Here is a 57,671-nt window from a genome sequence, read left to right on the forward strand (position 1 = left end):
CATACGGGCTGCGGTTTCAATTCTTTCAATCGTCATTGTTAACTCTGTTACTCAATTAATTGGGTTATTAGCGTAATTCTAAATAATATCTCATTGATTAGCATCTGATTTATCTATGAAAAATTGTCAATACATCAGCGGGTATTTTGTTAGCATTGAGCTAATCTACCATTTATTGATTTAAGTCCTATACTTAGTTCAAAAAAGTAATCAACGGATTTGATTGCTGATTGTTTAAAGGACTAAATATGGTTTATCCAAAAACCCAGTTTTTCTTACTCTACCAAGACCATTGTGTCTTTTACTCTACTTTTTTAGAGCATCTTCGCTATACGACAGCCTTGTTAACTCATTTTCAATTGCAATTAAATCCTCAAAGCTGCGTGAGGATCTGAGGTATGCAACCAAATACTAAGCGCTCAATCATCTCTAAGAACCTATGCCTAGTCATGGTTATTTTCAACGCCAGCATAGGGTTATTTTGGTTATTAGATCTCTCTAGCCAACACTCAACATTATCAATGATGCTGCCGCTATTTTTACTGGCTAATATTATCGTTCTGAGCCTGCTGAGCTGGCAGTTACATCACCACTCGACTCGCCTCAATCAACGAGTAAAAGCCAGAGAAAACAACCATGTGCAAAGACACAAAACATCGCAGCCCACTCGCACTCACAATGTGCCACTGGGTAACATAGAAGACAGCCTTAAACACGCCAATGAAAGCTTAACTGCGGCAGTGATTCAAACTCAAGCGATTGAGTCACGCCAAGCAGAGACTCAACTCTTCTCAACGATTTTAGATGCTATAGATGTTGCGATTTATGCCGTTGACAGCAAAGGGCAATGCATTTTTGCCAACCCACAATGTGCACGACTATTAGGCTATAACCACCCTGACCTCCTATTCAATTCAAATATCCAACAACTACTTTATCAACAAGATAACGCACAGGATTTTGAACTATCAATACAAGATCTTGAAGCTATCAAAAAAGATATTTTTTGGAAGGCTGATGGTACTCACTTCCCCGTCGAGTACAACTTACAACCACTGACGCTACATAATCAAAGCAATGGTGCCATCATCTCTTTTTATGACAATAGTGAACGCAAGAAAGCGGAAGAACTGATCCGTCGCCAGGCCCATTATGATGCCTTAACCGATCTGCCTAACCGCTTCTTGGCGTTAAAACGTCTTGAACAGTTAGTGAATGCCAGTGAAAGAAGCGGCAAAATGCTCGCTGTCATCTTCCTTGATTTGGATGATTTCAAAAAAATTAACGATTCACTGGGTCATGAAGCAGGAGATCAATTACTCATCACAGCCTCTAAGCGTCTATTAAAAACCACCAGAGCCGAAGATACTGTAGGCCGCTTAGGTGGCGATGAGTTTATTATTTTACTCGACGGCCTTTCGAGCGCTAACGATGCCCAACCTCTGGCGGAAAACCTCATCAGTGGTTTTAGAAAGCCATTTTATATCGACAATCGTCAACTCATTCTCACCGCGAGTATCGGTATCGCCATCTACCCTAACGATGGTGAAACCCCTTCTGAACTATTACGAAATGCCGATTCAGCCATGTACCATACTAAGAGTATTGGCCGTAACACATACTCTTACTTCACCCATGCAATGAACAAGGAGGTCTCTCGCCGTCTGGCTATCGAAGAACAGATCCACGGTGCCTTAGAGCGTGGTGAGCTTAGAGTTCATTATCAGATCCAACTCGACATTAGAGATGGCAGCATTATGGGGGCTGAGGCACTGTTACGTTGGAGCAATCCGGCGTTGGGTAACGTATCTCCTGCGGAGTTTATTCCGATTGCCGAGCAAACCGGCATGATTGAGCCTATGGGGGAGTTTGCTCTACAGCAAGCATTAGAGACTGCACAAATTTGGCAGAAAAAATTTAATGACAAGTTTAGGGTCGCAATAAACCTTTCGCCTCGTCAATTTAGGAATCCAAAGCTGGTACAAACCATTATTGATAACGTTAATCAGTTCGGCATGAAACCTGAGGATCTTGAGTTGGAGATCACTGAGGGCGTACTACTCAGCGGTCATGCTTATACGCTAGGTGCATTAATGGAGTTAAGCCAAGCCGGTTTTTGTATCTCAATGGATGATTTTGGTACCGGCTACTCTTCTCTTAGTTATTTAAAAACTTACCCATTTACCATACTGAAAATCGATCGTAGCTTTATTAATGATATGAATAAAGACGATAAGAGTAATGACCTTATTATCGCCACGATTGAAATGGCTCACGCTTTAGGCATTAGAGTGATTGCTGAGGGAGTAGAGACTCAGGAGCAACTCGACGAGTTAAGCTTTATGATGTGCGATTACGCTCAAGGCTTCTTGATCAGTAAGCCTGTACCGCTAAAAGAGCTATTAAAAATTGGCTTTCGCTACAAAAAAGTACATCAAAAAAACGCATTAAAAAATGAATCTGAAACCTTAAAAGTTATTTAACTGAACCGAAAAAATGACTAATCTTTACACCTAGAATTTGCAGCTGTTTACCGCTAATCACAATAGCTTTATAGACAAAAAAGCATAAAAAAATACTAGACCCATTTCTGAATCTAGTATTTTTATTAAGTATCAATATGTTACTTTTTGCTTTCTTCTAAACCAATACTATTCATCCAGTGATCAAAGTCCATCATATTACCCGGTAAAATGACCTTACTCTGACCAGTACTGACTCCATCAAGCTGCTTTAAGTATTGCGCACCTAACTGCATACGCACCACATTCTTACCACCAGGCGCTGCAATTACCATTGCCATACGCTCAATCGACTCCGCTGTTGCACGTGCAATGGTTAAGATCTCTTCGCCCTTACCTTCAGCCTCGTTAATACGGCGCTGCATCTCACCTTCTGAGTGATTAATGGTTTCCGTTTTAATACCTTCAGAGCGGTTGATCTTACTCTGCTTATCACCTTCACTCTTGGCCAATAATGCACGACGCTCACGCTCAGCATTTACCTGCATCTCCATCGCATTTTTAACCGTTTCTGGTGGCGTGATATTTTTAATTTCATAACGATGCACTCGTATGCCCCACATGGCACCAGCTTGATCTAGCACTTCAACCACTTTTGCACTAATCACGTCACGCTCTTCAAAAGTGCGGTCTAAATCTAGGGTTCCAATCACGCTGCGCGTCGTCGTTTGCGCCAATTGAATCGCCGCATATCGGTAATCTGTCACACCATAACTGGCTTTAACGGGATCAACGACCGAGATATAGATAACACCATCGACTTCCACATTCACTTCATCACAAGAAAAGCACTCTTGCGGTGGTACATCAATCGTCTCTTCTTTTAGATCGTGTATGTAAGATACTTTGTCGACAAAGGGGATTAAGGCGTGAAAGCCCGCATCTAAGGTGGAATGATATTTACCTAAACGCTCAACAATATAAGCTGATTTTGTTGGTACTAAACGGATCGATTGAAATAACTTAATCACAAAAATAGCAAAGATTAAGCCCCAAATAGCCATAACAATTAAATCGGTATCAATTCCTGCAATCATTAGCGTGCTCCTTTTACTGAATTGGCAGCCACGGCACTAGTGACCTGTTCCATGCCTTCGAAAAAACCTTCAATCTTAGCCAGCTCTGCCGGGACCACCGACACATCAGCTTCAGCTAAAATCTTACCGACTTGGGCAATAAACTGCTCTTTTAGCTGCATGTTCATCGCTTCATTACCGCCATCTTTAGCAAGAGCCGCAGACACAAGCTCCATACCTTCCGCTTTTGCTCTGGCAACAATCGCGATCTCTTGTGCGGTACCTTTTGCTTCATTAATCCGGCGCTGTTTTTCCCCCTCAGACAAGTTAATCGCCTGTTGGCGCTCACCTTCAGATAAATTAATCATCGCTGCCTTTTCGGCATTTGCTAAGGTGATTTCAGCGCGCTTACTGCGCTCTGCTTCCATCTGTTTTTCTAAAGTATGAATAACTTTACGAGATGGAGTGATATTCTTAATTTCATAACGCAGCACCTTGATCCCCCAAGGATCAGAGGCTTTATCGATCTCACGTACAATCGATTCATTAAGGCTATCTCTCTCCGAGAATGTCTGACTAAGGCTCAACTTACCTATCTCTGAGCGCATGGTCGTTTGGGCAAGGTTCACCGCAGCGCGGCGATAATCTTCAATACCGTAGCTGGCAAGCTTACCGTCCATCACTTTGAGGTAGACTAAGCCATCGACTTCTAACTGAGTATTATCTTTTGAAATACAACTTTGTGGTGGCACATCAAGTACTTGCTCACGGATTTCATGTTTATAAGCCACCCGGTCAAAAAACGGGATCAAGAAATGAAATCCTGGCTGCAGCACTGTACGAAACTTTCCTAAACGTTCGATCACATTGACCTCACGCATAGGCACAATTAACAGCAACTTATAGAGGATAAAAAAAACAAATAGAACAAAGAGTGTAAATGCAAACATAAATAGATTCCTTCCTTAAAGCGATTACTTTTCTTTTACGAAGTGCTCATTGTCAGCCTCTATAGGCTCAACCACTAACGCAATATTATCTCGACAGATAATCCTAACCTGTGAGCCGGCGGCAATCTCGCTACCATCTCCCAAAGCTGACCATTCGCTGCCCTGAAATTCAATCCGCCCCATTTGTTGAGCCGGACCAATTGTTTGTTTGACGATAGCGAGCTGATTATAAATTTCCAACTCTTCGTCTGTGTTGTCAATGTGAGCGTCTCCGCCAACCAACTTCTGTGTGATCTGGCGAAATGCCAGTAAGAGAACCATAGATGCGATAAACCAAAGCGTTAAACTTTGTACTATGCCTTCGACTAAACCTATAGCCAAAGCACTTGCTACAACCAAACAAGCCGCGCCTAAAAGAATCACAATACCACCTGGTAAAATGATCTCTGCCAGCATAAGAATAATGCCGATACATGCCCAGATAAAGATGGGATTTGAAAACTCCATATTTCCCCCTGAAATGAAAGAGTCAAGCAATGACTATATCAGTTGCGCATCATTTGTGCGACATAATATGTCAGTATTCAGTATTCCATAAATGTAACTAAAGCTGTCAGCCCTCAGCTATCGCAACCCTATCACGGCCTTTATCAAGAGTAAAAAGTTGTCCGGCAGTTATAGCGCGTTTGTTTTAATACACAATAATGACACGATTTAAAAACTACTAATTAGCATTTATTCAAGGCATTACCGTGAGACGATGACCATAAGCTCGAAAAATAATGACAAACCATTTGAACATTGTTCGCACAACCCCTATATTCCCCGCCAATGAAACACATGTTTAGTTTATTTCAAATTAGCTGCACCCTAGATCTCATAAAAATAAGAAGGTTTTACGATGAACAACAAACTACTTTGTTTAGCTTTATTGGTTAGCCCTACGGCGATGGCTGATAATATGGTTAACTGGTGGGACGCCAGCGTCACTGCGCTTTATGGCGAAAATTATGATTTAGCGCCATCTGAGAAGCAAACGACCCTCACATTTGAAACCGCTGGTGATTGGAAATACGGTGACTGGTTTGCCTTCCAAGATGTGACTTACTTTAATGGCTCTAATGCCAATAAAGACAACACCACCTATGGTGAGATCTCGACTCGTTTTAGTGCCGGCAAGATATTAGGCAAAACAGTTGGTTTCGGTCCAGTTACCGATCTATCACTGGCGCTAACGCTTGAAGAAGGCGAAGGCCCAGTTAAGAGCTTCTTATACGGTGTGGGTATGGATATCAAGATCCCTTACTTCAGCTACTTTCAACTTAACACCTACCGTCGACACGCTATGAGTAGTGACAACATCAGTGACGGTTGGCAGTTATCACCCGCTTTTAGAATGGACTTCCCTGTTGGTAACTCCAACATCGTATTTGACGGTTTCTTTGACTGGGTATTTGCTGCTGACGAAGGTGCTTACGAGACAAACTTTCACTTCAATCCGCAACTAAAATATGACTTAGGCGCTGTTGTATTAGGCGAGCATAAGCAGAACAAGCTATTTGTGGGTATCGAATACGATTACTGGAAAAACAAGTACGGTGTCGATGGTATCGTTCAAAATACATTTTCAGTGATTGCTAAGTATCACTTCTAATCTTTGCTATTAATGCGACGGTTTAGAACACAAAAAAAGGCGCATATAGCGCCTTTTTTATTGCATGAGTGTCAACTTATGCAAGCAACTTCTTCGCTGCTGCAACCACGATTGATACCGCGCTTACTTCGGTTTTCTTCATTGTCGCTTCATCAGGGATCTCTTGCTGAGTACGGTTAACAATCACCCCAGCAACACATGCCGCACGCCAACCTTGTGATGCACACATGGTAAATAGCGTTGAAGACTCCATTTCATAGTTTAATACACCCAAGTCTTGCCACTCTTGCATAGAGCCCTTGAACTGGCGAGTGACGCGACCCGAAACAGTGTCGTAACGTTCTTGACCTGGATAGAAGGTATCTGACGATGCAGTAATACCAATATGAGGCTCAAGACCCGCTTCACGACTCGCTGCAACCATAGCGGTTGTACATTCGAAGTTTGCTACCGCAGGGTATTCCATTGGCGCAAAATGTAAGCTTGCACCATCTAAACGTACTGATGCTTGAGTCACAATCACATCACCCACATTTACATGCGGCTGAATTGCACCTGTGGTACCCACACGTAGGAAAGTACGCACACCAAGTTGAGCCAATTCTTCTACTGCAATAGAAGTTGATGGACCACCAATACCAGTAGAACACACCACTACTGCCTTACCATCGATATATGCCAGGTAGCTGGTATATTCACGGTGGCTCGCTAAAAATGTCGCATTCTCCATCAACTCTGCAATACGCTTAACACGCTCTGGATCGCCTGGCACGATCGCTAAACTAGCACCATCTAACATCTCTTTAGTCAGGCCTAAATGAAATACATCAGACATCGTGAAAACCCCTTTCATTTTTGAATTTATAAATCTTATTAATTCGACTTTAACCTAGTCTTGACGCCAAAAAGGTTAAATAGATCACACTTTACCCGCCAAGAGTAAATGATATGTCGTAATCTAGTTACTAAATCAATCAAAGAATAGAGCTAGAATATAGCAGCTCTCACCTATTCTGCCAGTGATAGGACAGCGCAAATGACGTGCGAATAATGCAGGCATATCAAGTGGATGTTATATAAAATAAAGCAATATTAGCAACAACTTAGATAGTTAGCACCGTCTCAACATTACTGATTAAACGACCGTTTTTTTCACTATAACTATCTTGTATTACAGTGGGATTATCGACTAAAAACAGTTGTAGATTTAGATAAACAAATCAATCGTTCATTACTTGATCAATGTCACATTTAACGACTAAAAATCGCGCTAGTTTAAAGTTGAACCAAACGAAAAATCGTCATAAAACCAGCAAGAAGGACGCCTGCATGTTTCCAGAATACAGAGAACTTATCAGTCAGTTAAAGACATCTGACGCGCATTTTCAGAAGAAGTTTAACAAGCACAACCAGCTCGATGAGGAAATAAAGAACCTGGAGCAGCACAGTGCAAGCGACTACACCCCTGAAGTGCATGAGCTCAAACTACAGAAGTTACATTTAAAAGAAGAGATCTACGATATCTTGAAGGAACGTTCGGCTTAACCGAAATACAAACATTAAAAAGGGCGCTTAGCGCCCTTTTTTACATCAAATGCGTAGGCGACTACTTCAACCCAGCCTGCAGTGCTTCAGTTGTCTCATAAAATGTAATATTAGTGATCTGATTATTAGTCAACTCTATCAGGGTCGCTTGGTCTTTTATCGCTGGCAATGGCTTGGTTTGCTCACCTTCATTGTCTAGCGCCACTCTATAAGGAAATTTCTTAAACTGAGGTAGAGCAACAAAACGAGCGATCAGTGACGGCATGCCACTAATATCTGCCACATAAACTAATGCAGTATCTTTGACTAGCTCAGGTTCAGCTTCCAATGCTTCTTGAATTAAGGTGCCGCCATCCATACTACGACTGAACAATACACGCGTTGTTGTGCTATCAACTTGATATTGAGCCTCGTGTTGATCTTGTAACTTGATGTCTGTGATTTGATCACCAACTTTATACTCATTGGCCCAAACTGACGTGGCTAACATGCTACATAAAACGAAAATAACAGCTCTCATAATTGAACTCGGCAAATTAGAATTAGCAGAAAGAGTAACCTATTCTATACAGAGCAACAGTAAACTTAACAGCAAAGCATGATCCTCTTCACGCAAAGCCTACTGACATTCAAAACCAAATGTTTCTCTGGCTATACATGTATAAATTATAAGTTACAAAACAGTTTTATTTCAGTGAGTTAATTATTTCGCAAAATTGGTATAAGCTAATCAAAAAATAAGTTGTCATAAAGGATAGTTAACATGAATGAGCAAGGCCTAGATCAAGAGATCGCGCAGTTGCAAAATGCTTACTCTGCAATTACTGAATTTCTGGTGCAATATAGCTTCAGTATTCTTGGTGCCATCATTATCTTTTTAATCGGGATCTGGATCGCTGCTAAAACAGCTAACCTTGTTACGCGCATTTTTGAAAAGCACGATATTGATATCACTCTCAGCAATTTTGCCAGTAACTTTGTCCGCATCTTAGTCATCGCCATGGTCGGTATTATTGCCTTAGGCAAACTAGGGATCAGCGTAACCCCTATGGTCGCCGCAATAGGCGCCGCATCTCTTGGTGCAGGTCTTGCGCTACAGGGCATGCTTTCAAATTATGCAGCTGGTATCACCATTATTGTCACCCGGCCTTTTATTGTCGGTAACACCATCGAAATTAAAGGGGTCGGTGGACTTGTTAAAGATATCCATTTAGGCATGACAGTGCTAACCAATGAAGAAGGTGAAGAGATTAATATCCCCAATAAACATATTGTCGGTGAGATCTTACATAACTCTTTTGCAAATAAGCTGGTCGAAACAAAGTTCAATATCAGTTATCAATCTGATCCTGAGCAGGTCATTGCTCTGCTTGCTAAAGTATTAAGCGACAGCTCCAAGGTCTATCAGGGTGATAAGGCGCAAATCGGCGTTAATGACTTTAATAGTATTGGTATCGAGATAGGCATTCGCTATTGGGTACCAACCCAAAGCTATTACCAGGACAAATACCAAACCAATGCCGCTCTCTTTAAAGCCCTCAAGCAAGCCAATATAGAGATCCCCTGCCCAGTTAGACAAATTCATATTCAAGAACCCTAAGCTAAACTTCAGCATAGCGGCTCCCCCTGAGCCGCTATGTATTGGTATTTTTCATCATCTAATCTACTTATAACAAAAGCCAGCCACAAACCATTTTTAGGCTATTAAGAGTCATATCAGCCACAAGTCATAAGTAAAACAAATAATCGTTATTCGTTTTGCTGTATCGCTCTGATTTAACGAATACTGCAGAATGCCGCCATTGAAAGATGCACAGATAAAGTATATTAAAATTCAATGGAGACAATATGATGAACAAAACAGTGCTCGCATTAGCATTATTAAGTACATGCGGATATGCCAACGCGGCAGACGTGGATAATACTTGGTACATTGGCGCAGGCGCAGGCCAAAGCAACTATGAGTCAGTAGACGCGATAAGCCATCTAGGCGACGACAGCGACTTAGCCTGGAATGCCCTAGTCGGTTATCAACTAAACAAATACCTGGCCTTTGAAGCTGGCTGGCAAGATCTGGGGACTGATGATGACACTCACCAATGGGGTGGTTTAGACGGTAGCCAATCGATAGATGTTGATGGCTTTACTTTAGGCCTTGTTGGTACATTGCCACTGTCTGAAAAATGGTTCTTAACCGGTGAAGCGGGTGCTTTCCAGTATCATTTATCTCACCAAATAAACGCTAACCAATACGTTAGCGCAACCGATACGGCTCCTTACTTTGGCGCTGGCGTGGGCTATAACATCACAGACTCATTGGCGATTTCAGCTAAATACCGTCGTTTCGCTAACATTGATGAAACGGCATGGAACACGGCAAACATGGATGCGCAAACTGTTGGCCTACAGTTAACTTACCGCTTTGGTGTTAAGCCTGCTGCAACAACCGCAGCGATCTTACCCGCTGTTATCGAAAAGCAAACTAAGCCAATGCCTAGACCTGAGCCAGTACCAGCACCTGAATATGAAGTCGTCACAGAACAAAGCAGTGTCGCGGTGCTATTTGGTTTCGACTCAGCAGAACTCAATAGCGAAGCGAAGGCAAAATTGGATGACGTGATCCAGCTTTCTAAGCAAACCGTTCAAGATGTTATTTTACTCAATGGCCAATCTGATAACCAAGGTAATAGCCAATACAATCTTAAGCTGTCAGAAAAGCGTGTACAGCAGGTAGAAGCATACTTAACTTCTCACGGTGTTGATGTAGAGCGTATTGATACTGATGCCATCGGTGATCAAGATGCCCATGCTGATTCACGTAAAGGTCGTGCATTAGAGCGCCGCGTTATTGTAACGTTAACCAGCCAAGAAACCGTTATTGTCTCTTAAGTCATCCGTTAGAAATCGTATCATTAATATGGACCCGACTGAGCAAGGACTGCGACATGGTACTCAAGGATCCCTTTAGGCTGATAAGGCGAAGGGGCGTAAGGCTCACGTTAACCAAGGCGGTTAACGTGCATGCTTACCAAGGACACTACTGGACAAATTACGCTTATTTAAGGGTAAACATGGACAGACATGAGCCAAGGATGGCTTTGATGGTCTCCAAATTGATTCATGTCATCATCGCCTATTCAAGCTGAGATTTATCATTTATAGTCAGATTGTTAATAGGGACTAGGTAACATAATGCTTACTCAGCTTAATCTTGAACGTCTTAAAAATTGCGACCTCAATTTATTACTTGCCCTTGCTGTCTTGCTAAAAGAGGCTCATGTTTCTAATGCCGCTAAACATCTAGGCCTTTCCCAGTCAGCGATGAGTCAAATACTCAAACGCTTACGATTAATGTTTGCCGACCCATTACTGCTAAAGAGCAACAATGGCATGACACTAACCAACAAAGCGCAAGCCATTGCTTTGGAGTTAACCCCCTTACTAGACAAAACAGCTCGATTATTAGAAGCCGAACATTTCAACCCCAAAACGGCTCAAGGGCGCATCCGATTCATTATGAACGATATTACCGCCCAGCTGATTATTGCGCCATTAATTGAGCTCATGAGTGAACAGGCTCCCGGTATTGAACTAGAATATATTTCTCAAAATGCCAACGGATTTCAACTACTCAGACGTGGGCAAGCTGATGTCGTTATTGGCTTTTACGATAATGTCTCCACTCCAATTGTTAGCACTGCAATAGGTCGAGCACCTTGGCAAATGGTCACCCACAAAACGACCAATCAGAAAAACCTTCACTCAGACAAAGATGCAATTAAGCTATTACGCTATCAATTTCAAGAGCATAACCAATTACACTCAATTGAAGCGCTAGAGGACCTAAATGCACTCGATGCCGCTTATACCTTAACGACAAATTCATTAAGTGCCCTGCTTTATGCCCTACAAACAAATAATACCGTCACCTTACTGCCGCATTTTGCTATGAGAATTTTGCCTGAAGATGAGACTCAAAATTTCGACTGGTTAGGTTCACCGATTAATCTTGAGCTAAAAGTCTGCTGGGATCGCCATCAAAGAGCCCCTGAATTACAACAATGGTTTAGACGTCAGATCATCGCACTATGCCATAAACATCTACTTGTAGAAAAAGCCTTATGAACCCAACAGATTTAAAAATTATTCAGCAATGCGACTTAAACTTATTACTCAGTTTAGCCATTTTGATTGAAGAGCAAAGCGTCTCTAAAAGTGCTGAAAGGCTAGATATATCTCAGCCAGCGATGAGTCAAAATTTAAAAAAACTTCGCGCCGTTTTTGATGACCCACTATTTGTAAAACAGGGACAAGGCATTAAGGCTACCAGTAAAGCATTACGCCTCTATAGTTCACTCACAGAATGGCTGCAACTGAGTGAGCGGCTCATCTCTCAGAGCGCGTTCGATCCAATGAAAAGTCATGGGGTGATCCGTATTGCGTTTATGGACGACCTCACCCAGACAATGATCCCGATGCTGCTAGATAAAATACTCATGTCAGCGCCTAATGTAGAGCTCGAATTTGTCCATAAACCCAAGGATGTTTTTTCCTTGCTAGAGTCCGGTGAGATTGATATCGCAGCAGCGGGCACAGATACGCCTCCAGCCAATATCCATGGGCGCCATATCAGTAGTGATAATTACTGTGCCGCCTATAGTCGACATCATCCTTTAGCTAAAATTAAGCAACCGACATTAGCGCAAATTTTTGCATATGATACCGCCGAGTATTCAGCTTCAAACTCAGTTGAAGCTGAGATAACTCAACTGGCATTACATAACCAGTTGCAGCGTAAAATCACCCTTATTAGTGGCTCGTTTCAAGTATTGTTACAAGGCTTGCTAGCAGGAAAACATGTCGGTTTTGTATCGCAGCGAACGCTGGCATCAAAAAAGTGGCAATCGAGATTAGAAGCGGTAGTGCTTAAAGAGCTGCCTCAACTAGACAGCACCCTTTACTGGCATGCCAGAGTTCACAAAGACCCGTTAATCCAGTGGTTTAAAGACCAGTGCTTAGATGTCGCGAACACATTAAAACAGCAAAGCAACATAAACTAGGTTGGCAATACCAAGAGTATTAAATCCTTACAGCCCTCTTTGCCACTCTTGCCGTAACTGAATTCGCTCAGGAGTATTCATTGCGGCCGCAACTTGCTCCACCAATGCCTGTTTATCTTTGCCCAGCACACCTTTTAACACCAGGTAATTAGAAGCATGGTCTGACCGAAATACGGTCTTCTCTAGCTCAAGATGGCTCAATAGCGTATGCATCTCCTCAAACAATTGAGACTGGTTGGGTAACCGAAACTCACCATCAAAAGCCGCGTCCATCCTCTGTGTGCCTAAAGGCAATGTCACCACTAAGGTCGACAGATATTCTGGTTGTGCTGCGTTCATCAACTTAGCCGAATTCTCGGCGTGCTGCCTTGATAATTCAACACCACCTAAGCCATTTAAAATCATCACTGACGCTTTGATCCCCGCGGCTTTAATTTTCTGTAATGCCGCTAAGGAAGATGCAAAGGTTTCACCTTTATTGATCCTAGCCAGCACTTCATCATCACCACTCTCGCAGCCAATATAAAGCAAACTTAACCCAAGCTCTCTTAACCGTTGCAACTGTTCAGGGCTCTTATTATTGATATTACGAGGCAAACAGTAACTGCTTATTCGAGTCACATTCGGGAGATATTGTTTTATCAACAAACAGATGCTTTCGAGGCGTGCGAAGGGCAGTGTCATCGCATCACCATCGGCTAAGAAAACCCGAGAGATATGTGCTGATGAGTTAGCTACGGCAATAAGATCTTGCTCTATCTTGTCAGCCTTTTGCGCCCTAAAACGCTTCTGCGGCTCAGTGTACATATCGCAAAAACTACATTGATTCCAACTACAGCCATTGGTCACCTGTAAGATCAGCGACTTCCATTCTGATGGTGGACGAAATACAGGTTCAATATAGCTAAGCACTGCTAACTCCTTAATACGTTTGTTGTATAGATTTAAAAAGTTGACCAATTTTCACTAAAAAAAACAACTATTTTCTGAATAACCCCATGCCTAACTGCTTAAAAAACGGTTATATTAGACAGCCGTTGTATAATTAATATCTAGTGATATAAACACGCTAACTTATAGAGAGATATTATGCTAATTGCATTACATTCTAAAGAAAAGCGAGGGACTGCACTTGCTCATGATACTCATTGGGATACCATGAGCGCAGAGCAAAAGATTGCTCTGTATGATCTACATAAATTTGGCTTCAGGTTACTTTTTGTCCGTCATCTGTCTGCTGGGCCACTCGCGTTTATTATGCAAAACAAAACGCTTGCAGTGATCAGTAAAAATGGTGATGTCGACTACAAGCCAGAAGTAACGCTAAGAGCTTAAACCTGCTGCTCAATGATCAATAAAAAAGCGCACCTATGTGCGCTTTTCTGCATTTGAAATTAGTGTTTAAGCGTTAACAACATATCCAAATGTGGGATCCCATCTTCTAAATACATCTCAGAGACCGGCTCAAAACCTAAGTGTTGGTAAAAGCCTTTTAAGTGCTCTTGGCCGCCAAGCTGAATATTATGCTCAGGCCACTTCTTGCTCGAAATCGCAATCGCTTTTTGCATCAATGTATGCGCAATACCACCACCACGAGCAGCCTCAGCCACAATCACTCGACCAATACTCGCATCTGGATAACTCACGCCAGGCGCGAGCACTCGAGCATAGGCTTGAATAATGCCTTGCTCATTAACTCCTAAAAGATGCTGAGTCTGACTCAGGCGATCTTTATTATCGAGTTCAGGATAAGGGCAGTTTTGCTCTACCACAAATACGTCAACTCTGAGTTTTAACAAATCATACAATTCATTCAATGAAAGCTCAGAAAAAGATAAAGATTTCCAAAGCATAGGAAGCACTCCTAAACAACGCAATAGAGCAGCAGTCTAGCACTTCATCAGGATAAAAACAGAAATTAAAAAGGGCTCTGTATAAGAGCCCAAAAAAGATATGGGTTAGCTAATTGCAGGGAGCGCTAACCCTTACTTTTTATTCTTTGCGGTCAAATACGTGGTATTTTTCAATACCGTATGAACGACCTTCAGCATGGCAAGTTGCACAAGACTCTGACGTACCTTGGCTGTACCAGTCACCCTTAGTATCTACCGGAATATTGATTTCACCACCATTTGCCTTCATATGGTTCAGCGCCTGATCACTATCATGACAAGCATAGCAATTTGCCGTTACTGGACTTGATGCGACACCGGAAGTACCGCCGTTGAACGCTTTAGACAACATGTACTGGTTTGGCACCGCGTTAAGATCAATCCCCTCGGCATGACACGCCACACAGTTTTCAGCATTGAGCTTAGTGGCTGAGTTTGGCTCACCCGTTATCGCAGAGCTACCTTCGCCCCAATGCATACTGTGGACCATAGGACCAAAGCCTGGTGCTGAATTCTTAGAGCTACGGTCTTGACCATTGTTATGACACGCCACACAACCTAAGCCACCGTCGGCATAGCTGCCGTTTTTATGGTAGTTAGTTTCGTTGTTATGACAAGTGCTACAGCTTTCAACAGTAACGCTATGGCGACGCTCATATAACGTACCCGACATCATGTCAGAATAACCATGAAGTGTGACGCCATCATAACTAGCATCTGAGCCAAAGTTAAAGGTGATACGTGAGCTGGCCATTAATTCAGGGAATGTTGCATCCAAGCTAGCAAAACAGATCGACGCAGTCCCGTTAGCATCGTACGTTGTAGTGCTCGTTCTCGCTGCGCGGCCAACAATTGATGCATTATCATAGCCGTGTAAATAAGCCCCTAAATAAGAGACAGTGCCATCAGCCTGCAACGTTTCTAGATTTAGCTGTTCTTCACCTTTAAATAAAGCGATATCAGTACAATAGCCACCATCAGCAGCCATATAAGGCGCTGAAACTGTTGCAGCATGCTCATCACGTACCAGAGCTTTTTCCGCAACTTTCTTATGGAATAAACGCACATCATCAGACTCACTAAAGCCACTATACGTCATCGCAACGGCCGCCGTGCCGACACCAGCAGCATCGTGACAGTCGGTACAAGTACTCATGCTATTAACCTTAGTTATAGGCTCAGCATGACAGGTATAGCAATTGGCTGGTTCGAAATCTTTTTCAAATTTCTGGTGATTGATATGACCAATCTTTTGCATTGAGTTACGCGCATAACCACCGTCATCACGCACCACATTGCCGTGGCACACCATACAACCCGCGACTAAGTCAGTTTCACCGTCAGTGTTAATTGCGGTGTAGCTTGGATGCTTTAAGTTAGATGCGGCGTAATCGACGTGACAACCATGACAGGTTGCCGTTGATGTGGTGTGTAGGCCTTCTGACTTATCAACCACGATATAATTTGACTTAGCAATATTCTCACCGCCACCAACAGCGATACGAATGATGCCTTCTGTACCAGCGTTGACTGCTGGCATAGGCGCTAAAAACTCATAACGGCCATCTTCAGTCATGGTCAAGCTCGCACCTTCGGTAGCCTCATTAGCGCTGCCACCTACGATTGTCCCCTCAAAATCGGGGCGACTCCGTGCGATGCCTTTATCGGTCAAAGCCGCCACTTCAGCGCTCACTTTTTCAAGCCCACTTACCAGTAAGCCTTCTTCGTTGGTCACTTCAAACTCAAAGCGTACTGCGCCCTCTTCAAGCGTATAGCCAAGCATTGCAACATTAGTGGCTTCAGTAACCTCGACAACCGGTGGTAGAGGACTGGTGCCATCTTCACCATCATTACCGTCTTTACCATCGCTACAGGCAGCTAGACCGAAAGCGGTGGCAACGATTAACGCCACACTGCATTTATTAAATTTTTTCATCATCACTCCATAATTTTTATTAAGTCGTGATCTTTTACTCCCCCGCAAATACCTTATTAGTAGTAACAGCTTATTTTTGTGACTAATTTCTCAACAACCTATTTATTACGAGGTAGAGTTCACATAAATAAACACACATAAATAATACGCTAATTATTTAATGTTCAATTAATTACACCACAACAAGCACTTAAAAATAAAATACAGTTAAAACAATAACTAACAAATCAAAATCGGTATAAAACTTGATGAAAAAATAACAGACAGAAGTAATGAATTTAATAATTAATTAATCGAGTGGCATACTGTAAAGCAATGTTCAAAATAATAATGATAAACATTTAAAATAATAGATTGTCAGTTTAAGTTAAATAACCGATTAACATCGCGCAATACAAACGCAATTAAAATAAAAATACAATGCAAGCACAATACAAAAACTTAAACACAACCCTGACAACAGCTGTAATCGAAGCCTCATATTAACTGGGCATATTTACCGGCATCAATAACACTCAAAAGGGAGAGGGACAGTGAGAAAAAAATGAACAGACTGCATACTAGCCATGTTCATAAAGTAACGTATAAACGCACTTCCCCCCCCCACGAATGAGTGCCCGAAAGAACAAAGCAAACAACAGGAAACACTAGGCCGGTGGTCTTTAGTACTCTTAGTTACTGCTATTAAACAAAATTAATCGCTGCGTTTAGCATTTTTAAAGGCCTGCGGCTGATTTATTTCGATAAAGCTGCTAACATTGCTGGCAATTTTTTAAGCTTAGTGAGAAAGATCAAGATGGGCAGAGCATACCAAAACAAGAAAGAATCCATGGCGAAAACCGCTGGGCAAAAAACCAGAATCTATTCTCGATACGGGAAAGAGCTGTACGTTTGCGCCAAGAATGGTGGTTTCGATCCTGACGGCAACCTTGCGCTTCGCACCATGATTGCCAAAGCAAAGAAAGACCAAGTACCTGCACACGTTATTGAGCGTGCTATTGAAAAAGCCCGTGGCGGCGGTGGTGAAGATTATGAAACTGCACGCTATGAAGGTTTTGGTCCTGGCGGTTGCATGGTTATTGCCGACTGCTTAACTGATAACGTTAAGCGTACTTTCACTGAAGTTCGCCAAGCATTCGTTAAAAATGATGCTAAGCTCGGCGGCCCTGGTACTGTTGGTCATATGTTCGATCATCAAGCGGTATTCGTATTCGCCGGTGATGACGAAGATGCCATCCTTGAAATGCTAATGATGGCTGACGTTGATGTATCTGACGTAGAGTTAGAAGATGGCATGATCAGCGTATACGCGCCGCATACAGAATTCTTCAAAGTGAAAACAGCATTAGCTGCTGAGCTACCAGAAGACACTGACTATGTTATGGAAGAAATTACTTTCTTACCACAGACAATGACTGCTATTACTGATGCAGAAGAGATTGAGCAGTTCGAAAAGTTCCTTGCTGCCCTTGAAGATTGTGATGACGTACAGAACGTCTACCACAATGCAGAATTACCGAACTAGTTCAGGTTAGCTAAATACGCTTCAATGCTCACTCGCTAATGATGATTGACATAAAATAAGCAAAAGAAAAGGCACTCTATGAGTGCCTTTTTTATTGCCAGAATCAACGCTGACTGCTTACTTCTTAAGCAAAAAGCGTAACATCACGCCTTGCTGGCTGATATCTAACACTTCATAGCCGTGGTTCTTGGCGTCGTTAGGAATATTGTTGATTGACTGCGAGCAGTCGGTAATCACTTCTAACACTTCACCCGACTTGAGTGACGCCATAGCTTCAAGAGTAGCAACGGCTGGGTAAGGACAAGGCTCACCATAAATTTCTAAATTGTAATCAGGTACGATAGATGCTGGCATAATATGCTCCTCAGCAAAGGGGCGGCTCAAGTCAGCTTGCGCCGCATATAAAGTAAATCAATTCATTCCTTGAGAGTTGATAGCTAATAGTTACTCGCTCTCAATAACGACAGGTAACTGCTGCCCTACCAACTCCTATCAAGGCTTGTTAGCTTTGAATCGTTGGTGCTACTGGCACTGCTGCTACTGGCGCAGAGGCTAGCTCTGCAAGCTTTGCTGCAACGGCTTGTTGCTGACGCTTTTGCTTTTTAAAGAAGTGTTGTTCCCACATTAAAATCAGCACAAACGACAAGCCCAAAAGCAAGTAAGTCACACCTAAGCCACCTAATGGACCAAATACATCGAGCAGGTTCACTTTATCCCAACTCGTTGCTAACGGAGCCGCTAAGCTATCCCAGTAATAAGCCAGAATCGTTGCGCCAATAATATTACCAATACCGACCCACCAAAAGTGCACTTGGCCTTCAAGTGCTCGGTACATCCAACCGGTTTCACAACCGCCCGCGATCACAATACCAATACCAAACAGCAAGCCACCAATGACCGCATTCGGGCCGGCCCATAATGTTTTAGGTGTCATGCCTAGCTGCACATAGCTATAAATGCCGATAACGCTGACTGCCATACCTAAAATAATCGCCTTAGCCATATGAGTACGACCGGTGATCCACATGTCTCTAAATGCTGAGGTAAAGCAGATCTGCGCACGCTCAATCAATAGACCAAACATCATGCCCATAAACATGGCAATACCAAGCTTAGTCGAGCTTTGCATCACATAAAGCGACAAGCCAATCATAGCCGCAAATACCAGCCAACCTAGGCGAAAACGGTTTTGTACTTGATTCGGATTTGGCTTAGCAATTTTCTTCAAACTGCCCGACTTTAGCCTGGCAGTTGATCGGAAAAACGGTAGCAAAGTGATCTTAGCGCCGATATAAGTACCTGCAGCGGCAGCAAAAGCAAAGATCCAGGCATGCAAAGTAAACTGCGGAATCCCCGTAAAGAAGGCCGCCAAATTACAGCCCATCGCCAAACGCGCACCAAAGCCTGCGATCATACCGCCCACTAATGCCTGCGCAATACGCTTTTTAGAGCTAGGCATACGCAACTTTAGGTTATTTGCCCACAGCACCGCAGCCATACAACCGCCAAACATACCAATAATCATCACACCGCCAACGCGATCAAGTGGTGTGCCTTGTAAGCCGATGATTTGAAAGTATTGCCATGACTCTGGCTCAGCACCAAACCACTGCAATATATGCCCACCCCAGCGAGTAAACTCACCGGTAACCGCCCAAAGTGAGCCTGTTAGGCCAAAAAAGTAAGTCGACAATATACCCGCTGCAATAACGGCGGCAAAAGGCGACCAGAATTTAATAAAAAACTGATTTTTAAACGTTAACCACATATTTAAAATTTACCAACTAACATGAAGATGAAATAAAACACTTAATTTAAGCACTTGATCCAAAAGCTTAAATTAAGCACTTAAAATCAGCCTTAAATCCTTTGTATAACTAATAAAACCAAGTTATTAATTAAGCAACTAAAATTAAGGCTAAAATTTGAAACACGCACTGAACACTGAACACTAAACGCTGAGTAAAAAGCTTAACTAGATCACAGCTAAGTTATTATTTTCAACATTACTTAGTGTTTTATCACATAAATACAACCTTTCAGGATGGGTATATATTGTCACTCTATTTTCACGGCAAAACCCAACCAAAGTAATATTCGATCTGTTTGCGATATCAATCGCTAACGAAGTTGCTGAAGAAATTGCAAATATAATACTAATATTTGCAATAGCTGCTTTTTGCACCATTTCAAAACTGGCTCGACTGGTTAATAACAACGCCGAATGACGAGTCAGAGGATCACAGCTGATATGACCGATTAATTTATCTAGCGCGACATGACGCCCCACATCTTCGAAGCAGCACATAATATCACCTTCTGCCGACAAGGTGGCAGCAGCATGTGTGGCACCGGTCAAATTAAATGCTTTTTGATGCTTATGCAGATTAGATAATGCCAATTTTAAGCTGTTTAGGTTGAATTTTTCAGTGCCTGTGACTTTTACGGTCGGTTTCACCGTTTGTTCTATCTGCTCGACACCGCAAAGGCCGCACCCTGTGCGGCCGGCAAGACTGCGGCGATGCTGTTTTAACTGCATAAAGCAGCGCTGAGAAACCTCAATATGCACCAACACCCCAGTGGCAATGGCTTCAATCTCAATCGAACGGATATCACGTACGCTTTCAATAATTGATTCTGACAAGCTAAAGCCAATGGCGAACTCTTTTAATGCCGTTGGACAGGCCATCATTACGACATGAGAAATACCATTATAAATCAGCGCGACTCTGACCTCTTTCGCTACCGTTTCGATTAATGACTGCTCTCTATCATTACGAAAACATGTTACTGCTGTCTGCTCGGTAATATTATTTAAGCCACACACAAGTTCCGTCATATATCTGTTCCATTTCTTCTGCTAAATAATGTCCCATCTAGCGATCTGAATATCGATAAATGGATAGAGGTAAATAGGACTCACACTTAGTCAATATATAAGTCGATTAATATCGTTTAAAATTTAAAGCCCACCGTCACAGCACTCTATGTGCCTGGTAAATAATGTCCCACTCATCATGATTAATATCGATAAATGCAATGTAGACTCACAATTAATAAAGTTAGCCTGCCACTGATATTGTCTAGCTAAAAACAATTACTTATTATTCGCCGCAAGTGATACGGAAGAACGTCGTTTCCGGTGAAACGTCTGGATTTCAAATCCAGGTGGGGCTGCCAGCAGTCCCGGGTAGGTTCAACTCCTATGTTCTTCCGCCAAATCACTTGCGATAAAAATACTGCTATCGCGTATCACTCTCGAATTATCTTTCTTCTTGCGCCACGTTAATCCACTACGGTCATAAAACTCTAAAAGCTGAATACTGGCTTTGCGGCCTAATTTGATAATCGAATTGAAATCGGCAGTCTTTAGCTCACCAGCCATATCGATCTGTTTGCGGATCACATCGGCATAGAAATACAGACTTTCGGTGAGCATAAAGCGGTCTTTAATAATCGCCGACAGATACCCTAACTGGATGAGCTTACGGCACAGCGTGCGAACGACAGTCAGCTCAAGATTTAACGCTTGAGCTAAGTCTGATGACCATAACGGGCTGTTGGCACTAAGCAGTTGCTGCTTTATCTGCGACCACAGCTGCTGATCAGCATCCGACAGTGCTAGGTTATGCCGTGGCAGATGCAATAAGCCGCGCGTGCTTTGCAGCTGCTTTTGCTCTCTGAGCCCATCGGTTAGTTTCAACAATACAGGCAGTGGATATTGGTTATGAGTCATGCGCTGTAGGCGATTAATACTCAAACCTAATAGCTCAGGCGATTGCTGATGATAATTAGCGATAAGTGCCAGTAGTTGCGCTTCAATCTGCTGAAGCAATCCGCTTGATAACAGATAACCACCGAGACTAATCACCTGCTCATCAGCCAAACAAGGTGTTTGTTCAGTCAACTGATTCGCCCACATAAAAGCGGACTTTGCTACGCAGTGGTGGTTTATTTGCACCTGCAAACTCGCCGTTAGCGAGCCGCACAGCTTAAGGCTTTCTAAATAAGCTAAACGCTCAACGCTACGCTTGGCACGGGTTGGCGGGTTAATATCTAACACCCGCAGCGCACCTAAGGTGGTTTTAGCGGCGCTGTCGCGCACTATAATGCGATCTTGCTCGACACAACCTAGTGGCTGCTCACATTGCAGCTCAACCAAGGCACTGCCGTCTGCCAGGTTTTGCAGTAAGCCTAAGCGCGCGGTAGTGTGGCGATTACCAAGATGCACTTGCACGCTTTGCCAGTGCTTAAATGGCAAGCAAGACTCAAATACGCCACAAATCACTTTTGGCGCTTCATTAGCAGCAACACTAGGTGCTAACGCGGTAAGCCAGTCGCCGCGCTCTGCGCCGCGGTGTTGATCTACGCCGGTAAGGTTCAGTGCCACTCGCTGACAATGCTGCGCGCTATCGCTCACCAGCCCTTGGCTATGTAAGGTTCTCACTTTTACCGGCTTTCGCTGGCCAGATAAATACAGGCTTTGCCCCTGGCTAACTTGGCCACTAATCACAGTACCGGTGACCACAAGACCTGCACCTTTTACGCTAAAGGCTCTGTCGATTGCCATACGAAAACAGGCTTGCTCTCGAGTCTGTTTTAGCTTTGCCATTTGCATTTCAGCAAGCTGGGTAATCGCATCGCTTAAATCACTAATACCAAAGCCGGTTTGCGCCGATACTACATAGATATCACTTTGTCTTTGATGTGTTGCCAGTAGCTCACTGACCTCAAGCTTGACCATCTCGGCCCGTTCACTATCAACTTTATCCTGCTTGGTGAGTACCACGATTAAGTGTTCAAGATTAAGCAGTTGTAAAATGGCTAAATGCTCGTGAGTTTGTGGCATCACGCCATCATCACAAGCGATGATCAGCAGCGCATGCTTAGCGCAGCTCACTCCGGCGAGCATGGTATTGATAAACTTGCTGTGGCCCGGCACATCAACAAACGCCAGGCGTTCACCACCTGCGAGATCCATAAAGGCATAACCCAGTTCGATAGTCATGCCGCGCTGTTTTTCTTCTGGTAAGCGGTCGGCATCAGTGCCAGTTAGCGCTTGAATGAGGCTAGTTTTGCCGTGATCCACATGACCTGCAGTAACAATAATCATGACGCTGTCTCCACGCTAGCTGCAGACGTTTGACTAGGCTCTTGCGCTGCGGCGAGCTCTCGCTCACCGACGATCTTTTGCTCAAAGCTGAGTAGGCTTGTTGTCAGGACGTCAATAAGCTGGCTGTCACTATCAGTGCCACGCAAATCTAGCCACAATTGATTGGCCGTAATACGACCGATAATAGGGGTACTTGTGGCTTTAAATAGCTTATCCAGTTGCAACACACTTAGTGTGCTGTATTTTTTTGCTGTCGCAGGATTAACAGAGAAACACAGTGCGATGGACTCCAGTAGAACGTCTGGCTGCGAACCGCTGCCCACTTGGGTTTGGCAAGATTTGATTGTCACATCAAACAAGCTGATATTGACGTTACCAGCTAACTGCTGCTGAAGCTTTTGTGCAAGCCGTTCAAGTTCAACCAAAGGACGAGACAGTTTTCTAAAGATAGGTAACTGGGTATCTAGCGCTTCGGGATTGCGGTACTGCATCAAGGTCGCCTCGAGTGCAGCCAAGGTCATTTTATCGCAGCGCAGTGCACGCTTTAATGGATGCGCTTGCAGCTTAGCGATTAGCTCTACGTCGCCAACGACTAAGCCAGCTTGCGGGCCACCCAGCAGCTTATCGCCAGAAAAACTCACTAGATTGACGCCATCTTTTAGCATCTGCTGCGGCATTGGCTCTTTTGATAAACCAAAGCGCGATAGATCTGTCAGTGCGCCACTGCCAAGATCGGAAATTAATGCGATGCCGCGTTCTTTACACAGTGCAGCTAATTCAGCTTCTTCGGTAACTTTAGTAAAACCACTAATATGATAATTACTGGTGTGCACCTTCATAATTGCCGCGGTGTTTTCAGTAATCGCGGCGGCGTAATCTTTAAGATGAGTGCGGTTCGTGCAGCCCACTTCCACCAGCTTACAACCCGCCTGGGCCATAATATCGGGAATACGAAACGCGCCGCCAATCTCCACCAGCTCACCGCGCGATACAATCACCTCTTTACCGGCGGCGGTCGCGGCCAACATCAATAAAACCGCGGCAGCGTTGTTATTAACGATACAGCAACTGTCTGCGCCCGTTAGCTCATGGATAAGTGCTGATATTGCGCTGTCACGATGGCCGCGCTTACCTTGGCCCATATCAAATTCAAGTGGCACCGGGCTGCGCATCACTTGGGTGACCGCGTTAATCGCTGCTTCACACATCTGCGAGCGGCCAAGGTTAGTGTGCAATATGGTGCCAGTTAGGTTAATCACAGGGGTCATGCTTTGGCGCTGCGCGCGAGTAATACGACAAACGAGCTCTTCGGCAATCAGGCTTACGTCCAAACACCAGCTTGGCAAGCTTTGCTGCAGTGCAATTTGCTGCCGCGCATCTTTAAGCATTTGTGCCAGCAAGGACTTAATCCAGGGTTTGCCCTGCTGCTCGATAAAACCTATCACTTGAGGTATCAGTAGCAAGCTGTCCATTGCGGGCAAACAACGGTAGAGGGCTTGGGTTGAGTTGATAGCTTGAGTCATAGGTCTTCGTCTGATTGTCTGTTTATAGAAATGAGTTAATTGAACTAGCCAAATAAAAGAGCCGCACCGAAATGCGGCTCTTGATTGGCTTATGTGGTACTAGTGGATGTCGCCAACCTTTTGCTGTTGATGTGGCTGAGGCTGAGGCTCTTCATCAAGCAGAGGCTTTTCACTTGGCTGAAGCTCTTTATCAAGCTGAGGCTCTTGCTCATGAGCCAGCAGCAACGGGTTTACCGTGGTTACACTGTATCCTTGCTCAACCAAGTGGCTATCCATCATCAATGTCGCCAAATCGTCTGCCGCAACCTCAAGTCTTGGGTTGATGTCGGTAAAGAACATCTTGGTGTACCCCTGACAGGTGTCGCAGCTTTCTACCCGAATAGCGGCATTAGTTTCGGTTTCAGCCCACAAGAACACGCCCTTGCTTTCGCCGCATGATGTGCACTCGGCGCGCACTTCATGCCACTGTGTTTCACACAAACTGCAATGTAAGTAGCGCAGGCCAACACGTGGTTCTTCCTTGATCACGCTACCCACAGGGTGGCTGCCACACACAGGGCATAAGCGTTTATGTGCCTCCGCCTCATCAGCCAAAGCCTGTGCAACATCCACCGCCCAATGTGACCAGTACACTGACAGCGCCGCCCAAATAAACAGGCTGTACTGCGCAGGGACTTGTGCAAAATGTCCGCCAAGCATCGACTGGGCGTAACCTTGCAATACCTCCCCTTCAGCCTTAGCGAGTTCCTTTAGCACCCCATGTAACTCAGTACTGACTTTGGGCATTAGCTCACCAATTAGCTCCAGCAATACCGACTGCCAATAATTGCCCCACTCAAAATGCTGCTGCGCCATCGGCTGGTTTTGACTTAGATCTAACTTTGGCTGAGGGCCAAAGCAGCTACTTGCCGCATCACCGTAAAGTGCCGCTACCTTTTGTTGCGCGCCAACTAACTGCTCGAGTAAGCCAAAGTATTCTGTTAATCCAGAACCTTCGGCAAGCTCTGCGAGTCGCTTGGCTCTAAATTGATAAACGGCCTGTGGATCTGCTGCGATCACGGTTTTAATATCCAGTGACTGGCCGGGGATCTTTTCAGCGTCGAGTATTGCTGTGCTCATAATTAGTGTTTTTCCTGCTTATTAGTCTTTAATTCAGGATCGTTTAGCATGTTAGGGTGATGCTTCTTGCACCAAGCTCGCGACACATAGCCGTACAACATGCCAGCAACTGATCCTTCCACCCACGTCGCCATCCAAAAATGCACAATCACAAAGATCAACATGATCAGTGCAGATACTGCATGAATCAAAATGGCCCACTCAATGGCGCTTGATTCAAAATAAGGGGCAAAGTAAGGCTGCCACATCATGATGCCGGTAATCGTCAATGCGATTGAGGTCACCACAAAGGTACGAAACAGCACTTTTTGACCCGGGTTGTAATGGCCGATAGCGGGGATCTTGTCCTCGTTTTCGAACATCACATCCTTAATGGCTAACATCCATTTCAGGTCATTCTTTTCCCACTTGTTATGATGGTAATAGCGAACTAGCATCACCATTAACGGCAGACACATCATCAAGCCGGCAATGGGGTGAACAAAGCGCGCCATTTGCGGCGAGCCAGCAATCGACCCCAACCATTGAAATGATGGGAAGAAGAAAGCAAAGCCGGTTAGGAATGTCACCAAACCTGTTGCAACCACAAACCAGTGACAGATGCGGTCGAACAACTTATGACGCAAAATCATATTCTGCTTATGCATGAGCGTTACTCCTTATCTGACTTATCTGAGTGAGTGTGGTCAAACTGTGCTGGCTCGTCCTCTTCAACGAGGTTACGACCCACAGTGATACGGTGTAAGCAAGCAACTGCAACTGTTGCCATGATCCCCGCCGCACCTAATGGCTTAACCACGTCTTGCCATAACTTAACTGGCACACTCGTTTTTGGATCGGCTGGTAGGCCGTAATTTTGTGGTTGATTGATATCATGCAGAATCATCATCATGCCTGTACCACCCACACCTTCTGGGTTGTATAAGCCGGCATTAACATAGCCGCGCTTATGCAGCTCTTTAATCCGCAAATCAGCAATAAATAGCATGTCTTCACGGGTACCGTATTTCAGCGCGCCAGTGATACAAGACTTCACACAGGCAGGCTCTTGGCCCACTTGTAGACGGTCTGAACACATGGTGCACTTGTAGGCTTTTTGATCCACAGGGTCGAGTCTTGGTACATCGAACGGACAAGCCACTACGCAGTAACCACAACCGATACACTTATCAGAATCAAAATCGACAATGCCGTTAGCATGCTGAACAATGGCACCTTTAGTTGAACAAGCCGTTAAACATGCGGGGTCATCACAGTGCATACAGGCGCTATGAGTGAAGTTCCAACGTAGCTTATTGTCCTGTTCAATTTCGTTATACTTCATCAGTGTCCAACACTCTGAAGACAAGTCCATTGGGTTCTGGTAAGAACCTTGGAAGCTACCCACAGGTGCTCTAAGGTCGTTCCATTCAGAACACGAAACCTGACACGCTTTACAACCGTTACACTTAGTGGCGTCGAATAACTTTGCCACTTTGCTTAACTTACGTCGTACCTGCGCTGCAGGGGTGAGCTCTGATGTACCAGAGCTTAAAATAATATCTTGAGCAGACATGATTAAACTCCCTCAGCCTTAGCGATATCCACAAGGAATGCTTTAAATTCAGGCACCTGTGTATTCGCATCGCCCACTTCAGTGGTCAGTACATTACAGCTATAACTTCGGCGCGTAAGACCGTTATGACCGCCATGACGCGGTAAGCCAACCGTATGTACCATCTGGCCGTGAACCTTAAGTGGTTGTAGACGCTTAGTGACTAACGCTTTAGTTAACAAACTGCCACGCTTAGAGCTCACCTTGACCCAATCACCATTAGCAATGCCTTTCTTCTCTGCAAGAATTTCATCGAGTTCAACGAAAGTTTCAGGCATAGAGATAGCCGCTAAACGACAGTGGATCGTCCAAAAGTTAAAGTGTTCTGTTAATGAGTACGTGGTGCACACATAAGGGAACTCCGTATGCGAACCTAAAGTCTCGGCCACGCCCGGCAGCATCCGCACCGCAGGGTTGCTGATCACATTCGGGTGCAATGGGTTAGTACCGATAGGCGACTCCATTGGCTCGTAATGCTCAGGGAATGGTCCTTCGGCTAATAATTTTAACGCGAAGAAACGCCCCACCCCTTCTGGCTGCATAATAAATGGATGCGCCGACTCTTTTGGCGGTAACTTCATGTTGAAGTCGCCTTGGTCGATGCCATGCCATTTACCATTAGTCCACTCAACGATGACGCGCTTTGGATCCCAAGGCTTACCATCAACGTCACACGATGCGCGGTTATAAAGCACGCGGCGATTTGACGGCCAAGAGAATGCCCAACCCGGCGTAATCCCTTTACCTGAGGTATCAGAGTTGTCACGGCGCGCCATCATGTTGCCGGCTTCAGTCCAGCAACCTGAGTAGATCCAGCAGCCACAAGCCGTACTACCGTCATCTTTTAACTGGCTAAAGCTATCAAGCTGTTTGCCGGTTTTAAGATCGATACCGTTAAGCTCTTTTGCCACTTCTTCGCCATGTGGGAAGTGTGGATTATGGTAACCCCAGTTAACGGCTTCAATCGGCTCAGGCAGTACACCACCTTCAGCTTTATAAAGCTCACGTAGCTTCATTAAAATGCCAGATAAAATCTCAGCATCTGGCTTAGATTCCCCTGGTGGGTTTGCGCCCTTCCAATGCCACTGCATCCAGCGACCGGAGTTAACGATACAACCTTCTTCTTCAGCAAAGAGTGTTGTCGGTAGACGGAACACTTCAGTTTGAATGTCGCTTGGCTGCACGTCGTTGAACTCACCTGCTTTTTGCCAGAATACCGAAGTCTCAGTCGCTAACGGATCCATCACCACCATGTACTTAAGCTTGCATAATGCCGCTAAGGTCTTGTTACGGTTCGGCATAGAGTTAATCGCGTTAACCCCTTGAATGAAGTAACCGTTAACTTGGCCGTGGTACATCATGTCGATGTGTTTAGTAAAGTCGTACTGAATATCCCACTTAGGTAACCAGTCATAGCCAAAGCTATTGGCCGCCGTGGCGTTCTCACCCCAGAAACTCTTCATCTGCGAGATAAAGAACTTTGGATAGTTAGACCAGTAGTTAGTTTGGCCTGGACGCAGCGCCTTAGGCGTATAGTTATCTAGGTATGTCGCTAAATCTGTATCGTTATCATTTGGCAGTTTCAAGTAACCAGGTAGGTTCTGGCATAGCAGCCCCATATCGGTTGCGCCCTGCACGTTTGAGTGACCACGCAGTGCGTTAACACCACCACCCAATACGCCGATATTACCCAGTAGCAACTGCACTAATGCCATAGAACGGATGTTCTGCGCGCCTTTAGTGTGATGGGTCCAGCCCAACGCATACATAAAGGTCGCCGCCTTGTCATGAACGTGCGTGCTACCAATTAAGGCACACACTTTTTCATAATCTTCAACTGGCGTGCCGGTAATATTGCTTACGGTTTCAAAGTCGTAACGGTCAATGTGATGCTTTAATAAGTTCCACACGCAACGTGGGTGCTCATATGTTTCATCGACTTTGGCATAACCATCTTCATCTAATTCGTAGTACCAAGAATCCTTGTCGTAAGTGCGACTCTTGTCATCAAAACCACTAAATAGGCCTTCATTGAATTCGAAATCTTCGCGAATAATGTAGCTAGCGTTGGTGTACGCTTTGACATACTCGTAGTTAACTTGTTTAGTCTCAATGAGGTATCGACTTAGACCTAAAAGGAATGCGATATCAGTACCACTACGAAGTGGTGCATAGCAGTCAGCTAATGCTGCACTGCGATTAAAGCGTGGATCCACAACCACCAATTTGGCGTTATTGTGTTCCATAGCTTCTGTAACCCAACCGAAACCGACAGGATGTGCTTCAGCGGCATTACCGCCCATGATCACCACGACATTAGCGTTCTTAATATCGATCCAGTGGTTGGTCATGGCACCGCGCCCAAATGTTGGAGCAAGACTTGCTACCGTTGGGGAGTGTCAGTTACGCGCAATAGTATCGATGGCCACTAGGCCAAGAGAACGAGCAAACTTGTGAGTAATAAAACCACCTTCATTTGGCTGTGCAGATGAAGTCATCATGCCGGTACTCAACCAACGGTTTACTGTGGTGCCATCGCTATTTTTTTCAATAAAGTTTTCATCGCGGTCGTCTTTCATCAAGCGCGCGATACGGCTAAATGCCTCATTCCAACTAATGCGTTTCCACTCGTTAGAGCCTGGCTCACGCACTTCAGGAAAATGGTTACGGTTAGGGCTATTTACATAGTCGACTAGACCGGCACCTTTAGGACACAATGCGCCGCGGTTAACCGGATGGTCAGCGTCGCCTTCAATGTGGAAAATCGCTTTTTCAGCGTTTTTACCGTTGCTACCATGGCTGTACATCAACAAGCCACAACCCACAGAGCAATAACAGCAGTTATTGCGGGTTTCTTTTGCTTTCAACAACTTATACTCACGAGGCGCAGCCATCGCAGTGCCGGGCATTAATCCCAACGCTGATATTGCCGATGTGGTCGCTCCGCAGGCACACAGTTTAAAAAACTGTCGTCTGTCCATATCACCCTCACACAATTAGTATTTTCTACTCAGGCCAATAATCTCATCTCGGCGCTGTAGTTTGTTTTTTGTCATTTATCTGTCCTGCTAAGCTGCGCTTGCTTTAGCTAGCGGTAACCTAAACAGAGACTCTTTAATGCAAATTGATTATCCCCAAAGTCAGCTATACGGACAATTAATAACACACGACAAAGATCACAATAAAAAGCCAACAGAATAAAACTGATAAAAATAGAAAGAAAAAAGAATTAAATTCCACCCAAACGAAAGCAAGGAGGCAAATACGGAGCAAAACACCAAACAGTTAGCAATATGAAGAAAGGGACAACTTGACGCATCAAGCAGGGACACTATGTCTCACCCGTAAGTAATGGTAATGATTAAATTAGGTACTTGAAAAATATATGCTTTCACACGCAATCAACCCTACAGCAAGCTTAGCGTCAAGAAATGAGGCTTTTTGGAAACATAAAGTTTAAAAATTGTTTATTTGGCCATTAATGACCACACGGGAGAACGAGACAATATGGCGCAAGAGTCATGCCCCTTTCATGAATACAGGCAAGCAAATATCTTAAAAATAGGCTGATTTGCCGTTGCAGTGTTTGAGACCCTAGATAAATAATATGAGCGAAGTACGCCTAATCGCACTTAAATTGAGTGGGTTGGCGCCCTTGCCATCGCGGTCATCGCTCAAAATGGAAGCGATTTAGCCTTGCTGTCCGCCATTGTCAGGTAATAACCAAGAGGTGAAATTAACGCAAGTTACAGGAGTTTTTTTTACCAAAGAGTCGATATCGATATTTAGCCAGCAGATTGTAACTGCCTTCGCGAATGGGTTTAGGAAAAAAGCGAAGATACCTCAGTAATACAGCCATGCCAGTGAGCGAGTTAGCGATTTCAATCACCGCGTCACTGCGTAAATAATAGCGCCCCTGCTTAATAAGAATCACGCTGTCTAATGCAAGGTGACTAAGTTGATACTGAGCTAACAGTGCTTGACCTTGTATTGATTGTAAAGCCACAAAATTAAAGTGCTCCTCAGGATCATGGCGCCGAACAAACTGTACTGCGCCATCACATAAATTACAGACCCCATCAAAGATAATTGTCGCCTTTACTTCAGCCATAATGTGCCTAGCCACTAAAATAAGCTGTGGCTAAGCACAACGCTGCACTGACTAAGCATCTCTCCACCCCTCCATCATAGTGATACCTTATTAACGATTAGCTAAGCTTGCCTTTTCGAGTCCAACTAAATAACTGGCGATATCCATCACCTGCTCGGCCGAATTTGCCGACTCATTGAGAATGATATAACGGCCATTAACCAAGATAGTGGGTGTGCCTTGAATTTCTGCCGATGACATCAGCTGCATAGCATGCTTAAGCTTTGACACGATATCAGCCGAATAGAGCTTGCCGATAAACTCTTGCTCCGATAATCCATAACCATTTAAAAAATCAGCTAACTTAGCTTGCTGCTCAGCAAGGCTTTTCACTTCACGCAGTCCAATGATTTGATTAAACAGTGCAGCATGCACCTGCTGCTTATTTTGCATCTGCTCGGCAATAAAGAAGACTTTTGCATGTAGCTTCATCGCTTCATTCCACACCGCTGGCGATTGCACTAAAGTGACACCATCGGCCATACTTTCTTCCCAATCATGCAGGGGTTTTTCGAACAATTCACAGTGAGGGCAGCCATACCAAAAAAATTCGGTTACCGAGATATTATCGCTGCTTGCAGGAATAGGGGTCGCCAATTCGCGGTAGTGCACACCTTCAACATAGTGACCGTCACTATCTAGGCTTGATGGCTCTGAGCAAGCAACAAGGGTCATACTGAGCAGCAGTATGGTGAGGATTTTGTTCATGGCAGTTCCTTTTATTCATGTGGCTCATTGTCTCGAAAGCTGTAACCAAACTTTAGCTTATTACAACAGCTTAGTACGACCTAAAAACAAAAAGGCACTCTAATGAGTGCCTTTACCTTATCAAACAATTCCCTGCAAAGATTGTTTATAGCAATTTATGAGCAGCAGTCTCGACGCCACCAGTTTTTAGGTAGCTTATCTAAAAATACCTTAGCCATCAGTATCGCGAGTACCACACCCGAGGTATAGACGATACCAGCCGGCAATAGCTCATGCTGCTCACCAATTTGTGGCATTACCACAAAACCGAACGTCTCAACTAAATAGTTAACTAAAATACCCGATACTAAGGCGACGCCTAGGACTCCGCCCAAATAGCCATAAAGCGCACGCTTTCCTAACTCTTTTGTGACCACGCCTAAAGTAGCAATATTGGTTGCAGGGCCTGCCAACATAAACACCAACACAGCACCAGGTGAAACCCCCGCTAAGAGCAGTCCTGCCGCGATAGGGGTTGAGGCCGTGGCGCAGATATACATAGGCACAGAAATAAGCACCATCACTAGCATGGCAAGAATGCCGTCGCCCCACTTTGCCATAAAGTCAGCAGGCACGTAGGTTTGCACCAGTGCCGCAAAGAACAAACCAATCAACAACCAAACCGTGGTGTCTCGAACTAGATCTGTCGCGGCGTAATGCAGACCTTTACCAATACGGCCAATAACAGAGGTGCCCTTTAATTCTGTCGCCACATCTCTGGTCGATTCACAGCAGCTCTCGACTTCAGCACTAGCCTGTTCATAGCTAGAAGTGTCCGTTTTTTTACTGCTACAACATGATGATGTAGCTTCCACTACTGGGGCTTTTTTACTTGAGCAGCACGAGCCTTTCTCAGCTTTCGCTTCAATTTTTGGCTCAGCTTTTTTGCTACTACAGCATGAAGCTACTGGCGCAACTTGCTCCTCAGCTTTTTTACTGCTGCAGCATGAGCTTACTTGCTCTGCTTTGGTTTGTTTAGCTTCGCCACTAATATTAGCATTAGCAACGGGTTTACCATCATCGTCATCACGGCCCACCAATAAGCCTGCAACGATAGCACTAATCACCGCCGCAATAGGTCTGACTATCGCCATAAATGGACCCAGTAATACATAAGATACGGTGACTGAATCCACGCCAGTTTCAGGCGTTGATACTAAGAATGAAGTGGTTGCGGCTTTCGATGCACCGCTACGACGTAGACCAACGGCTGCGGGAATAACACCACAAGAACACAAGGGTAGAGGCGCGCCCAATACCGCTGCTTTTACCACAGTTTTAAAACCGTGGCCGCCAAGCTGCTTTTGCATCCAGGCCATAGGAACGAACATTTTCAACATGCCCGCTAGCACTAAGCCTAATAATAGCCATGGCGCAGATTCTAGAAACAACTCAATAAAGTTTTCAAATAACATAACGACTTCTCACGTGTATTCTGAGTATTTTATTTATTAGTACAGTGCTTAGTGAACCCACGTTCACCATGACTATGCTGATTATTTTCACAGCGAATGCTGTCGGTATTCGATTCTAATGCTTCGAGTATTGAGCAATGTTCAGCGCTTTCAGGGCCACCACAACAGGCTTGGGACAATCGTTGTAGCGACAATTGAAAATGGTTTAACTCGGCAATTTTCGCTTCAACATTAGCCAGTTTGTCATCCACTAATCCCTTCACATCGGCGCAAGCCCAATTGGACTTATCTAACTCAATCGAGAGCAGTTCGGTGATCTCGGCTAACGTAAACCCCACCGCTTTGGCGCGTAAAATAAAGCGTAATCGCTCTGCATCGGCTTCGGTATAGATCCGGTAACCAGAGTCGGTGCGCGATGATGGCGACAAAAGACCATGTTTTTCATAAAAACGTAAGGTATCTGTTTTGACTTCGCACAATTGTGCAAGCTCACCAATTCGATACATGCCTAGCTCCAGTTCCGTTTTAAATTTAATCTCAACATCAAAAGATAAAAAGCAAAAATAGCCCGCTTAAACCTTTTGATTTTGTCGAGTATAAACCTTGGAGTTGTATCCAAGGTCAAGACTTATTCTGCGCTTTAAAAAACACTAAAGCTTGTTCTGCTGAACGTATTGTGAAATCGCGCAGAAAAAAACACTGTCGAGTGTAAATTTACGTTAAAATATGCGCGCCGTGACGAGGGGTAAAAAATATTGAGGGACTTTTGGAAAGCAGTGTAGGCCACAAAGGCGCGAGACTGTTCTGTTTTCCGAAAGATCCTTAAAAATAACTACTGGACCCTGTACCTACAATGAATAATGCCAGACCTATTCGTCGCGCGCTGTTAAGCGTTTCAGATAAAACCGGAATCTTAGAGTTTGCACAAGCGCTGCATGCTCAAGGTGTTGAGCTACTTTCTACAGGTGGCACCGCACGCCTGTTGGCTGATAATGGTGTGCCAGTCATTGAAGTATCTGACTATACTGGTCACCCAGAGATCATGGATGGCCGCGTTAAAACCCTGCACCCTAAAGTGCATGGCGGCATTTTAGCGCGTCGCGGTATCGACGAAATCGTAATGGAACAAAACAACATCAAGCCAATCGATTTGGTTGCGGTTAACTTGTACCCATTTGCAGCGACTGTTGCGGCAGAAGGCTGCACCTTAGCTGACGCTATCGAGAACATCGATATTGGCGGCCCAACCATGGTTCGCTCTACAGCTAAAAACCACAAAGACACTACCATTATCGTTAACGCTAACGACTACGGCCGCGTGATTGCCGAGATGCAAGCGAACGAAGGTAGCACCACACTTGAAACTCGTTTTGACCTAGCGATTGCCGCGTTTGAGCATACTGCCGCGTACGATGGCATGATAGCTAACTACTTCGGTACTAAAGTGCCTGCGCACAGCAAAGATGAGTGTCACGAAGATTCTAAGTTCCCACGCACTTACAACACCCAGTTAGTAAAAAAGCAGGACCTGCGCTATGGCGAAAACAGCCATCAAACAGCCGCTTTCTACGTTGATACTAATCTCGATGAAGCCTCTGTTGCCACTGCAGTTCAACTGCAAGGTAAAGCACTTTCATACAACAACATCGCCGATACAGACTCCGCACTTGAGTGCGTAAAAGAGTTCGATGAGCCAGCATGTGTGATTGTTAAGCACGCTAACCCTTGTGGCGTTGCTATTGGTGAAAATCTACTAGAAGCCTACAACCGAGCATTCCAAACTGACCCAACCTCAGCCTTTGGTGGCATCATCGCCTTTAACGGCGAGCTAGATGCAGCAACAGCAAGTGCGATTGTTGAGCGTCAATTTGTCGAAGTCATCATTGCGCCTAAAGTCAGCCAGGCTGCACGTGACGTTATTGCAGCTAAAGCTAATGTGCGTTTACTTGAGTGTGGACAGTGGACAAGCAAAACCACCAGTCTAGACTATAAGCGCGTTAATGGCGGCTTACTGCTGCAAGACCGTGACCAAGGCATGGTAGATTTGGATGACGTTAAAGTCGTTTCTAAACGTCAGCCAACCGCTAGCGAAATGAAAGACTTAATGTTCTGCTGGAAAGTGGCTAAGTTTGTAAAATCAAACGCGATTGTCTACGCAAAAAACAGCATGACTATCGGTGTCGGAGCTGGCCAAATGAGCCGCGTATACAGTGCTAAAGTTGCTGGTATCAAAGCCGCTGACGAAGGCCTAGAAGTGCAAAACTCAGTAATGGCATCAGATGCATTTTTCCCATTCCGTGATGGTATTGATGCTGCAGCAGAAGCTGGCATCAGCTGTATCATCCAGCCAGGTGGGTCTATCCGCGATGAAGAGATCATTGCAGCAGCTGACGAGCACGGCATGGCAATGGTATTTACCGGTATGCGTCACTTCCGTCATTAATTGGTTTGCGCGAATAAAGGGCTTTATTCGCGCATTAACAAAATTAATATTTAACGTTTAGAGCAAGCCATTTTTTCTAGGTCAAAGAAAGCACGCGCAGCGTATGCCAATACGTGAGCATGCTTGATGCAGAGATAGGAAGAATGGCGCAGCTATAAAAGGTAAAGATATGAAAGTATTGATTATAGGTGGCGGCGGTCGCGAACATGCATTGGCATGGAAGGCTGCACAATCGACGCAAGTTGAAACGGTATTTGTAGCGCCGGGTAATGCAGGTACTGCATTAGAGCCAAAGCTTGAAAACGTAGCGATTAATGTTGAAGAGATCTCGGCATTAGTTGCCTTCGCCACAGAGCAAAAAGTAGCTATCACAATAGTGGGCCCAGAAGTGCCATTAGCACTTGGGGTGGTTGATGCCTTCAATGAAGCAGGCTTGCCAATCTTCGGCCCAACCAAAGGGGCTGCGCAGCTTGAATCTTCTAAAGCCTTCACTAAAGACTTCTTGGCTCGCCACAATATTCCTACAGCGGCCTACTCAAACTTTACTGAGATAAAACCAGCTAAAGCCTATGTTAAGCAAGTAACAGCCCTGACTGGTTTCCCGATTGTCATTAAGGCTGATGGCCTAGCGGCGGGTAAAGGCGTTATCATTGCGGCAGATCAAAGCGAAGCTGATGCAGCAATCGAAGATATGCTAGCGGGCAACAAGTTTGGCGAAGCGGGCTCACGGGTTGTGGTTGAAGAGTTCTTAAAAGGCGAAGAAGCCAGCTTCATCGTCATGGTGGATGGTAAGAACATTCTTGCTATGGCCAGCAGCCAAGACCATAAAGCACGTGACAATGGTGACCATGGGCCAAACACTGGCGGCATGGGGGCATATTCACCAGCCCCCGTTGTGACTCAAGCGGTTCACGATTGGACTATCGAGAATGTAATTCGCCCAACCGTTGATGGCATGGCGGATGAAGGTAATATTTACACTGGTTTCTTATACGCAGGCCTGATGATTTCTCCAGATGGCAGCGCAAAAGTACTTGAGTACAACTGCCGCTTTGGCGATCCAGAAACCCAACCGATTATGATGCGTTTGAAATCTGACTTAGTTGAGCTTTGTTTAGCATCAACTCGCGGCGAGCTTGATCAAGTCACTGCCGAGTTTGATTCACGCGCAGCTGTGGGTGTGGTGATGGCGGCAGGTGGCTATCCAGACGCTTACCGCAAGCATGACGTGATTGAAGGGCTAACCTTAGGTAACAATAATGCAAAAGTTTTCCATGCTGGAACGAGTATGGAAAATGGTCACGTAGTCACTAACGGCGGCCGCGTATTGTGTGCTACCGCACTGGGCAACACGGTTACCGAAGCACAGCAAGATGCTTACAACTTAGTTGAGTCTATCCATTGGGATGACGTTTACTTCCGCACAGATATTGCTTACCGCGCAATAGCTCGTGAAAATAGCGAAAGCTAAGTAACTCTATTCTCTTGTAGAACAGATATTGCTTACCGAGTAATTCTATTCTCTTGTAGAACAGACATTGCTTACCGAGTAATAGCCCGTAAAAATGGCGAAGGCTTATTAGCCATCTCGTTTACAGCTATTCAAAGCCCTGTTAATACAGGGCTTTTTTCATGGACTACCAAAATTGAGATGACGGTTATTCTCGCCTACTAAGCTAACGCTAGAGTCAATATCTAAGGCTAAACAGATATCAAGCCTCAGTCACTTGCCCTGCCACTCTGAATTTGTATGTCACTCATCGGCCTAAAATATAAGAAAGTGAAAAGTGGGATCTAGGCCCGCTTACATTAAAATGCACACCAACTGCATAAACAAACCTTTCGATTACAAATGTATCGACAACTTTTTCATATTGTTCATAACCTAAGCTAAAACATTGTTTTTATATGCAACTTTTACCCCGCATAAAAAAACTTACAACCATCAAAAAGCAAACTGACAGCACAAAATAACAGTTAACCAACCAATTGCAGCATATTACTCACATATGTATACTCGCGCTTCAATTTTAAGCTGGAAGCACTATGAAGTACCTAAATCTGTTGTTACTTTTCTTACTTACTGCCTGTGGAGGTGGTGAGTCAGATTCAACAGAACCGCTACCACAGAAAGAAACTCATCCACCTATTACAGCCATTGATATTACAAGAACATTTTCACATCATGGCGCTATCACTCCTGATATCGTAGGAGCATTCGGAAATATCAGTTATCAACTCGTTGATAGCGCCCCAGATGATGTGTTACAGATCTCAGCAGATAAGCGTAGTCTGATAATCCTCAATGCAGGCAGTACTGAAGTCATTGCCAATGATCCTGGTAACGCGCAATACTTACCAGCAAGCACTCGCTTCAATGTCACTATCGGCAAAGCCCCTCGACCACCTCTAGTGACTAACAATCTAAGCTTTCCTTACCAAGCAGCTGCAAGCCATCAAGTCAACGTAAATGGTGCTCTTGGCGAACTCGAGTATGCGCTAAGCGCTGATCAAAGCGATCAAGTTATACTGATTGAACCTGCTGGTGAATTGCTGATTTGGGGCAGTGGCAGCGTATTGGTCGATGTCACTGACAGCGGTGGACGTAACTATCAAGCGGATACCCAACAATTTAAAGTGACCATTGAATCCGCGGCTACTGAATTTGCGCAATTTTCAGATGTCATTGATAAACCTTTCCTATTGGGAGCAAAACTACTTCCGGTATACCGCGGCTCTCCAACTGAAAACATTCATTACTCTCTAGTAGATGCTACAAATAACCATGTGGTGCAAATAGATGAAGCAAGTGGTGAAATGAGTATTATTGGCGCTGGTGCAGCTGAGATCAAAGTCATCCAACATGCTCCACAATATCACCAAACCGTTGCAACTCAGCGTTTTAAAGTGCAAATCAATCCAGCGAAGAACCTTGAACTACAAGTTGCAGATATCTCTGCGGCCTATAATGCAGATGCTCAAAAAACCATTAAAGTGACAGGCGCTAAGGGTAAACAATCTTTTTCCCTCTCAGAAAATGCAAATCCCGATATCATCAATATTATTGATGCTGAAAAAGGGACTTTTAGTTTTATTGGGGTAGGTAAAACACAGGTGACGATTAACGACGCTGGCAACCAAAACTACCTAGCTGAAAGTCGCGAAATTAATGTTGAAGTCACACGTATCAATAGCAACTCTCTAAACAGTTTAGATATCCAGAGCCGTTACCAACAGAATCAAACTATTCAACCTCAAGTCATAGGCGGTCATGGTCAGTTAGCTTATGCCTTAAGCGATAGTAGCCCACAAGATGTTATCTCTATCGATGTAAATACGGGATCAATGACAGTATTTAAGCCTGGAACTGTTGAAGTTATCATCACAGATGATGGCGGAGAGTTCTGGGCTAACCAGCAGCAGAATTTTACAGTTACTGTCGACAAGCAAACTAATAGCGATCTTATTCTAGCGAATACCCGAGTCGACTATGCAGCCAATGCGACTTTTACTCCACAGGTGATCAATCACAAAGGCAGTGTGAGCTTTAGCATAGATAATGGAAGCGATGGAGTCTTTAAGCAAAATGCCGATACTGGAGCCATTACCATAGTGGGAGCTGGTCGCGGGTGGATAACAGCTATCGATTCGGGCGATGAGTATTTTGCTCCCGCCACAGAACGTTTTTATGTAGATGTCTCGCCACTCAATGGCACATTATCAATTTCATCCGTGCGAGTTCCATATTCAACAGGAAATACATTTGATATACCAATTTCTGGTGGTATTGGCCAACTAGAGTGGCAACTTAAGTATGGAGAAAGTGATGTCATCACGATAAACGAACTAGCACGAACCTTCACAATTAATAATGCAGGCTCTGCAACTTTCATTGTGACCGACAAAGGAGATGCTGGGCATGTCTCACAAAAAGCAGAGTTCAATGTCATCATCGATAAAGCTGATGAAAATACTGACCTAGCACTTGCAACTGCGTTTATGAGTAAACCCTTTGCTATCGATGCCACCATCCCAGCTCCTGTTATATCAGGTCGAGCTCTAAATAGTCATATCAGCTATTACACCGCCTCTCAAAACAGTCATATTGTCAGCGTAGATCCGACAACTGGTGTGCTCGCAGTAAATGGAGCCGGTCTTGCTCAAATTAGCGTAATAGAGCAAAGCCGAAACTTTGAACGCACTATTCGTCAGTTCAATGTCAATATTGAAAAAGCCAAGCATCCAGGCCTAGAGCTTGAGAACAATATTATAAATGTAGTGTTCTACCCTGATCGCCGAGTTAAAGCACCCGCTGTCGCAAGCCAATTTGGTAAATTAAGCTATGCTTTTGCCACACCAGTATCGCCAGAGCTTGTAGAGCTCGCACCCAACGGTGAAATCACGATACACAGCTACCCAAAATCGCTAGAAAATGACTATTTTGATGTCAATGTAACTGACGATGGCGGCCAAAATTACCAGCCTACTTCCGCTACCTATAAAGTTTTTATTTCTCCAATAGAAGCAGGCTTAGGTGAAGAAGCAAGTATCAGCTTTGATGGAAGTGATAAACAAATTATCTCTCCTATTGATATCGCGGCCAATGAGGTTTCTTACTTCACCGTTTTTGGTGGCAGAGGCGAGTTAACAAACCATACTCTCGGAGATCAAGGTGGTGGCTACTCAACGATGATAGCTCAAGTCTGCAAAGATCCGGTTAACTACAAAGGTTGCACCTTGATCACTTTAAGGCTGCAAAAGACCAGCCATTGCAGTGACGGAAGCCAAATTGCTTACCCTATTAATTATAAGGCGATTTATACCTGCCCAGGGCTAACACAACCCACCAGCTCAGAAGTCACGATAAGCCTCAATAAAGATGATGCTTTCAATGCTTGGTTTACCCAATCTGGACGTTATCAGATGGGCTCTTCAATCGTGCTCGTACATTTTGCTAAGCCCTACCGAAGCGGTGGTGTTATTGAAGCTGGTGATATTCAATCTAGGGCTTGGTGGTTAATCAATCTTGATCTCACTAATAACTAATAACTAATAACTAATAACCTACTACGAAGCCCAGTTTCACTGGGCTCTTTTTTGCACAATATGGCTTCGATGGTTATAGAGCGGTATAGATGAGAAACCTAACTAATTCTGTAACGTCTTTTAGGCGTTATGCTGTAACTTAAGTAACATCCTAATCCGCGTAAACCAATCTAAGGTTTTGTGACATAGGTTACATAAAGTCAGTATCTGTTAGCGCACTCTATGGGAAATGACAGATCAAATCGTAAACAATAACATCAGTTCAAACCAACTCAATATAGATTGGTATCGATTTTACTAAAACTTAAACTTAAATATCAGGGGTTAACAATGGCATATTCAATTGGCGATCTTATCTATCAAGGCGAAACATCAGGTGTTCATAACTGGGACACGCTATCAGGCTCATCTTTTTACTGGCACCCAGACTGGCTGCATATTGCTGAAGAGATGACGGGGCACAGCGCCACGGCTCACATTGAGACCAGTAACGAGAAAGCGACTAAAGCTGAAGCGGCGGCTGCAATTGTAAAACACCTCAATAAATAACCTTTCGTATACTGCGCCGCACACTAGCGACCAGACTCTATCGCCCTTCGTGCAATTTTATCAATTAGCTCTGGGGCGATAATTTTAAAGAAACGACCTATTTTTCCTCTAAACGAGGTGATTAGCTGACGCTTTCTGTTTGCTATCGCCGGTATCATCAGCTGCGCGCACTTCTGTGCAGTCATAATTTTAGCCTCCTGCATCGGTGTTTTACCTAAAGGCTGCCCTTTGGCATCGAGTGCACGCTTATGGGTTTGGCTTACCACAAAATCTGGGCAAATCACGGTTACTGCAACATCATTATCACTTAGCTCAATTCTTAGCGAATCAAAAAAACCAATAACAGCGTGCTTTGAAGCCGCATACCCCGAACGCACAGGCACACCTGTCATCCCCGTTAACGAGGCAACGGCCACTATCTGTCCTTGGGTTTGCTTTAAATAGGGAATTGCTGCGTGGGTGAGATAAACCGGACCCAGATAGTTTACCTGCATGATCTGCGATATAACGCTCAAGTCTTGCAGCTCATCAAAACGTGACCACATGGTCATTCCCGCGTTGTTGACTAAGATATCTAGCTTGCCAAAATGAGCGATACAGGCTTGGATTAAACCTGAGCATTGGCTTTGTTCTGAAAGGTCTGCCACATGCACCAATGGGGGTTGGCCGAGTTCTGCCACTTCCTCGGCTAACGAGTTCAGTCGCTCAAGATTACGGGCACAGAGCACCAGTTTACAGCCATAAGGAGCAAGTTCTATGGCTAATGCTCGCCCTATACCTTCCGATGCCCCGGTGATGATAATAACTTTGTCATTAAAGATTTGCATATATCACCTAACACTCGAGAGTTTATATTTAAGTGTTAAAGCTCACACATAATCACCCCAATCGCAAATAACTCTTTTAAACCATCACTCTTTTAAAGTGATCGCGATTTTAAACCATCAGTTTTTCTGGGGCGGGTTCTGTTTGATAGGACTCTAATGCTTGAGGTCGGCCAATACCGTAACCTTGGGCATAGTTAATCCCAATGATTTCGAGTTGATCGATAATCTCTTGGTTTTCCACAAATTCTGCGATCGTTTCGATTCCCATCACTCGGCAGACATCGTTAATCGATTTTACAATGGCGTAGTCTTTGGCATTGCTGACTAAGTTTTTTACAAAGCAGCCGTCTATCTTAACGTAGTCGACAGGCATCTCTTTGAGGTAACCATAGGATGCAAACCCGCTACCAAAATCATCCAGTGCAAAAGCAAAGCCACGCTTTCGCAGATCTAACAACATCTTCATCGCACGACTACGATTTTGGATGGCACTTGTTTCGGTGATCTCAAAGCAAATACAACTGCTCGGGATCCCAAAACGCTTTTGTTGCTTAAGGATAAAGTCGACCATGCCTTCAGCGCCAAGGCTATTACCTGACAAATTAATCGATAGACAGTGATCATCCCAAAGCGGTTCATTTAAAGATAACCACAGAAAAGTCTTTCTGATGACCTCTTTATCGACATCAACAATTAACTTAAAGCGCTCTGCAGCAGCAATAAATTGTGCAGGAGGCAAAACTCTCCCGCCCGGCTCTTGGATCCGCAGTAACACCTCAAGACGCTGTCTACGACTGTGAGAGGAAAGACATTTTATCTTTTGATAGTAAAGAACCAGTTCATTGTGCTCAATCGCCTGTACAATTCTAACCGCCCACTTAGATGCATTACGTTGATAGCTTAAGTCTTTGTCGCGGCTGTCATAAAAGTGCACTTGGTTACTGCCCTTGCATTTAGCAGCATGGCAGGCGATATCGGCATCTTTTAGTAGCTCTAAAAGATCCGTTTGTTGATCAAAGCGTGACAAGGCTACGCCAGCACTCACACCAACGCGGTAGTGCGTATCGTTATGTGTCACCTCTTGGCTACCCACGCTGACAATGATCTTCTTAATCAACTTAGCCACTTCAAGGGCCGAGCAGTCTTTAATCACTAAGCCAAATTCATCGCCACCTAAACGCCCTAATAATTCACCTTTGAATAAGCAAGAGCCAATAGCTTTAGCAACGTTATCAAGCATTTTATCGCCAACGCTATGACCGCATGACTCATTGATAAGCTTAAATTGTTCCAGATCCAGACATACCACTGCCAGTGTTTTGGACGATTGCACATAACGAATAAATTGCTGCTCAAATGCACCACGATTAAGCAGCCCTGTCATAGAGTCAAAATGAACTCCGCGCTGCAATCGCTGTTTGAGTAGCGCTTCTTCTGTGGTATCTCGTAGCGCAATCACTGCGCCAATAATGCGGCCAGAGTAGTCTGATAAATTGCTGAATTTGCCACTCATTAGCTTAGGTGTATCAATGTCTAGTCTAAGCTGCGTGGACTCCACACGTAGACTGCCGCCTTGCATAAAAGCAACTAAGGTATCGCTCAAGCCTTTATGACCTGCTAACAATTCATCCAGGCTTTTGCCTCGCGCCTGCTCATTACTCACTTTTAGCAAGCGTTCGCCATAAGGGTTGAGATAACTCACTCTGGTATCAATATCGATCAAAATGACCGCTTCAGCAATTGACTCTAAGGTGATCTTAGATTGCCTTTCTTGTTGATATACCCGAGATAATAGTTGGTTAATGTCGCTTGATATCTGGCTAAACTCGCCATGGCCGTCACTGCTTATCAGTGCCCTTTCCCTTGAAGTAAAGTCGATAGCGTTAAGTTGTTTAGCAAAGCGCTCAAAGGGCTTAAATACCCCTAACCTAAGCCAAAAGAATACACCTAATAACAAGATGATAGATAAACCCAATAGGATCAATGTGAACAAGCTATATTGCAATACCACGCGAGAGAAAAAGTGATTAGAGAAGGTAATTGTAAGATGCGCTGGCGATTGAGCTAGTAGGCTTGGCATGCTCAATTCGGCGGTCACTGTATTGGCGGTCAGTGTATCATCTGTTAGTAGCAGCCCAGCTTGTGCGCTTCCCGGTGCCAATTTAATCTGGGTAACAAAATCGCTCAAGTCTAAATTTGCTAAATATGCATCTGTTAGCTTACGGCTCAAAAGTAAACGCTGAGAACCCGACGCCGCCTGCAAGCTTATAAAATAACCCTGTCTATGTTGTGCGTCATAGTAGAGTCCTGTGTTTTCCTGCGGGTTCGCAAGTAGTTCAGCAGGTAGATTTAATCTGGCTTTGTTAGCGCCATCATCCAAGTCAACATACCCGTCTACTACCGGGGATAACTGCAGGTCGCTAAATTGTGCCAGCTTTGGCCATGCAGAAGCTGCCGAATTAACGGCTGAGGCTAACAGCATCGGCTGAGCCTCTAGTGCTCGCTGCTGCACCTTAAGGTCACTTTTTATTTGCGACTCAATACTCTTAAGCTCTGCTTCAATAACATCACGGCGAATCGAATCGACTTCGCTATGTAGCCATGTCACTCCAGCTAAGCTGGCAGCAACGAGGAGCGGGATACTCATCCCAAAAATGATTAAAACAACTTTCTTGCTAATTTGCATTTAAAGACAACTTCTCTAATTCAAAACCCACCAGCAACTCTGGCCACGACTTGGTTTGCGCTAGCAAAGTACCCGATTTATATCATAGATAATACCTACCTTAGATGCAGTCGTTGATAAAAACACCAACCAAGGACAACTCTTAAACAAATCCATGAATAAGCCTGTAAATTCATGGCAAATTCCCCCTGATTATCGCATAAAACCAATTGTTATACTTTTGTGATAATTGAGAGATATTCAGGTGACATCCCTTTGCCACACTGAACCATACATTGCAAAGGAGAGTTATCATGAAGCTTAACCAGATCACTAAAATGCTTATTCTAAGTACCGCTATTAGCCTACCCGTATCAGCGGCTGAGTTAGAGATTAGCATCTCTAATTTAACCCACGGCAATCATTTCACCCCGCTGCTTATCGCTGCCCATGATATGGACAGCCATCTTTTCCAAGCCGGAGAAATGGCAACTCCTGCCTTACAAAAAATGGCTGAGGGCGGTGATATTGCCGACTTAGATGCCGCCGTAAAAGGTGCAGGCGGTATTACGCTGACCAATCCGGCTGGCGGACTATTAGCCCCTAGCACTAAAGTCGACAGCATTATGCTCGATTCAGGTGATATGACTCACCTATCGATTACCGCTATGGTCCTGCCAACAAACGACGCTTTCGTCGGCTTAGATGCCTGGAAAATCCCAACCGAAGCCGGCAGCTATACCTTTACCCTTAGTGCCTATGACGCTGGCACAGAAGCCAACGACGAAGTCGTTAATGGTGGCGGCATGTCAGGTACTCCAGGGATCCCCGCGGCACCTGGTGGTGATGGCGGCATGAACGCAACCGGTGTAATGGGTATGAGCAGTAACGATAAGGTACATATTCACCCAGGCGTGCTTGGCGATACCGACCTACAGGGCGGCATGAGTGACCTTGATAGCCGCGTACACCGCTGGTTAAATCCGGTAGCTCGAGTGACTGTTGTGGTTAAATAGGAGAATACCTGATGAATAATCCTAACAAGAACCTTAAATACAACGGGCTTATACTGTTGAGCGCTGGTGCATTATTACTAGGCGGCTGCTCTGACAATAATAATGACAGCCCTGAACCCATTACTCCCCCCGTAGTTACACCGACAATGCAGAGCTACAGCATTGCAGTGACCAACTTAACCGCAAACCAGCCCATGTCGCCAATTGCGGTCGTTAGCCATCAAGTTGACACAGTGCTATGGAGTAGCGGACAAAGCGCTAGCGTTGCTTTAGAAACATTAGCAGAATCCGGAGACCCCAGTGGCTTAACCAATGAAGCTGTGGTCACTGAGCTGACAAGTGGTGCTGGCATATTATTACCGGGGGCCAGTGAGAAGATCTCTATTAGTCTTAATGCCGATATGATTGCGGACCTGTCAGTAGTGACCATGCTCGTTAACACTAACGATGCCTTTGCAGGTTTTACCGGTTATGACTTAACAGCCTTAGCTGTTAATGAGTCTATCAGCTTTAGAGTGATTGCCTACGATGCTGGTACTGAAGCAAATACTGAAGCTAAAGGCACGATCCCAGGCCCTGCTGATGGTGGCGAAGGTTTTAATGCCACACGTGATGACTCCAACAAAGTTCACGCTCACCCTGGAGTCATTAGCAGTGATGACGGCCTTGCAGACTCCGTCCTTTCAGCCTCACATCGCTTTGATAATCCAGTAATGCTAATCCGCGTGAATCGCACAGAGTAAACAACTTATAAAAGTGACCAATAATAGTGCGAAATAAAAGCTTCCATCGGCGGGTCTTGTTGTTAAGCAACTGCATTTGGGAGCGAAGCATGAATGGATCAATCAACAACAATGAGCATCAAACATCGAAGCGAATACTGCTCGTCGAAGATGAGCAAGACTTAGCAAAACTCGTCATGCTCAACCTTAAAAGCATGAATCATGATGTGATCCATTGCACCACGCTGCAACAAGCACAACGTCATATAGAGCACACTAACGTTGACCTTATTGTCATGGATAGAATGCTACCCGATGGCGATGCAATCACCCTATGCCAACAGTTCCGAGAGGCCGGAAACGACCTACCTTGCATGATGTTAACCGCTAAAGACTCTGAAGCCGATATCGTGCTCGGGCTCGAGTCAGGTGCAGATGATTATTTGATAAAACCTTTTAGTGTGCTCGAGCTCAGAGCCCGAGTTAAAGCCCTGCTAAGGCGCTCAAGACAACTGGAACAACAGCAAAACTCAGTTGAATTTGATGGCATCACCATTAACTGTAATACCCGAGAAGTGATTGCTTTTAATGAAGTGCTGGAGCTGACTGCTCGAGAGTTCGACCTCTTGCTGTACCTTGCTCAGCATCCCAAGCAGGTGTTCAGCAGAATGCAATTATTAGAAGCCGTATGGGGTTACTCATATTCAGGTTATGAGCACACGGTGAATAGTCATGTGAATCGCTTACGCTCTAAGCTTGCGCGTAATAGCCACACCTCTAAATTGGTTAAAACGGTCTGGGGGGTTGGCTACAAATTTACTCCACCCACAATACAAGCAGCATCTTAACCTTACCTTAGTCCTAAATAACTCACCTTAGAGGGCAAGCAATGAAAAGCTTATTTAGCCGAATCTTACTCGCGGCTACTTTAGTCATACTCATATTATTTGTCGCACTGTGGCAATGGCAGCAGTTTAGCCAAGAATTTAGCCGCAACCAAATTCAACAATCGCTGCACCGCGAGCTTGCTGAGCATATGGCGCATATCAACCCCCTACTTTCTAAAGGAGTGACCTCCGACGCTGCATTAAAAGAGGCCTTTCATGACTTTATGCTGCTAGGCCCTAGCTTTGAAATATACACCTTAGACAATCAAGGTCAGGTCATCGCTTATGATGCGAGTGAAGAAAAGATTAAGCAGCAGCGAGTTGATACAAAACTCATAAACACCTTCATTGACGGTAATAAACTGCCTTTACTCGGTACCGACCCGCGCTCAATCAACAAAGATAAAATCTTTTCCGCAGCTAAACTCATTGACCCTCAAGGCAAACAAACTGGCTATCTATACGTGATTATTGGGGGGGAGGACTTTGATAGCTGGCAATCAATTGTTGGCGAGCATCAATCGACACAGTTTTGGGCGGCCGCCATTGTGATCACCTTCGCTTTTGCCATCTTACTCTTTATATTGTTATTAAAGATTTTTACCCAACCATTAAGCCGTTTAGAACATGATCTGAACTTGCTGGCCAAGCACAAGCTCAATGATGGCCTCACTTTACCAGGCCAATACTCAGGCAGCAGTGAAATCAATCGCCTCAGTCAGCATATCAATACGTTATTGTCAGCATTAAGTGAGCAGCACCAAGCGATTCATCGCCAACAAGAAGAGCGTCATGCTTTTATGTTGCATCTGTCTCATGACTTAAAAACACCGCTAACCTCACTACAGGGTTATATCGACACCTGGTTATTACTGCCTGAACATGAGCGCAGTAGCGACCTAATTGAGATCGCAGCTCGCTCAGGCCAGCACCTGCAGCAATTACTGGGGCAATTACTTGAGCTAACCGCGCTTGAAAATGGTCAGGTAACACCAAAGTTTCAAGCTTGCTTGCTAAGCAATCTATTGCAGGAGTTACAGCAAACCTTTGCCCCTAGAGCAAAATCGAAATCGATTGAGCTAGACTTTGTCGATAAACAGCAGCTAACGATAAGTACCGATCCACAGCTGCTACAAAGGGTGCTTAATAATCTAATAGATAATGCTATTCGTTATACTCCAGAGCGAGGAAAAATAAGCATTGCGACCATGACTGCCGATAACGATAAAGTGTGGCTACAAGTCAGTGATAACGGCTCAGGAATGCATAAGCATGAGCTGCTAGCCCTGAAGCAATTAAACCAAAGGACGCTCGATATAACAGGTGAGCAAAGTGCTCTACCGCAATTAGGCATAGGCCTTGCGATAGTCAGGCAGCTATTAACCTTGCTCGGCTGTGGTATAGATATTGACAGTACACCGGGTAAAGGTAGCCAATTTAGATTGGAGTTAAAGCCTGTTAAGACGGTGAGTGGGGCACCAAGTAATGATAAAGCTGAGAGTTCATCTCAAAATCCGCTAACAACAGAAACAATAAAGGCCCAGTAAACTGAGCCCTTATTTATACCAACCAATGGTCAATTAATTCGCGTGTGGGCGAGCTAATTACTTGTGGTATTTACCTGATAACTCATGCACTGAGTTAATGAACGAACCTGCACGCTCTGGATCAACATGCTGGTGAATACCGTGGCCCAAGTTAAATACATGGCCAGTGCCTTCACCGTAAGAAGAAAGGATTTGATCCACTTCTTGATGGATGCGCTCAGGTGTTCCGTAAAGTACTGATGGGTCCATGTTACCTTGTAGCGCAACTTTATGACCAACACGGCGACGTGCATCACCGATATCAACAGTCCAATCTAGACCTAGTGCGTCACAGCCAGTTTCAGCCATTGACTCAAGCCATAGTCCGCCACCTTTAGTAAATAGCGTAACCGGTACTTGGCGACCGTCTGCATGGCGAGTTAAGCCATCAACGATTTTTTGCATGTAGCGTAGTGAGAATTCACGGTATGCATGGTGAGAAAGTGCACCACCCCATGAATCGAAAATCATAAGAGACTGCGCGCCGTTTGCAACTTGAGCGTTCAAGTACAAAGTAACAGAGTCTGCTAGCTTATCTAAAAGCATATGCAAAGTTGCTGGCTCTTCGTAAGCCATCTTCTTAATCTTTTCAAACGCCTTGCTAGAACCGCCTTCAACCATGTAAGTCGCTAGCGTCCAAGGTGAGCCAGAGAAACCGATTAATGGCACTTCACCTTTAAGCTCACGACGAATGGTGCTAACAGCACGCATTACATAACCAAGCTCATCTTCTGGGTCTGGAATGCAAAGCTTTTTGATTGAATCGATAGTATCTGTAGGGCGTTCGAAACGTGGACCTTCGCCTGTTTCGAAGTAAAGACCTAAGCCCATAGCATCGGGTACAGTCAAAATGTCAGAGAACAGGATTGCAGCATCTAAATCGTAGCGACGTAATGGCTGAAGAGTGACTTCACAAGCCAGGTCTTGGTTCTTACAAAGAGACATGAAGTCGCCAGCTTCTGCGCGGGTGGCTTTATATTCTGGAAGATAACGACCTGCTTGACGCATCATCCAGACAGGAGTTCTGTCGACAGGCTGTTTTAATAACGCACGTAAATAACGATCATTCTTTAATTCTGCCATTTGGCTTGATTCCTAAACTTATAGTGATATCCGCTTGGGGCAGTAGTTTAGCATTTACGTTAATAAAGTAACCTGAATCCGTAAAATAATGTGACAAGCAACGCGACATTTTCCGTCAATTCTGAGGTAGTTAACATTATTGCCTTCTTTATCGGTAAAATATTAAGGCTATAAATCACAGTTCACAGCTTTGACTAGAAACGTGAAATAGATTCACAACTCAGCTTAACCTAAGCTGTATGACTCCCAATGTGACAGAAAAAAGTTGCACCAAGGTGCTAGCTTTGGTATAAAAAGTCTGCGCTAGCAAGAACAATCAAGAAGCTCGTCGCATCGAGCCCGCAAAAACTTTACTCGCCCAGCGATAGATTTCTATCGCTGGGCATTTTATTTTATAACGCCCCATTCACAATTCATACGCTGGTATGTCCATTTCATAAATCCTTCAAAAATGGTTGATCAAAACCACATTTGTCCCCTACATTAGAGATACAGAGATGGATTTTTAACGGGGAAGATCATGCTAAGAAAGCTAGAGAAAGCCGAACAAAAATGGGGCGGCTCAAATACTCTTATAGATCAATGGTTAAATAATCGGCGCAACCTGCTTATTAACTATTGTCAGATTGCTGGGATCCCGCCGTATGAGGAAACTGAAAAATCACTCCCTCCCTTTGCGTCTGTAAAGCTGTTTTGTGACCAATTAATGGATTATGTGTCTGAAGGGCACTTTGAGATCTATAACCAAGTTGTGACCGCCTGTGAGAAAAATGGCAGCTCAAGCCAAGCGCTTGCTCAACAACTGGTACCCAAGATTAGTGAAACCACTGACACAGCTTTAGACTTCAATGACAAATATACCGAAGCCGATGATGAGCAAGTGCTATTTCATTTAGATAAAGACCTGTCATCTTTAGGTCACGCAATGGAAACACGTTTTGAGCTTGAAGATAAGCTGCTCGAAGTGCTGCATAGCAAGCATTCTTAAGACTCAAAGAAGGTTCTAGGTTCTAGGTTCTAGGTTCTAGGTTCTAGGTTCTAGGTTCTAGGTTCTAGGTTCTAGCAAAATAAAAATGAATTAAAAAAAGGCCAGCTGATTAGCTGGCCTTTTTAGTGCTTCAATCTAGCTTAAACTGCTGATTGGAAAATCACTTCATCAGCTTTTGCTGTGTACGACGCAATTTGATCAAAGTTCAGGTAACGATAAGTGTCAGCTGCAGTTGCATCTAACTCTTTAGCGTATGTCTGATACTCATCGGGTGATGGTAAACGACCAAGTAGTGCAGCAACTGCCGCTAGTTCTGCAGATGCTAAGTAAACATTAGCACCTGTACCTAGACGGTTCGGGAAGTTACGTGTAGAAGTTGAAACTACCGTAGCACCTTCAGCAACACGTGCTTGGTTACCCATACATAATGAACAACCTGGGATCTCAATACGTGCACCAACACGGCCGAAGATTGCGTAGTAGCCCTCTTCTGTTAGCTGGTCGCGGTCCATCTTAGTTGGCGGCGCAATCCACAAACGTGTTGGCAAAGTGGTAGCAAACTTATCAAGCATCTTACCCGTTGCACGGAAATGACCGATGTTCGTCATACAAGAACCAACGAACACTTCGTCAATCTTAGTATCAACCACTGAAGATAATAGCACTGCATCATCTGGATCGTTTGGCGCACAAAGAATCGGTTCTTTGATTTCGTTCAAATCGATTTCGATAATTTCGGCGTATTGTGCATCGCTGTCTGCCTGCATGAGCTCCGGGTTAGCCAACCACTCTTGCATCGCTGTGATCCGGCGTTCGATAGTACGACGATCACCGTAACCCTCGCTAATCATCCACTTTAACATCACGATGTTTGAGTTAAGGTATTCAATGATTGGCTCTTTATCAAGCTTAATGGTACAGCCTGCAGCACTACGCTCTGCAGATGCATCTGAAAGCTCAAATGCTTGCTCAACTTTAAGCTGCTCAAGACCTTCAATCTCAAGGACGCGACCAGAGAAAGCATTGATCTTGCCTTTCTTCTCAACAGTCAACAGACCCATTTCAATCGCTTTATGCGGGATAGCATGTACCAAATCACGTAGCGTGATACCAGGCTGCATCTCACCTTTAAAGCGAACCAAGATTGATTCAGGCATATCAAGCGGCATCACACCGGTTGCAGCAGCGAATGCCACAAGACCTGAACCGGCAGGGAATGAAATACCAATAGGGAAACGAGTATGTGAGTCACCACCTGTACCTACGGTATCAGGTAGTAGCATACGGTTTAACCAAGAGTGAATAACACCGTCACCAGGACGCAGCGCAACACCGCCGCGATTCATAATAAAATCTGGCAGTGTGTGGTGAGTGTTCACATCAATAGGCTTAGGATAAGCCGCTGTGTGACAGAAAGACTGCATAGTCAAATCAGCGCTAAAACCAAGACATGCAAGATCTTTAAGCTCATCACGTGTCATAGGGCCAGTAGTATCTTGCGAACCTACAGAGCTCATCTTTGGCTCACAGTATTGGCCTGGACGAATACCGCTAACACCACACGCTTTACCAACCATCTTCTGTGCAAGGGTATAACCCTTACCAGTGTCTGCCACATCTTGTGGACGTACAAACTCAGCAGATGCTTCAAGGTTTAATGTTTCACGAGCACGGTCTGTTAGACCACGACCGATGATAAGTGGGATACGACCACCTGCACGAACCTCATCCAACAACACGTCAGTCTTTAGCGAGAACTCAGAGATAACTTCATCAGTGCCATGACGCTTAACGATGCCTTCATATGGGTAGATATCGATAACATCGCCCATTTCCATCTTGCTCACATCTAGCTCAATAGGTAGTGCACCAGCATCTTCCATGGTGTTGAAGAAGATTGGCGCAATCTTGCCACCTAAACAGAAACCACCAGCGCGCTTATTAGGCACATTAGGGATATCATCACCCATAAACCACAATACAGAGTTAGTCGCTGACTTACGTGAAGAGCCTGTACCCACTACGTCACCAACGTACACAAGTGGGAAACCTTTAGTTTTTAATGATTCAATCTCTTTGATTGGACCAACAGCGCCAGCTTCATCTGGCACAATGCCGTCACGCGCATTCTTAAGCATCGCAAGTGCGTGCAATGGAATATCAGGACGTGACCATGCATCGGGTGCCGGAGAAAGATCGTCTGTGTTGGTCTCACCTGACACTTTAAATACGGTCAGAGAGATTTTTTCAGCAAGCTTTGGACGAGACAGGAACCATTTAGCATCGGCCCAAGCATGAACAACTTGCTTAGCGTAGTCATTACCAGCTTGCATTTTTTCCACTACATCGTGGAAAGAATCAAACATTAATAGTGTGTGTGATAGCGCTTCAACGGCTAATGGCGCTTGCGCTTCATTATCAAGTTGCGCAATCAGTGGTTCGATGTTGTAACCACCTTGCATTGTGCCTAGCAGTTCAACTGCTCGCTCAGACGATAAGATAGAAGATGAGACTTCGCCTTTAGCGACCGCATCGAGAAAGCCCGCTTTAACATATGCGGCTTCATCAACACCAGGTGGGATACGATTTTCTAACAGGTCAAGAATAACTGCTTCTTCACCTGCTGGTGGATTCTTTACCAATTCAACTAACTGTGCCACTTGTTGGGCATCTAATGGCTTAGGGACTACGCCCTCTGAAGCACGTTCTGCGACGTGTTTACGATATGCTTCTAGCACGGCAACCTTCCTCTTTGTTTGGCGTTCTAACAGCGAAACTGCTCGTCTTCAAATTGAAACTGACAGCTCGGCAGGCTCGACCCTTATTTCGAGCGCTATTATACTACAGCTTTACAAAAGTATGAATCGGATCACACTTCAGCAAAAGTAAAACAACACTCAATCGACATCTCGGCCTATACATTAAAGCCATTCGCTGCAAAAGAAAACTAGACCATAGTGTGAAACCTTGATCTAAATTATATAAATCAGATATTTATGATCATTAAAAACGGTTTTGAGAGGCAATAATTAAGCATAAAACTCTGTAATTATTATAGGGTTAGCAGTATGATTATTTGTTAAATAGGCCATTCTCACCGCTAATATTCACCAAAGTTATAATGAACATAATTGGATACTTATGAGCACACCAGAGCTAAAAGCCGTCATTTTTGACATGGATGGCGTATTAATCGACTCCGAACCTGTTTGGCAAATAGCCATTTTTGAGGTTATGACTAAACTGGGTTTAAACGTTTCAATGCAAGATATGGCGCTCACAACCGGCCTAAGAATCGATCAAGTCGTCGCTTTTTGGTATGCCCGTTTTCCGTGGAAAAATTACAGTAACCAAAGTACTGCCGACGCGATTGTAGAACAAGTGGTCCGCCACATTACCAGTGATGGTGAACCCATGGCTGGCGTTGTCAATGCATTGCGTTCTTGCAAGCAACATCAGCTAAAAATCGGCCTCGCAACCTCCTCTTCTAGCGATATCATTCACGCCGTTTTAAACAGGTTACAGATAGGATCATACTTTGAAGCAGTTTACTCTGCCGAGCACTTAGCCCATGGCAAACCTCATCCAGAAGTCTATTTAAAGTGTGCAGAGGCGCTCAATATTGATCCCATCAATTGCTTAGCGATAGAAGATTCATTTAATGGATTAATCTCTGCTCGCGCGGCGAATATGCAGACCATTGCCATTCCTGAAGCGCAACTCGCGGCGCAGAGCAAATGGGTCATTGCCCACCAACAACTAAATAGCCTAGAAGAATTACCCGACTTTTTAGCAACGCGTTAAGCAATGCACTCTCAAACAGATAACAGTCAGCGATACAAAAGTAAAAAGCCCATCTGTCGATGGGCTTAAAATCAATATCACTGTGTTTAAAGCGCAGTATTTAAAGCTGTGTGTTTCAAGCGTTGTGTTAACGCCTAATACCAATCAGCGTAAGGTTATAGCCTCTTTACTTATAGCCTCTTTACTTACTGACTCTCAGTTTGTTTTAGCCTCGACTACCAATTTTTACCAATAAACAGGAATACCGTTTTCTCTCCATCATCAGACGCGCCGAAACCCAGTGCCGCCGGGCCCACACTGGTATCAATGCCTAAGTACAAACTGCCTGCATAAATCAGATCATCTAACGACACGCTATCTTTTTGGTTCCACACATTACCCGCCTCGATACTTGTGCCTAGATAAAGCGGATATTCAGTCATGCCCAATATGTCACGACCTAAATCATACTGGTAAACAAAGGCACCAAAAACCTTATGCGCCCCATAGAGTGCGTTCTTGTGATAGCCCGAAAGATTTAAGAAACCACCTAGCTCAGATACGTTGACGGTAAACTCACCATCTTTGTCGACAGTCGCCAAAGAGGCGATACCCACAAACGCATGATTCCCCACACCTACCGCACCACGCCAATCGGCTTCGTACTGCATAGAAAAATCAGAAGAATCACTAACACCATCAAGCTCGTAACTTTCTTTTCGCATATACACATTGAAGGTAAAACGATTACCTGATGTCGGGAAATTAATACTGTTTAAATCATCATAGGCAAATTTGAAATAGCCACCGTAGCCGTCGTAATCGACTTTACCAAAACCCCAAGCATCATTTTCTAAATCACCCATTTCGCCTAGCAGACCCACCTCTACCATGCCGTTTTGAGTGTAATTCATACCTATGCCTATCTCGGTTCGATATGCCGTTTGCCTTAGCTCTAAAACACGATTGTTGTTTTCAAAAAAGCCCCAATCTTTAAGCTCATACTCAACCCGCGCCCGACTAAAGAAACTCTGATCTTTTTCAAGCGGTTGATAAAACTCAGAGGCGATTAATTTATCAAAACCGAAAGAGACCTCATTGCGCCATTCCCCGCCATTTTCAGTGAGATCTGTCATGGTATAGGCCATATCCAGAGAGATAACGGAATCTAAGCTAAAATCATCTTCCCAACTGAAACCCAGCTGAAAGTAATTAGGCCCCCAAGATTTTGCCTTGGTGCTAACAGTTAACACTCGCCCATCTTCGGTATCGGTAAATTCGGCATCTACACGTTCAAACTTATCCAGCGCATAAACTCTATCTAAGCCAGCTTCTAATGCTTTAACGCTAACAGGTTCGCCCACATTCAATTCTAGGTTATCAGCCAGTAGCTTCTCGCTGACCTTGGAGTCATTGTTATAAATGATTTTGATTAGCGGTCTGTCGATATCAGCTAGCCATTGTTGTCTCTTCGTTTTTTTAGTTGCGATATGCTGCTGGTAATCTTGCTTCCCGACACTGTAAAGCTCAAGCTTATCGCTCTGTTGTCGCGCAGCTATTTCGCCTAATGGTAGCGCAATAGGCATAATGCTGAAGTCAGTTGTACTGAGTTCGCCGATATTAGGACGGATCAAAATATCGTGCTCGGTTAACAGCGCTTTTTGTCTATCAGAACTGGCATTGGTCAAAATAGTGGAAAGCTGATTAAGGACTGCAACTGTGCTGCTAAGCTCAGTTTGCCCCATTAATGGCGAACCAATATCAACCGCAATAACAATATCAGCCCCCATCGCTTTAACAACATCTACAGGCATATTATTAGCAATACCGCCATCGACTAATAGTTTCCCGTCAATCACTGCAGGTTGCAGCGCACCAGGTACCGATGCAGAGGCTTGCATTGCCGCAACGATACTACCCGAGGTTAGCACTACAGGCTCGCTAGTGGCTAAATTGGTCGCCACTGCTCGATAGGGGATCGATAGATCATTAAAGTCACCAAACTGCTGCACCAGGTTAGTCGAACTGCGTAATAGTTGTGACATAGACTGGCCGCGAAGCAGGCCAGCAGGCATTTTCACCTGCTCATCGCTATAGCCGACATTAATGGGTATATTGAACTGATCACGCGTCTCTTTATCACGATAACTTAATGCTTCACGTGGAATGGTATCGGAGTAGCCTTTATCCCAATTGGTATTCATCATGATGGCTTCGATTTCAGCAGCGCTATACCCCAACGCATACATCCCCCCCACATAAGCCCCAATACTGGTGCCCGTTATATAATCGATGGGGATCTGCTTCTCTTCGAG

General features: G+C 44.5%; 46 protein-coding genes and 1 tRNA gene (2 of these 47 cut by a window edge). 20 read left to right on the top strand and 27 right to left on the bottom strand.

What is annotated here, in order from left to right; translation table 11 throughout:
* Window positions 1-36 carry the start of a RidA family protein gene (locus ACVBJC_RS11115; protein WP_447160833.1) on the bottom strand. The gene continues 318 nt to the left of window position 1, outside the view, so the window shows 36 of its 354 coding nt (coding positions 1-36); the start codon lies at window positions 34-36; its stop codon lies beyond the left edge, outside the window.
* Window positions 37-398: 362 nt separating this feature from the next.
* Between ACVBJC_RS11115 and ACVBJC_RS11120 the strand changes: the two genes are divergently transcribed.
* Window positions 399-2,483, top strand: coding sequence for a putative bifunctional diguanylate cyclase/phosphodiesterase (locus ACVBJC_RS11120; protein WP_447160832.1), 2,085 nt, complete (start codon window positions 399-401; stop codon window positions 2,481-2,483).
* 140 nt (window positions 2,484-2,623) lie between these two features.
* Here the strand turns inward: ACVBJC_RS11120 and ACVBJC_RS11125 are convergent, their stop codons facing one another.
* The 3 genes from ACVBJC_RS11125 to ACVBJC_RS11135 are packed head-to-tail and all read right to left on the bottom strand — an operon-like array spanning window position 2,624 to window position 4,995.
* Window positions 2,624-3,559, bottom strand: a complete 936-nt coding sequence (locus tag ACVBJC_RS11125; protein ID WP_447160831.1) for an SPFH domain-containing protein — start codon at window positions 3,557-3,559, stop codon at window positions 2,624-2,626.
* Window positions 3,559-4,488, bottom strand: coding sequence for an SPFH domain-containing protein (locus tag ACVBJC_RS11130; RefSeq protein ID WP_447160830.1), 930 nt, complete (start codon window positions 4,486-4,488; stop codon window positions 3,559-3,561). The genes ACVBJC_RS11125 and ACVBJC_RS11130 overlap by 1 nt, the downstream gene beginning before the upstream one ends.
* A 24-nt stretch (window positions 4,489-4,512) precedes the next feature.
* Window positions 4,513-4,995, bottom strand: coding sequence for an NfeD family protein (locus ACVBJC_RS11135; protein ID WP_447160829.1), 483 nt, complete (start codon window positions 4,993-4,995; stop codon window positions 4,513-4,515).
* A gap of 394 nt (window positions 4,996-5,389) precedes the next feature.
* On the opposite strand from ACVBJC_RS11135, the gene ACVBJC_RS11140 reads away from it, so the two are divergent.
* The gene (locus ACVBJC_RS11140) at window positions 5,390-6,142 is read left to right on the top strand and encodes an outer membrane protein OmpK (RefSeq protein WP_447160828.1); all 753 of its coding nucleotides are present in this window, start codon (window positions 5,390-5,392) and stop codon (window positions 6,140-6,142) included.
* Window positions 6,143-6,218: 76 nt separating this feature from the next.
* On the opposite strand, the gene udp is transcribed toward ACVBJC_RS11140, so the two are convergent.
* Window positions 6,219-6,977 carry a uridine phosphorylase gene (gene udp, locus ACVBJC_RS11145; RefSeq protein WP_447160827.1) on the bottom strand — a complete coding sequence of 253 codons (759 nt, stop codon included), beginning with the start codon at window positions 6,975-6,977 and terminating at the stop codon, window positions 6,219-6,221.
* 494 nt (window positions 6,978-7,471) lie between these two features.
* Here udp and ACVBJC_RS11150 point away from each other — a divergent pair, with 494 nt between their 5' ends.
* Window positions 7,472-7,687 carry a YdcH family protein gene (locus ACVBJC_RS11150; RefSeq protein WP_447160826.1) on the top strand — a complete coding sequence of 72 codons (216 nt, stop codon included), beginning with the start codon at window positions 7,472-7,474 and terminating at the stop codon, window positions 7,685-7,687.
* Between the two features lie 61 nt (window positions 7,688-7,748).
* Here ACVBJC_RS11150 and ACVBJC_RS11155 read toward each other — a convergent pair whose 3' ends face one another.
* Entirely contained in the window at window positions 7,749-8,207 is a 459-nt protein-coding gene (locus tag ACVBJC_RS11155; RefSeq protein WP_447160825.1) for a hypothetical protein, read from the bottom strand.
* A 243-nt stretch (window positions 8,208-8,450) separates the two neighbouring features.
* On the opposite strand from ACVBJC_RS11155, the gene ACVBJC_RS11160 reads away from it, so the two are divergent.
* The 4 genes from ACVBJC_RS11160 (at window position 8,451) to ACVBJC_RS11175 (ending at window position 12,747) form a co-directional block, all read left to right on the top strand.
* Complete coding sequence (locus tag ACVBJC_RS11160; RefSeq protein ID WP_447160824.1) at window positions 8,451-9,287, top strand: mechanosensitive ion channel family protein; 837 nt, start codon at window positions 8,451-8,453, stop codon at window positions 9,285-9,287.
* 248 nt (window positions 9,288-9,535) lie between these two features.
* On the top strand, window positions 9,536-10,576 hold the full coding sequence (locus ACVBJC_RS11165) for an outer membrane beta-barrel protein (protein WP_447160823.1): 1,041 nt from the start codon (window positions 9,536-9,538) through the stop codon (window positions 10,574-10,576).
* A 303-nt stretch (window positions 10,577-10,879) separates the two neighbouring features.
* A complete protein-coding gene (locus ACVBJC_RS11170) occupies window positions 10,880-11,812 on the top strand; it encodes a LysR family transcriptional regulator (RefSeq protein WP_447160822.1) in 933 nt (310 codons plus the stop codon).
* Entirely contained in the window at window positions 11,809-12,747 is a 939-nt protein-coding gene (locus ACVBJC_RS11175; RefSeq protein WP_447160821.1) for a LysR substrate-binding domain-containing protein, read from the top strand. The genes ACVBJC_RS11170 and ACVBJC_RS11175 overlap by 4 nt, the downstream gene beginning before the upstream one ends.
* A gap of 27 nt (window positions 12,748-12,774) precedes the next feature.
* On the opposite strand, the gene ACVBJC_RS11180 is transcribed toward ACVBJC_RS11175, so the two are convergent.
* Window positions 12,775-13,659, bottom strand: a complete 885-nt coding sequence (locus tag ACVBJC_RS11180; protein WP_447160820.1) for a radical SAM protein — start codon at window positions 13,657-13,659, stop codon at window positions 12,775-12,777.
* 177 nt (window positions 13,660-13,836) lie between these two features.
* Here ACVBJC_RS11180 and ACVBJC_RS11185 point away from each other — a divergent pair, with 177 nt between their 5' ends.
* Window positions 13,837-14,082 carry a hypothetical protein gene (locus ACVBJC_RS11185; protein WP_447160819.1) on the top strand — a complete coding sequence of 82 codons (246 nt, stop codon included), beginning with the start codon at window positions 13,837-13,839 and terminating at the stop codon, window positions 14,080-14,082.
* Window positions 14,083-14,141: 59 nt separating this feature from the next.
* Here ACVBJC_RS11185 and ACVBJC_RS11190 read toward each other — a convergent pair whose 3' ends face one another.
* Together ACVBJC_RS11190 and ACVBJC_RS11195 are read right to left on the bottom strand one after the other, a co-directional pair.
* On the bottom strand, window positions 14,142-14,600 hold the full coding sequence (locus ACVBJC_RS11190; RefSeq protein ID WP_447160818.1) for a GNAT family N-acetyltransferase: 459 nt from the start codon (window positions 14,598-14,600) through the stop codon (window positions 14,142-14,144).
* Window positions 14,601-14,739: 139 nt separating this feature from the next.
* Complete coding sequence (locus ACVBJC_RS11195; protein WP_447160817.1) at window positions 14,740-16,575, bottom strand: multiheme c-type cytochrome; 1,836 nt, start codon at window positions 16,573-16,575, stop codon at window positions 14,740-14,742.
* A gap of 796 nt (window positions 16,576-17,371) precedes the next feature.
* Between ACVBJC_RS11195 and ACVBJC_RS11200 the strand changes: the two genes are divergently transcribed.
* Window positions 17,372-18,100 (top strand): YebC/PmpR family DNA-binding transcriptional regulator, encoded by a 729-nt coding sequence (locus ACVBJC_RS11200; protein WP_447160816.1) that lies wholly within the window; start codon window positions 17,372-17,374, stop codon window positions 18,098-18,100.
* Between the two features lie 117 nt (window positions 18,101-18,217).
* Here ACVBJC_RS11200 and yedF read toward each other — a convergent pair whose 3' ends face one another.
* From yedF to fdhD, 3 genes are all read right to left on the bottom strand, one after another.
* Entirely contained in the window at window positions 18,218-18,454 is a 237-nt protein-coding gene (yedF, locus tag ACVBJC_RS11205; protein WP_447160815.1) for a sulfurtransferase-like selenium metabolism protein YedF, read from the bottom strand.
* 148 nt (window positions 18,455-18,602) lie between these two features.
* Window positions 18,603-19,868: a selenium metabolism membrane protein YedE/FdhT gene (gene yedE / locus ACVBJC_RS11210; RefSeq protein ID WP_447160814.1), complete on the bottom strand. Its 1,266-nt coding sequence runs from the start codon at window positions 19,866-19,868 to the stop codon at window positions 18,603-18,605.
* A 207-nt stretch (window positions 19,869-20,075) separates the two neighbouring features.
* Complete coding sequence (gene fdhD, locus ACVBJC_RS11215) at window positions 20,076-20,939, bottom strand: formate dehydrogenase accessory sulfurtransferase FdhD (protein WP_447160813.1); 864 nt, start codon at window positions 20,937-20,939, stop codon at window positions 20,076-20,078.
* 285 nt (window positions 20,940-21,224) lie between these two features.
* Here fdhD and ACVBJC_RS11220 point away from each other — a divergent pair.
* A tRNA-Sec gene (locus ACVBJC_RS11220) sits at window positions 21,225-21,319 on the top strand.
* Here the strand turns inward: ACVBJC_RS11220 and selB are convergent.
* From selB to zntR, 10 genes are all read right to left on the bottom strand, one after another.
* Complete coding sequence (gene selB, locus ACVBJC_RS11225; RefSeq protein ID WP_447160812.1) at window positions 21,297-23,213, bottom strand: selenocysteine-specific translation elongation factor; 1,917 nt, start codon at window positions 23,211-23,213, stop codon at window positions 21,297-21,299. The genes ACVBJC_RS11220 and selB overlap by 23 nt on opposite strands.
* Window positions 23,210-24,736, bottom strand: a complete 1,527-nt coding sequence (gene selA / locus ACVBJC_RS11230; protein WP_447160811.1) for an L-seryl-tRNA(Sec) selenium transferase — start codon at window positions 24,734-24,736, stop codon at window positions 23,210-23,212. The genes selB and selA overlap by 4 nt, the downstream gene beginning before the upstream one ends.
* A 99-nt stretch (window positions 24,737-24,835) precedes the next feature.
* On the bottom strand, window positions 24,836-25,855 hold the full coding sequence (fdhE, locus tag ACVBJC_RS11235) for a formate dehydrogenase accessory protein FdhE (protein ID WP_447160810.1): 1,020 nt from the start codon (window positions 25,853-25,855) through the stop codon (window positions 24,836-24,838).
* 2 nt (window positions 25,856-25,857) lie between these two features.
* A complete protein-coding gene (locus ACVBJC_RS11240; protein WP_447160809.1) occupies window positions 25,858-26,502 on the bottom strand; it encodes a formate dehydrogenase subunit gamma in 645 nt (214 codons plus the stop codon).
* Window positions 26,503-26,507: 5 nt separating this feature from the next.
* Window positions 26,508-27,410, bottom strand: coding sequence for a formate dehydrogenase subunit beta (fdxH, locus tag ACVBJC_RS11245; RefSeq protein WP_447160808.1), 903 nt, complete (start codon window positions 27,408-27,410; stop codon window positions 26,508-26,510).
* A gap of 2 nt (window positions 27,411-27,412) precedes the next feature.
* Complete coding sequence (gene fdnG / locus ACVBJC_RS11250) at window positions 27,413-30,430, bottom strand: formate dehydrogenase-N subunit alpha (protein WP_447160807.1); 3,018 nt, start codon at window positions 30,428-30,430, stop codon at window positions 27,413-27,415.
* A gap of 755 nt (window positions 30,431-31,185) precedes the next feature.
* Window positions 31,186-31,560, bottom strand: a complete 375-nt coding sequence (locus ACVBJC_RS11255; protein ID WP_447160806.1) for a thiol-disulfide oxidoreductase DCC family protein — start codon at window positions 31,558-31,560, stop codon at window positions 31,186-31,188.
* A 90-nt stretch (window positions 31,561-31,650) separates the two neighbouring features.
* A complete protein-coding gene (locus ACVBJC_RS11260) occupies window positions 31,651-32,307 on the bottom strand; it encodes a thiol:disulfide interchange protein DsbA/DsbL (protein WP_447160805.1) in 657 nt (218 codons plus the stop codon).
* A gap of 155 nt (window positions 32,308-32,462) precedes the next feature.
* The gene (locus ACVBJC_RS11265; protein WP_447160804.1) at window positions 32,463-33,761 is read right to left on the bottom strand and encodes an SO_0444 family Cu/Zn efflux transporter; all 1,299 of its coding nucleotides are present in this window, start codon (window positions 33,759-33,761) and stop codon (window positions 32,463-32,465) included.
* Window positions 33,762-33,790: 29 nt separating this feature from the next.
* Window positions 33,791-34,267, bottom strand: coding sequence for a Zn(2+)-responsive transcriptional regulator (gene zntR / locus ACVBJC_RS11270; RefSeq protein WP_447160803.1), 477 nt, complete (start codon window positions 34,265-34,267; stop codon window positions 33,791-33,793).
* Between the two features lie 347 nt (window positions 34,268-34,614).
* Here zntR and purH point away from each other — a divergent pair, with 347 nt between their 5' ends.
* The 4 genes from purH (at window position 34,615) to ACVBJC_RS11290 (ending at window position 41,799) form a co-directional block, all read left to right on the top strand.
* Window positions 34,615-36,204, top strand: a complete 1,590-nt coding sequence (purH, locus tag ACVBJC_RS11275; protein ID WP_447160802.1) for a bifunctional phosphoribosylaminoimidazolecarboxamide formyltransferase/IMP cyclohydrolase — start codon at window positions 34,615-34,617, stop codon at window positions 36,202-36,204.
* Window positions 36,205-36,373: 169 nt separating this feature from the next.
* Window positions 36,374-37,675, top strand: coding sequence for a phosphoribosylamine--glycine ligase (gene purD, locus ACVBJC_RS11280; protein ID WP_447160801.1), 1,302 nt, complete (start codon window positions 36,374-36,376; stop codon window positions 37,673-37,675).
* Window positions 37,676-38,250: 575 nt separating this feature from the next.
* A complete protein-coding gene (locus ACVBJC_RS11285) occupies window positions 38,251-41,250 on the top strand; it encodes a hypothetical protein (protein ID WP_447160800.1) in 3,000 nt (999 codons plus the stop codon).
* 330 nt (window positions 41,251-41,580) lie between these two features.
* Window positions 41,581-41,799, top strand: coding sequence for a hypothetical protein (locus tag ACVBJC_RS11290; RefSeq protein ID WP_447160799.1), 219 nt, complete (start codon window positions 41,581-41,583; stop codon window positions 41,797-41,799).
* A 23-nt stretch (window positions 41,800-41,822) separates the two neighbouring features.
* On the opposite strand, the gene ACVBJC_RS11295 is transcribed toward ACVBJC_RS11290, so the two are convergent.
* The gene (locus ACVBJC_RS11295) at window positions 41,823-42,626 is read right to left on the bottom strand and encodes an SDR family oxidoreductase (RefSeq protein ID WP_447160798.1); all 804 of its coding nucleotides are present in this window, start codon (window positions 42,624-42,626) and stop codon (window positions 41,823-41,825) included.
* Window positions 42,627-42,735: 109 nt separating this feature from the next.
* Complete coding sequence (locus ACVBJC_RS11300; RefSeq protein WP_447160797.1) at window positions 42,736-45,273, bottom strand: putative bifunctional diguanylate cyclase/phosphodiesterase; 2,538 nt, start codon at window positions 45,271-45,273, stop codon at window positions 42,736-42,738.
* A 332-nt stretch (window positions 45,274-45,605) separates the two neighbouring features.
* On the opposite strand from ACVBJC_RS11300, the gene ACVBJC_RS11305 reads away from it, so the two are divergent.
* From ACVBJC_RS11305 to ACVBJC_RS11320, 4 genes are all read left to right on the top strand, one after another.
* Window positions 45,606-46,307 (top strand): spondin domain-containing protein, encoded by a 702-nt coding sequence (locus ACVBJC_RS11305; RefSeq protein ID WP_447160796.1) that lies wholly within the window; start codon window positions 45,606-45,608, stop codon window positions 46,305-46,307.
* An 11-nt stretch (window positions 46,308-46,318) separates the two neighbouring features.
* Complete coding sequence (locus ACVBJC_RS11310) at window positions 46,319-47,050, top strand: spondin domain-containing protein (protein ID WP_447160795.1); 732 nt, start codon at window positions 46,319-46,321, stop codon at window positions 47,048-47,050.
* 89 nt (window positions 47,051-47,139) lie between these two features.
* Entirely contained in the window at window positions 47,140-47,877 is a 738-nt protein-coding gene (locus ACVBJC_RS11315) for a response regulator transcription factor (RefSeq protein ID WP_447160794.1), read from the top strand.
* A gap of 41 nt (window positions 47,878-47,918) precedes the next feature.
* The gene (locus ACVBJC_RS11320) at window positions 47,919-49,463 is read left to right on the top strand and encodes a sensor histidine kinase (protein WP_447160793.1); all 1,545 of its coding nucleotides are present in this window, start codon (window positions 47,919-47,921) and stop codon (window positions 49,461-49,463) included.
* 57 nt (window positions 49,464-49,520) lie between these two features.
* On the opposite strand, the gene hemE is transcribed toward ACVBJC_RS11320, so the two are convergent.
* Window positions 49,521-50,585, bottom strand: coding sequence for a uroporphyrinogen decarboxylase (gene hemE, locus ACVBJC_RS11325; RefSeq protein ID WP_447160792.1), 1,065 nt, complete (start codon window positions 50,583-50,585; stop codon window positions 49,521-49,523).
* Between the two features lie 520 nt (window positions 50,586-51,105).
* Here hemE and rsd point away from each other — a divergent pair.
* Window positions 51,106-51,573 (top strand): sigma D regulator, encoded by a 468-nt coding sequence (gene rsd, locus ACVBJC_RS11330; RefSeq protein WP_447160791.1) that lies wholly within the window; start codon window positions 51,106-51,108, stop codon window positions 51,571-51,573.
* Window positions 51,574-51,713: 140 nt separating this feature from the next.
* Here rsd and acnB read toward each other — a convergent pair whose 3' ends face one another.
* Window positions 51,714-54,311, bottom strand: a complete 2,598-nt coding sequence (gene acnB / locus ACVBJC_RS11335; protein ID WP_447160790.1) for a bifunctional aconitate hydratase 2/2-methylisocitrate dehydratase — start codon at window positions 54,309-54,311, stop codon at window positions 51,714-51,716.
* A gap of 403 nt (window positions 54,312-54,714) precedes the next feature.
* Here acnB and hxpB point away from each other — a divergent pair, with 403 nt between their 5' ends.
* A complete protein-coding gene (gene hxpB / locus ACVBJC_RS11340) occupies window positions 54,715-55,377 on the top strand; it encodes a hexitol phosphatase HxpB (RefSeq protein ID WP_447160789.1) in 663 nt (220 codons plus the stop codon).
* Window positions 55,378-55,592: 215 nt separating this feature from the next.
* Here hxpB and ACVBJC_RS11345 read toward each other — a convergent pair whose 3' ends face one another.
* Window positions 55,593-57,671, bottom strand: partial view of a patatin-like phospholipase family protein gene (locus ACVBJC_RS11345; RefSeq protein ID WP_447160788.1) — the 3' portion only. 138 nt of this gene lie beyond the right edge of the window; the window shows 2,079 of its 2,217 coding nt (coding positions 139-2,217); the start codon falls outside the window, past its right edge — the gene reads right to left on this strand; its stop codon occupies window positions 55,593-55,595.

The sequence above is a fragment of the Shewanella sp. 0m-6 genome (assembly GCF_052977325.1).

What these genes read in the sequence shown, in the direction of transcription:
- ACVBJC_RS11120 (WP_447160832.1), top strand. Translation starts at nt 399, where the DNA reads ATGCAACCAAATACTAAGCGCTCAATCATCTCTAAGAACCTATGCCTA.
- ACVBJC_RS11125 (WP_447160831.1), bottom strand. Translation starts at nt 3,559, where the DNA reads ATGATTGCAGGAATTGATACCGATTTAATTGTTATGGCTATTTGGGGC.
- ACVBJC_RS11130 (WP_447160830.1), bottom strand. Translation starts at nt 4,488, where the DNA reads ATGTTTGCATTTACACTCTTTGTTCTATTTGTTTTTTTTATCCTCTAT.
- ACVBJC_RS11135 (WP_447160829.1), bottom strand. Translation starts at nt 4,995, where the DNA reads ATGGAGTTTTCAAATCCCATCTTTATCTGGGCATGTATCGGCATTATT.
- ACVBJC_RS11140 (WP_447160828.1), top strand. Translation starts at nt 5,390, where the DNA reads ATGAACAACAAACTACTTTGTTTAGCTTTATTGGTTAGCCCTACGGCG.
- udp (WP_447160827.1), bottom strand. Translation starts at nt 6,977, where the DNA reads ATGTCTGATGTATTTCATTTAGGCCTGACTAAAGAGATGTTAGATGGT.
- ACVBJC_RS11150 (WP_447160826.1), top strand. Translation starts at nt 7,472, where the DNA reads ATGTTTCCAGAATACAGAGAACTTATCAGTCAGTTAAAGACATCTGAC.
- ACVBJC_RS11155 (WP_447160825.1), bottom strand. Translation starts at nt 8,207, where the DNA reads ATGAGAGCTGTTATTTTCGTTTTATGTAGCATGTTAGCCACGTCAGTT.
- ACVBJC_RS11160 (WP_447160824.1), top strand. Translation starts at nt 8,451, where the DNA reads ATGAATGAGCAAGGCCTAGATCAAGAGATCGCGCAGTTGCAAAATGCT.
- ACVBJC_RS11165 (WP_447160823.1), top strand. Translation starts at nt 9,536, where the DNA reads ATGATGAACAAAACAGTGCTCGCATTAGCATTATTAAGTACATGCGGA.
- ACVBJC_RS11170 (WP_447160822.1), top strand. Translation starts at nt 10,880, where the DNA reads ATGCTTACTCAGCTTAATCTTGAACGTCTTAAAAATTGCGACCTCAAT.
- ACVBJC_RS11175 (WP_447160821.1), top strand. Translation starts at nt 11,809, where the DNA reads ATGAACCCAACAGATTTAAAAATTATTCAGCAATGCGACTTAAACTTA.
- ACVBJC_RS11185 (WP_447160819.1), top strand. Translation starts at nt 13,837, where the DNA reads ATGCTAATTGCATTACATTCTAAAGAAAAGCGAGGGACTGCACTTGCT.
- ACVBJC_RS11190 (WP_447160818.1), bottom strand. Translation starts at nt 14,600, where the DNA reads ATGCTTTGGAAATCTTTATCTTTTTCTGAGCTTTCATTGAATGAATTG.
- ACVBJC_RS11195 (WP_447160817.1), bottom strand. Translation starts at nt 16,575, where the DNA reads ATGAAAAAATTTAATAAATGCAGTGTGGCGTTAATCGTTGCCACCGCT.
- ACVBJC_RS11200 (WP_447160816.1), top strand. Translation starts at nt 17,372, where the DNA reads ATGGGCAGAGCATACCAAAACAAGAAAGAATCCATGGCGAAAACCGCT.
- yedF (WP_447160815.1), bottom strand. Translation starts at nt 18,454, where the DNA reads ATGCCAGCATCTATCGTACCTGATTACAATTTAGAAATTTATGGTGAG.
- yedE (WP_447160814.1), bottom strand. Translation starts at nt 19,868, where the DNA reads ATGTGGTTAACGTTTAAAAATCAGTTTTTTATTAAATTCTGGTCGCCT.
- fdhD (WP_447160813.1), bottom strand. Translation starts at nt 20,939, where the DNA reads ATGACGGAACTTGTGTGTGGCTTAAATAATATTACCGAGCAGACAGCA.
- selB (WP_447160812.1), bottom strand. Translation starts at nt 23,213, where the DNA reads ATGATTATTGTTACTGCAGGTCATGTGGATCACGGCAAAACTAGCCTC.
- selA (WP_447160811.1), bottom strand. Translation starts at nt 24,736, where the DNA reads ATGACTCAAGCTATCAACTCAACCCAAGCCCTCTACCGTTGTTTGCCC.
- fdhE (WP_447160810.1), bottom strand. Translation starts at nt 25,855, where the DNA reads ATGAGCACAGCAATACTCGACGCTGAAAAGATCCCCGGCCAGTCACTG.
- ACVBJC_RS11240 (WP_447160809.1), bottom strand. Translation starts at nt 26,502, where the DNA reads ATGCATAAGCAGAATATGATTTTGCGTCATAAGTTGTTCGACCGCATC.
- fdxH (WP_447160808.1), bottom strand. Translation starts at nt 27,410, where the DNA reads ATGTCTGCTCAAGATATTATTTTAAGCTCTGGTACATCAGAGCTCACC.
- ACVBJC_RS11255 (WP_447160806.1), bottom strand. Translation starts at nt 31,560, where the DNA reads ATGGCTGAAGTAAAGGCGACAATTATCTTTGATGGGGTCTGTAATTTA.
- ACVBJC_RS11260 (WP_447160805.1), bottom strand. Translation starts at nt 32,307, where the DNA reads ATGAACAAAATCCTCACCATACTGCTGCTCAGTATGACCCTTGTTGCT.
- ACVBJC_RS11265 (WP_447160804.1), bottom strand. Translation starts at nt 33,761, where the DNA reads ATGTTATTTGAAAACTTTATTGAGTTGTTTCTAGAATCTGCGCCATGG.
- zntR (WP_447160803.1), bottom strand. Translation starts at nt 34,267, where the DNA reads ATGTATCGAATTGGTGAGCTTGCACAATTGTGCGAAGTCAAAACAGAT.
- purH (WP_447160802.1), top strand. Translation starts at nt 34,615, where the DNA reads ATGAATAATGCCAGACCTATTCGTCGCGCGCTGTTAAGCGTTTCAGAT.
- purD (WP_447160801.1), top strand. Translation starts at nt 36,374, where the DNA reads ATGAAAGTATTGATTATAGGTGGCGGCGGTCGCGAACATGCATTGGCA.
- ACVBJC_RS11285 (WP_447160800.1), top strand. Translation starts at nt 38,251, where the DNA reads ATGAAGTACCTAAATCTGTTGTTACTTTTCTTACTTACTGCCTGTGGA.
- ACVBJC_RS11290 (WP_447160799.1), top strand. Translation starts at nt 41,581, where the DNA reads ATGGCATATTCAATTGGCGATCTTATCTATCAAGGCGAAACATCAGGT.
- ACVBJC_RS11295 (WP_447160798.1), bottom strand. Translation starts at nt 42,626, where the DNA reads ATGCAAATCTTTAATGACAAAGTTATTATCATCACCGGGGCATCGGAA.
- ACVBJC_RS11300 (WP_447160797.1), bottom strand. Translation starts at nt 45,273, where the DNA reads ATGAGTATCCCGCTCCTCGTTGCTGCCAGCTTAGCTGGAGTGACATGG.
- ACVBJC_RS11305 (WP_447160796.1), top strand. Translation starts at nt 45,606, where the DNA reads ATGAAGCTTAACCAGATCACTAAAATGCTTATTCTAAGTACCGCTATT.
- ACVBJC_RS11310 (WP_447160795.1), top strand. Translation starts at nt 46,319, where the DNA reads ATGAATAATCCTAACAAGAACCTTAAATACAACGGGCTTATACTGTTG.
- ACVBJC_RS11315 (WP_447160794.1), top strand. Translation starts at nt 47,140, where the DNA reads ATGAATGGATCAATCAACAACAATGAGCATCAAACATCGAAGCGAATA.
- ACVBJC_RS11320 (WP_447160793.1), top strand. Translation starts at nt 47,919, where the DNA reads ATGAAAAGCTTATTTAGCCGAATCTTACTCGCGGCTACTTTAGTCATA.
- hemE (WP_447160792.1), bottom strand. Translation starts at nt 50,585, where the DNA reads ATGGCAGAATTAAAGAATGATCGTTATTTACGTGCGTTATTAAAACAG.
- rsd (WP_447160791.1), top strand. Translation starts at nt 51,106, where the DNA reads ATGCTAAGAAAGCTAGAGAAAGCCGAACAAAAATGGGGCGGCTCAAAT.
- hxpB (WP_447160789.1), top strand. Translation starts at nt 54,715, where the DNA reads ATGAGCACACCAGAGCTAAAAGCCGTCATTTTTGACATGGATGGCGTA.